This is a genomic window from Microlunatus phosphovorus NM-1, assembly GCF_000270245.1.
GTDB lineage: Bacteria > Actinomycetota > Actinomycetes > Propionibacteriales > Propionibacteriaceae > Microlunatus > Microlunatus phosphovorus.
Genome location: NC_015635.1, coordinates 1,842,487 through 1,900,157, shown reverse-complemented (window position 1 = coordinate 1,900,157; position 57,671 = coordinate 1,842,487). Strand labels below are relative to the sequence as shown.

Genomic DNA, 57,671 nt, shown 5'->3' with positions numbered 1-57,671 from the left:
CGGTCCGACCGTGTCGGCAGCGTCTCGACCGCCGTCTGGTTGTCAATCGTGCACAAGTCGAACTACCACAACCAGGTTGCTGCCAACGGCTGGATCGCCCGGGCCGAGCGGCTGCTGGTGGGCGAACCGCCCGGACCGCTGCACGCCTGGGTGAAGATCGCCCGCGCCTACCGGCTGGCCGACCTCGACACCGCCGACCGCCTCACCCACGATGCGCATGTCTGTGCCCGCGCGACAGCGGACGTCGACCTGGAGCTGGTGGCGCTGGCCCAGCTCGGTCGGATCCAGGTGGAACGAGGCGAGTTTGCCGCCGGGTTCACTCTGTTGGAGGAGGCCGTCACCGCCAGCCTCGCCGGCGAGGCAGGTCTCGACACCGTCGCCTACACCTGCTGCGACCTGGTCAGCGCCTGCGAGGTCGCGGGCGACTCGAACCGGGTCGCTGACTGGTGCCGTTTGGCGGAGGACTTCATTGCCCGCTACGGGTGCCCGTTTCTCGACGCAGAGTGCCGGCTCGCCTACGGCAGCGTGCTGCTCGACCACGGTGACTGGGACCAGTCGGCCGAGCAGCTGCAGCGCCTGGCGACCACGACCGTGGCCCCCGCGTTGCGGGCCACGGGCCGCAGCCGACTGGCCCGACTGTGGATCCGTCGCGGCCGGCTGGAGGATGCCGCAGGACTGCTGGAGGAAACCGATGACCTGTTCGACTCCCGGCTCGCAGTGGCCGAGCTGTCGCTGGCGTGCGGCCGACCCGCGCAGGTCACCGATCGGCTCGACCCGGCGATGGCGCCCGACGCCGGCCGACAGGCAGATGCGCTGGGACTGCTGGTCGAGGCAGCCACTGCCGTCGGGGACCCGGCCGCCCTCACGCTTGCGGCGGCGCTCCGCCGACTGGCCGAGACGACCAATCGACCGCGGATCGGTGCGGCAGCCGCCGTTGCCGACGGCCGGGTCGCCCTGCTGCGGGACGACCGAGCGGCCGCCGTGACGGCACTGACCGCCGGGGAGAGGCTGCTGGTCGAGCTCGATCTGCCGTACGTGCTGGCCGACTGTCGACTGGCGCTCGCCCGGGCCTGGCGACTGGCAGACCCCGGCCGGGCCGTCGAGGCGGCACGTGACGCCTGGATCGGGTTCCACACCTTGGACGCCGCACCGGGCACGGATCGGGCCGCCGAACTGCTCCGGGCTCTGGGCGTGCCAACCCCAGGAGGTCCCCGCGGGCACACGACCCTGACCGACCGGGAGCAGCAGGTGCTGGTGCTGCTCGGCCGGGGGCTGAGCAACCCGGAGATCGCGGCCCGGCTGCACATCAGTCGCAAGACTGTCGCGCATCACGTCAGCCGGGTGCTGACCAAGCTGAGCCTGCGGAACCGGGCAGCCGCAGCTGCCTACACGGCCGGCCGGGAATGGGTCAACTGACCGATGCTCCCGGCTGCCGACGAGCGGATCCTGGAGCCATGTCCGAATCCGCGCAGTCCAGCCAAGCATCGCCCCATACCGAGGCCTTTGACCTGCCCCTGGAGATAGCCGAGAACTACGAGCGTGTCTTCGTCCCTGCGTTCTTCGCCCAGTGGGCGCCGATGCTGTGCGAGGCGGCCGGGCTGTCACCCGGCGCTCGAGTGCTGGATGTGGCCTGCGGCACCGGCATCGTCGCCCGAACCGCCAGTCCCCTGGTTGCGCCATCGGGCCAGGTGATCGGCCTGGACGCGAACGAGGCCATGCTCACGGTGGCCCGCCGGGTCGCCCCGGAGCTGGAGTTCCAGCGGGGTGAGGCGGCCGCGCTCCCGTTCCCTGACCGTTCCTTCGACGCCGTGCTCTGCCAGATGGCGCTGATGTTCTTCGCCGACCGGCGCGCGGCTGTCACGGAGATGAGCCGAGTGCTGCGACCTGGTGGAGTGCTGGCGCTGCTGGTGCCGGGGCCACTCGACGACCAGCCCGGCTTCACACCGTTCGTGACGGTCGCGTCGCGGCATGCCGGCCCGGACGCGGTGGGGCTGCTCTCCAGCTACTTCGTCTGCGGGGACGAGGCCGCACTCGCTGGGCTGCTGGTCGATGCCGGGCTGGCCGACGTCCGGGTCGAGCAGCGTCACGGGATCTACCAGGCGCCGTCGGCGGGATGGTACGGACCGAGGTGGAGAGCACGCCACTGATCGAGCGGATCGATGAGTCCACCTATGCCGCGATCCGGGCCGATGCAGGTGCGGCGCTGCAGGCGTTCACCACGACCGACGGCCGAATCGAGGCACCCTTCAGCTGTCTGCTCGCCATGGGTCGGAGAACTCACTCCTCGTCCGGCGAGTAGGCCACCACCCCGCGTCGCATCGCACGGACCGCGGCATGGGCAGTCTCCCGCAGTGGTCCGGGCCCGGCCGCATCAGCGACCTGGCCGGCGAAGTCGAGCACCTGACGCACCCAGCGGACGAAGTCACCCGCCGTCAAATGACCGTCGGCGAGCACATCGGCCAGCGGGCGGCCGGACGCCCAGCCGTACGCCGACTGGCTGAACCCGATGTCTGGTTCCGGTCCGCGAGACAACCGGTTGTCCCGCTCGACCAGGGACACCTCGCGCCAGATCCGCCGGACCGTGGTCATCGCGTTCTCGGTGACCAGATCGGGCATCCGGGGTTTGCGCCAGTGGTCGTCGCTGCGGCGCGACTCGTACACCAGCGAGGCGAGCACGGCGACCAGTTGCGCCGGGGTCAGATCGTCGAACACGCCGGCGCGGATGCACTCGGCGGCCACCAGATCGAGCTCGGCATAGATCCGGGCCAGCATCCGCCCTTCGGCCGTCACCTCGTCGCTGGTCTCCCCACCGAGATAGCCGAGCGACCCCAGCACCGTACAGATCTTGTCGAACTGGTTGGCGATGGTGTTGGTCCGCGATGACACCCGCTGCTGGGCACGCTCGTTCTCCCGTTCCAGCCGCAGCGCCCGCTCCGCATAGCGGGCATGGGTCTCCCGGTCCGGACAGGTGTGGCACGGGTGTCGGCGCAGCCGGTCCCGCAACTCGTCGAGCTGCTCGGCCACCTCCGCGCTGACTCGGGCCGGTCGGTAGCGCTGCGGATCGAGGTCGACCTGCGCCAGCTTGGACCGGAAGGCCGCACCGAGATTGCGGCGCGATGCCGGCTCCTTGGGATTGAAGTGCTTGGGGATCCGCATCCGCCCTGCCACCGGCGGCGGCACCGGGAAGTCGACCTGCGACAGTCGGCGGATGTGCCGGTCCTCGGTCAGCACCAGCGGCCGCGGATTGTCCCGGTCGCCGCTGCGCGTGTCGGGATCGATGACCACCGCCCAGCCTTGGTTCTTACCGCTGGGCACCCGGATGATGTCGCCCGGCATCAGGGACAACAACGTCTGGGTCGCCTCGGCGCGCCGATCGGCGGACCGCTCCCGACTGGCTTCGGCTTCCACGGCGGAGATCTCGGCCCGCAGCCGCGCGTACTCCTGGGCGTCCCCGCGGTCACACGTCGCCTTGGCCCACAGCTCGGCGATCGCCTCGTTGTTGCGGACCAGCGACCGAGCCAGCCCGACCACCGAACGGTCGGTCTGGAACTGCGCGAACGACTGCTCCAGCAGGGATCGGGCCCTTTCCCGGCCGACGGCGCCCACGAGGTTGACGGCCATGTTGTAGGTCGGCGCGAACGAGCTCTTCAGCGGGTACGTGCGGCGCGACGCCAGTCCGGCGACCGCACGCGGGTCGAGGCCGGGCTGCCAGACCACAACCGCGTGACCCTCGACGTCGATGCCGCGACGCCCTGCCCGGCCGGTAAGCTGGGTGTATTCCCCCGGCGTGATGTCGGCATGGGTCTCGCCGTTGTACTTGACCAGCTTCTCCAGCACCACGCTGCGGGCCGGCATGTTGATGCCCAGCGCCAGCGTCTCGGTCGCGAAGACGGCTTTGACCAGGCCTTTCACGAAGGCTTCCTCGACGGCTTCCTTGAAGGCAGGGAGCATGCCGGCGTGGTGGGCGGCCACCCCCCGCTGCAGCGCCTCCATGAATCGGCTGTAGTCCAACGCCCGCAGGTCGGCTGCAGTCAGCCCCGCGACGTGGCGGTCGGCGATCTCGGCCAGCTCGGCGCGCTCCTCGGCATTGGTCAGCCGGATGCCGGAGGCGAGCAGCTGGCCGACGGCGGCGTCGCAGCCCTGCCGGGAGAAGATGAACACGATGGCCGGCAGCAGTCCCTCGGCGTCCAGCGCTGTCACCAGGTCCGGCCGCGAGGCGACCGCCAGGGACCGGGGCCTCCCCGAGCGGGCATCGGTGTGCGAGCGATGCGCGGCGCCGCCGTACTTGCCACTGCCGTACGCCACTGCGCGTTTGCCCTTGCCACTGCGGCCTCGGGGCCGGCGGGAGTCGTCGCGGACGTGCCGGGCCTCCTCCTTGCTCACCTTCACCAGTGCCGGATTGACCTCCGCGGTGGACTGGCTCGGCAGCGCGACCGCGGTCGGCGCCTCGTCGGCGAACAGGTCGTAGAGCCGCTTGCCGACCAGCACGTGCTGGAACAGCGGCACCGGACGACGCTCGGAGACGACTACCGCCATCTCGCCGCGGACTTCCGACAGCCAGTCGCCGAACTCCTCGGCGTTGCTCACCGTGGCCGAGAGCGCGACCAGCTGGATCGAGGCGGCCAGCCCGATGATGACCTCTTCCCAGACCGCACCGCGGAACCGGTCGGCGAGGTAGTGCACCTCGTCCATCACCACGAAGCCGAGGTTGTCCAGCGTCGAGGAGCCGGCGTAGATCATGTTCCGCAGCACCTCGGTGGTCATCACCACCACGGGCGCTTCGGAGTTGATGGTCGAGTCGCCGGTCAGCAGCCCGACGTTCTCGGCACCGTGCCGACGTACCAGGTCGGCGTACTTCTGGTTCGACAGCGCCTTGATCGGGGTGGTGTAGAAGGCCTTCCGGCCGCGCTGCAGCGCCAACCAGACCGCGAACTCACCGACGATCGTCTTGCCGGCGCCGGTCGGCGCGGCGACCAGCACGCCGGACCCGCTCTCCAGGTGCGCACATGCCTCGCGCTGGTAGTCGTCGAAGCCGAACCCGTACCCGTCGGCGAAGGCGGTCAACTCCGGCGTGGCCTGATTGCTGCGAAACCGCGCGTACGCCCCCGCCGGGCTCGGTTCGACCATGCCCGCCACGCTACCTAACGCGCCACCTAGGCCCCATTTCCGGGCTTCTGTCCACCGTGGACGTGGACAGATCACCGGAATTTGGTCAGGGCGCCGGGATCGCGGGGAGTGCGGGCGGGCGTGGGCTGTGAGGGTCAGGGGGCGAAGACGCAGAGCAGGCCGGGGCAGACCTCGATGTCCAGCGGACCGGGCGAAAGGGGCTCGCCGTCCCCATAGCCGGCCAGGTCCGGGCGCTCGATCCGTACGCTGCGCGCCCGCAGCAGCTCCACGCAGGGGTCGCGGATGAAGCTTCCCGAGAACATCTCCGGCAGCAGCCGCAGCAGCTTGAGCCGGCTCGCGGTGTGCACGATGGTCAGGTCGGCCAGCCCGTCGGCAGGGTCCGCCACCGGGCACACTCGCATGCCACCGCCGTAGTACGCGCTGTTGCCGACGGCGATCAGCATGCCCTCCAACTCCCGGGTCTCGCCGTCGACCGTCAGCCGGTACGGCAGCGGTGCGAAGGAGCCGAGCTCGACCAGGGCGGCGATGGCATAGCGGAGCGCACCCTTGGGTCGGGGCATCGCGTTCGCCCGGGCGTTGACGGCGGCGTCGAAGCCGGTCGCCACCACCCCGCCGACATAGCGGTCACCCACCTTCAACACGTCGATCGGCCGCGGTGTGCCGCTGGCAATGGCCCTGGCCGCCGAGACCGGATCCTTCGACGTCATGCCGAGTCCGCGGCACAGATCGTTCCCCGTGCCGGCCGGGATCATGCCGAGATTGGAGACACCAGGGCGGTCGGCGACCACATTGATCCCCAGATGCATCATGCCGTCGCCGCCCATCACGACCAGGGTGCCGACCTCCCGGTCGACGGCATCGATCGCCATCTCGCGGGCCTCGTCGACGGTGCGGCTGAGCAGGATCTCCAGGTGGTGTCCGGCATCACGGAACAGTCCGGCGACCTCCGGCAGCAGCCGCTGCGCCTGACCCTTGCCGGCAGCTGGATTGACCACCAAAGCGATGTTGCCTGGTCCCCGACCAGATGCCCCGAGATCTGTCACGGCTCAGTCGTCGATCGGCGACGGAGGATCGGGCTCCTGCAGGTCATCGAGTGCCTTGTCGTGCAGCACCACAGGCCTGTCACCGGCCAGTGCCCGCTTCTCCTGGCGACGGTCGTGAACATGGGCGATCAACTCGGCCACCAGGAACAGCAGACTCATCGGAATCGCCAAGGCGAGCATCGAGAACGGGTCGGTCGACGGTGTTGCCACGGCCCCGAAGACGAAGGTGGCGAAGATGACGTACACCCGTGCCTTGGCCAGCTGTCTGGCCTTGATCACTCCGAGGAAGTTGAGCATCAGCACGATCAGCGGGATCAGGAAGGCGATCCCGAACACGACCATCACCCGGAGCAGGAAGGACAGGAACACGTTGATGTCCTGCAGGTTGGTGATGCCCGACTGGGTGAAGCCGAGCAGCACGGCGATGCCCTTGGGCATGATGTAGTAGCCGAGCGCGACCCCGGCGAGGAACAGCGGCGTGGCGCAGCCGATGAAGACCAGCGCCCACTTCTTCTCCTTGGCCAGCAGTCCGGGCATGATGAACGCCCACAGCTGGTAGAGCCACACTGGCGCGGTCAATACCATGCCCGACACCATGCTGACCTTCAGCGCCAGGGTCAACGGCGAGGTGATGTTCGTGTTGACCAGCAGGTTGGTGGCATCCGGGTCCTTTGCCTGCTGCTGCTCGACGCCGATGTTGTACGGATACTTCAGAATGTCCAGCAACTGGGGATAGAAGAACGCCGAGACGATCATGCCGACGATGATCGCCAGGGCTGCGATGATCAGCCGATAACGCAGCTCACGCAGGTGCTCGAACAGGGTCATCGACCCATCGGGCGGTGCGGGGGGTGGCTTGAGCCAACTCAGGTTCAGCCGAACCGGGCGGCCCAGGACGGTCAGTGCCATAGGTGGACTTCGCGGCGGTGACCGCTAGTTCATCCGTCCTTGCGGACATCGTTGGCCGCCGGGTCCTGAATCGGGCTCTGCGGGGTCTGCTGGCTGCTGGACTGCTGCCCGGCCGACGGCTGGTCGCCGGGGGCGTCGAGTTCCGACTTCTTGTCCCCCTTGAGATCCTTGGTCTCCTCCTTGAACTCCTTCAGCGCCCGTCCGGTGCTCTTGCCCAGGCCGGCCAGCCGGGAGCCCCCGAACAGCAGAAGCACGATGACCAGGATGATCACCAGCTCCATCGGGCCGAGATTGAAGATGAGAGGTGTCATAGCTGGTCCTCTGAGTCGGGTCGATCCTCTGAGTCGGGTCGAAGGTCGTCGGCCATCCTACGTCGCCGACTCGGGAGTGAGGTCCATTGACGGGACCTCGATGTCGTCCGTCGGTTGCGGATACTCCGGCTGCTCGATCTCCTCGAGCAGATCGAGCAGCTGCCCGGCCCGATCCAGCAGTTCGCCGACCTCACGCAGCAGCGCGGTCGCCTTGCGCCACAGCCACACGCCGAAACAGATCACCATGACCAGCCCCGCCAGTGCGATGCCGACGAAGACCCACACCAACGGCCACCCGGTCATGGGAGCCCCAGCCAGGGACATAACACGCCAGTCAGCACCCCGGCAGCCTACAGACCGAGCGCGGCGTACTGCTCGATCGCCTCGCGCGCCACCTGAGCCGCCGAGTCTCCCGCACCTTCGGGGCTGAGCACCCGGGCGTGCCCGCCGAGGCGCAGCAGCATGCCCTCCAGCCAGAGCGGATGGGTGACCCGCAACGTGACGACCAGACCTCCTTCAGGCCGCCCGGTCACCTGCTCGGTCGGGTAGTACTCCGCGATCCAGGCCGCCTGCGGATCGAGCTCCAAGGTCACCAGCGGCGCGTCGGTCAGCGTGTCGAACCAACCACCGGACAGGTCACGCAACTCGACCGCATGCTCGGCGACGTCGATCTCGGTGACCTCGACCGCGGCGATCCGATCCAGCCGGAAGGTACGCAGGCCACCGGCCAGATAGCACCAGGCATCCAGATAGCCGTAGCCATCCAGGACGAACACCCGCAGCGGATCCACCTGTCGACGGGTGGTCTCTGCCCGGGTGGCGACGTCATACGTGAGATCGAGCCGCTTGCCCTGCTGCAAGGCATCGGTGACGCGGGCCTGGATGTCGTCGCGTGCTCCCTGCACCAACACCGCAGCCTGCTCGGAATGAGCCTGACTGCCCGCGACCGCCTCCAGCTTCGCGAGCGCGGAGTCGATCGCCGCCCGTTTGCCGGGCCCGGCAATCCCCCGCAGCGTCCGCAGCGCCAGCACCAAGGCCAACGCCTCATCCGCCGACAACCGCAACGGCCGGGGCAGATAGTCGGCGTTGGAGAGGTGAATGACGCCCTCGCCGTCGACGGCGTCCATGTCGATGTCGATCAGGTCGCCGGGGGTGAGACCCGGCATGCCGCACATCCACAGCACGTCCAGATCTGCCCGCAGGGTCACCGGGCTGATCCCGAAAGCCGCAGCGACCTCGGTCAACGGTGCGCCGTCGTGCTCGCGCAGATAAGGCACCAGGGACAACAAGCGGCGCACCTGGGCGCGGGAGGTCATCATGCCGAGGCCCGCCCGCCACCGAGATCCACGTTGTCTTGCACACGTTCCCGGCTCCGGTCACGCAGCTCATCAACGGTCACGGCCACCGCCGTCAGCATGGTGAGCACCCGGTCCCGCAGCTCGGGAGGATCAAGCACCACGACATCAGCCCCGTACCGGACGACCTCCTCCGCCAGCGTGCGCAGGTCGGAGAACGGCACGGTGAAGGTCTCGAAACCCGCCGGCAACGGGATCTCGCCCACGCCCTCGGCCAGCTGACCGCGGCGACGCAACGTCGGTCCCTTCGCGCCGCGAACGGCGATCAGGGCCGTGCGGTGCGGTTCCTTCGGCGCAAGCGACCGGGCCAACGCCCGCAGATCCAGGTCTTCGGGCACCTGGTAGGCGCCGACCTTGGAGACCCGGCGCGGCTTGTCGAGGATCCGGGTCAGCTTGAACATCCGGGTGGCCTTCCGGTCGGTGTCCCAGCCGATCACATACCAACGTCCCTTGGACGCCGTCATCCCCCAGGGCTCCAGCGTGCGCTTCTCACCGCGCCGATAGGTGAAGGACACCCGGACCCGGTCCAGCACCGCGGTCCACAACGGCTCGAACGCCTCTTCGCGCGCCTGCACCGACGGCTCCAGCGCCGCCAGTTGAGAGGTGTCCGGCTCGACCCCGGCGGCCCGGAGCTTGGCCAGCGCGCTCCTGGTCGACTCGGCCACGCTCGCGTGCTGCCAGACTCGAGCGGCTACCCCGACCACCGCCGCCTCGTCGGCGCTCAGCTCGACCGACGGCAGCTCGAACTCCGACGGCTTGATTCGGTAGCCCGGCTCGTCATCGAAGAGCGGGTCGAACGAGCCGACCTCGATCGGCACCCCCAGGGCCCGCAACTCGTCCTTGTCGCGCTCGAAGGTGCGCTCGAAGGCAGCGTCGGACAGCTCGTGATACCCCTCCACTGCCTCGCGGATCTGGCTCTTGGGCAGATAACGGCCCGACACGAGCAGGCAGATCGTGAGGTTGAGGATCCGCTCCGTCTTGCGTGATGTCATGCTCAACTCCCGGCGTGCCGACGGGCCACGCTACCAGCATTCGAAAGGATTTCCGATGACCTGGCCGGGGACCACCGGAGTCGGCGCCGGTCGCTATGCACCCAGCCCGACCGGGGACCTGCATCTGGGCAATCTACGCACCGGGCTGCTGGCCTGGCTGTTCGCCCGATCGACCGGCAGGAGGTTCCTGCTGCGGTTCGAGGACCTCGACACCGGTCGGGTCCGACCGGGCGTGGCGGACCGGCAGCGGACCGATCTGGCATCACTCGGGATCGACTTCGACCCACCGCTGCTGGTGCAGTCGGAGCGCGCGGCCGTCTACGCCGATGCCCTGACCGAACTGGCCCGCGGCGGACTGACGTACGAGTGCTACTGCACCCGGCGAGAGATCGCCGAGGCGGCCTCGGCTCCGCACAGCGAGCCGGGGCGTTATCCGGGGACCTGCCGGGAGCTGACCGAGGCGGAACGGGCCGAGCGTCGCCGCACCGGGCGGGAGCCGGCCCTGCGGATCCGCGCCGACCGGGCTGAGGTCACGATCACCGATCTGCTGCAGGGCGAGGTGACCGGCCTGGTCGACGACGTTGTGGTGCGCCGGAACGACGGCGTCGCCGCCTATCAGTTGGCGGTGGTCGTCGACGACGGCGCCACGGGTGTCGATCAGGTGGTGCGCGGCGACGACCTGCTGTCCTCCGCCGTCACCCAGGCCTGGCTGGCTCGGCAGCTGGGACTGCCGGTGCCCACGTACGCGCACGTCCCGCTGGCGTTGAACAGCGAGGGACGCCGGTTGGCCAAGCGAGACGGCGCGGTCACCCTCGCCGATCTCGCTCCCTTGGGCTGGACAGCCGACCGGGTGCTCGGGCTGCTGGCGACCTCACTGAACCTGGCGGAACCGGGCGAGCCCGTCACCACCACCGCGCTGCTGCACCGCTTCGATCCCGAGCGATTGCCATGCACGCCCTGGATCGTGCGTCCGGCGGAGCTGGTCAGCCCACCGAAGTGATGGAGATCTTCTCTCGCTGACCGCTGAGCGGCGTGTCGCGCCGCGTGTCGTGGTCGAGGGGCGGATTTCCGTCACTTTCTACCACTGACTCACGGAGCTCACTGGCCGGCGGCGGCGAACAGCAGGTCGACCACCATCACCAGCGTGGTGCCCTTCTCGATCTTGGGGTCCTTGTTTCCGTCCGGATAGCCGTCCGCGGGCGGGATGACCAACAGCACCCGGCTGCCGACGGTCTGGCCCGCAAGACCCTTCACCATGCCCGGCAGCAGTCCGCTCACCTGATAGGTCTGCGGGCCGTCCTTGTAGGACTCCTCGACCAGCTTGCCGTCCCAGGTGTACCACCGGTAGTTGAACACGATCGTGTCAGACTCGGACACCTTGGCCCCGTTGCCCTTGATGATCGGCTGCGCCACGAGTTTGCTCGGCGGATCCGTCTTCGGAATCGTGACCCCGGGGACCCCGCCCTTGTCCGTCACGGTGGGCAGGCCGTCCTTCGGTGCGACCGCCTTGCCCTCGGGGCCCTCCAGCGGCACGGCCACCACGTCGACCACGAACAGCAGCGTGTCGCCGACCTCGATCCCGGCCTGCGGGCTGCCGCCGCTGGCGTCGTAGCCGTCCTTGCCCGGCATCGCGATCAGCACCCGGCTGCCCTGCTTCTGACCGGCCAAGCCCTTACTGAACCCCGGCACCACCTGGGCCAGGCTGAAGGTCGCCGGCTCGCCCCGGCTGAAGGAGTCGTCGAACTTCTTTCCGGTGCGCCCGTTCACCCCGTAGTAGTCGACGGTGACCATCGAGCCTTCCTTGATGGCCGGCCCGTCGCCCTTGCTGAGCACCTCCGTACGCGTCTTGTCGATCGCCCACGGCGCCTTGAAGCTGACCTTGGGCGACTTGCCGTACGCGCCCGTGACCTTGATGGCGTCCAGGTTGTCCGACGCCTTCACCGCGGCCTTCGACGGCGACGCGCTGGCGCTGGCCGAGGGCGACGCGGACGCCGACGCGCTCGGGGAGGCTTCGGTCGCTGGATCGCCCTCGTTGCCGCAGGCGCCCAGCAGGCTCACCGAGACGGCGACTCCGGCCACCAGCAGGGACTTCACGGCGCGGCGGGGCCGCATCGCACGTACGGGACGTACAGGCAGGTCAACAGGCACCGGCAAACCTTACCCGGAGAGAACTGTGTTGGTCGTCACTCGCTGTTCCGCTGCGCGCCGATTGATTCCGTCTTCCTCGCTCGCAAACGGAAAAGCGTCGTTTGCTCCCTCGTCAGTCCAGACGGAACCGGGCGCTCCGCTTCACGGCCGCTCGCAACGGAACTCAGGTGCCAGGGCGGCGCATGGCGGCGATCAGCCGATCGACCCGCTCGTCGGCGGCGACGAACGGATCCTTGCACAGCACCGTACGCTGCGCCTGGTCGTTCAGCTTCAGGTGCACCCAGTCGACGGTGTAGTCGGTACGCCGCTCCTGGGCGGCCCTAATGAAGTCACCACGAAGCTTGGCACGAGTGGTCTGCGGCGGCACCGACTTGGCCCGGAAGATGTCCAGGTCGTTGGTCACCCGAGCAGCCATCCCCCGCCGCTCCAGCAGGTCGAACAGGCCGCGTCCCCGGCGGATGTCGTGGTACGCGAGGTCCAGTTGCGCGATCCGCGGATCCTCCAGGCCGAGGCCGTGCTTGACGGCGTACTGATCCAGCAGCTTGCGCTTGATCACCCAGTCGATCTCGGTGTCGACCAGGGCCAGCTTGTCCTCGGCCACCGCCCGCAGGGTGCGCTCCCACAGGTCCAGCACCAGGACGATCGTCTGGGTGCCAAGTCCCTCCCGTTGGACGAACTCGCTGACCTTCTCATAGTACTCGCTCTGCAGATCCAGCGCAGAGGCACGACGGCCGTTGGACAGCGCGACCGTGACCCGCCCGGTCGCGTCCCGGCTGAGATCGCGGATCGCCCGGATCGGGTTCTCCAGGGTGAGATCCCGCATCGGCACTCCGGCCTCGATCAGCCGCAGCACCAGCTCCGCGCTGCCGACCTTCAGCAGTGTGGTGGTCTCGCTCATGGTGGAGTCGCCGACGATCACGTGCAGTCGCCGATATCGCTCCGGATCGGCGTGCGGCTCGTCGCGCGTGTTGATGATCGGCCGGCTTCGGGTGGTCGCCGACGACACGCTCTCCCAGATGTGCTCGGCGCGTTGGCTCACGCTGTATTCGGCGCCGCGCGCGGTGTGCAGCACCTTCCCGGATCCGCAGATCAACTGCCGCGACACCAGGAACGGCACCAGCACATCGGTGATCCGAGCGAAGTCCCCCACCCGGGAGATCAGGTAGTTCTCGTGGCAGCCGTAGGAGTTGCCGTGGCTGTCGGTGTTGTTCTTGAACAAGAAGATGTCACCGCTGATGCCTTCGCTCGCGAGCCGCTGCTCGGCGTCGATGATCAGGTCCTCGAGGATCCGCTCGCCGGCCCGGTCATGGTTGATTAGCTGCACCAGGTCGTCGCACTCGGCGGTCGCATACTCCGGGTGCGATCCGACGTCGAGATAGATCCGCGACCCGTTGCGCAGGAACACGTTCGACGAACGTCCCCAGGTGACCACCCGGCGGAACAGATAGCGGGCGACCTCGTCCGGAGTGAGCCGGCGGGTGCCGCCGGAGGTGCAAGCGACGCCATACTCCGTCTCCAGACCGTAGATGCGGCGATCCATTGCCACCCCCTGCTCAGTTCAGTCCTGCTTGGTTCAAGCCCTGCTTGGTCAGTCCCGGTTGGTTCGGCCCTGCTTGCTTTGGTCCTGCTGGGTCGGCCCCGACGACTTCTCCACCAGGTCGAGCAGCGCACCGAGCTCCTCGCGGGTCAGATCCCGGGTCTGGCCCTGCGGCAGATTGCCGAGACGGACCGGACCGATCGCTGTCCTGGAGAGGCGTCGCACCGGATGCCCGACCGCTTCCATCGTACGGCGCACGATGCGGTTGCGGCCTTCACTCAGCACGACTCGCACCATGGTGCGTTCCGCGGCGGTGGAGACGATCTTGACGGTGTCCGGGTTGACCCAGCCGTCCTCGAGCCGAACGCCCTTGCGCAACCGCCTCAAGGTGTCCGTGGAGATCAGCCCCTCCACTTCGACGAGATACACCTTCGGCACCTTGAACGAGGGGTGCGCCAGCTTGTGCGCGAGCTCGCCGTCGTTGGTGAGCAGCAGCAGCCCCTCGGTGTCGGTGTCCAGCCGGCCGACGTGGAACAGCCGTTCCTTCTGCGCGACCCGCTGATTGCTCTGAGCCAACAGGTCGGTGAGATTCCGGCGCCCCTCCGGATCGTCCATGGTGGAGACATACCCGCGCGGCTTGTTCAGCGCGAGATAGAGATGGCGGCGGGGCGGCGGAATGCGGGAACCGTCCACCCGGACCACATCACGGTCCGGGTCGATCCGCATCCCCTGCTCGATCACCAGCCGGCCGTTCACCTCGACCCGACCCTGGCTGATCATGATCTCGGCGGCCCGGCGGGAGGCGATGCCGGCACCCGCCAACACCTTCTGCAGGCGGACACCCTCAGCAGCTTCACTCATCATCTGTCTCTTCCTCCGAGTTGTCAGATCCTGTGGTTGGCGGCGCTGTGGTCGCTGGAGCGACGACGGAGTCCGACAACTCGGGTACGGGTTCGGGCCGGGCGATCTGGCTCAGCTCAGCTTCCAGCTCGGCGGCGTCGGGCAGGTGGGGCGCCAGGGCGGGCAGCTCGTCCAGACTGCGCAGCCCCATCCGCTCCAGGAAGTAGCCGGTGGTCCGGAACAGCATGGCACCGGACTCGGGGTCGGGTCCGGCCTCGCCGATCAGCCCACGCTGCAACAGCGTACGCATGACGCCATCGACGCTCACGCCGCGGATCGCGGAGATCCGACCGCGAGCGATCGGCTGCTGGTACGCGACCACTGCCAGCGTCTCCAGCGCGGCCTGCGAGAGCTTGGCCTGCTGGCCCTCCAGCAGATGGCTCGAGATCAGCTCATGGTGCTCCGCGCGGGTGTAGTAGCGCCAGCCGCCGCCGACCTCCCGGAGCTCGAAACCGCGGCCGGTCTCGTCGTAGAAGGCGACCAGCTCGGCCAGCGCCTCGGTCACCACGGCCGTAGTCGCATCGAGCGCGGCAGCCAGCTCGGCGGTCGGCATCGGCTCGTCGGCGATCAGCAGCAGCGCCTCCAGCCCGCCGGCGATCTCCTCGGCGGTCTTCAGCGGCAACGGCTCGGCCGCGGACACGGACGGGTCGCTCACCGTTCATCCCCCTTGGGCTGTGGAGCAGTCTGCTCCTCATCGAATTCGTCGGAGATGTCCAGCTCCCCGGAGTCGCTGCCGGTCCAACGAACGGTCAGCTCCCCCAGCGGTGTGAGTTGCTCGAAGGCGACCGCCTGTTCGCGGAACAGCTCCAGCAACGCCAGGAAGCGGGCCACCGTAGTCACGGTGTTCTCGGCGTCGGCGGTCAGCGCCCGGAAAGTGAGGGTGCCGGATCGGCGCAGCCGGTCCACCAGGAGCTGAGCCTGTTCGCGGACACTGACCGTCGAGGTGTGCAGATGGGCCAGCGAGATGATGTCGGCCTGCTTGGGTGCCATCGCCCCGGCCGCCAGAGCCGCCAGCTCCTCGGGAGTGATCCGCAGCTGGATCTCGGGCAGCAGACCGGCGAACCGCGGATCCGGTCCGACCTGCCGGGCGTGCCGCCGCCCCTCGGCCAGCAGCCGCTCCGCCAGGATCGCGGCCACTTGCTTGTACGCCTTGTACTGCAAGAGTCTGGCGAACAGCAGGTCCCGGGCTTCCAGCAGGGCGAGGTCCTCGGAGTCGGTCATCTCCCCCGAGGGCAGCAGCCGGGCCGCTTTCAGGTCCAGCAGGGTCGCCGCGACCACGATGAACTGACTGGTCTGCTCCAGGTCCCAGCTGTCGCCCGCGTTCTTGATGTGTGCGATGAACTCGTCGGTGACCGCCGACAGGGCGACCTCGGTGACATCCAGCTTGTGTCTGGAGATGAGCTGCAGCAGCAGGTCGAACGGACCGGTGAAGTTGCTCAGATGGACCTGAAAGACACCCTCGTTCTCAGCCGGCTCGACCGGAGCGCCGGGTTCTGCTGACGAGGTCACCGCGGTGCTCAAGAGGCCGTCAGACGCCGGACGAACTCGCTGCCCTCGCCGGCCGCGTCCAGATCGGCCAGGGCCAGGGCCATCGCCGCGCGCACCAGCCGGCCACGGTCGACCGCGACGCCCAGCTCGCCTCGCAACCGCAGCCGGGCCTGCTCCAAGGCGAGCAACTCCTCCCGGCTGACATACACGGTGATCTTCTCGTCATGCCGAACCCGCCCGGTGCCGCCCGTCGGTGCACCCTGGGCGCGCTGGTCGGCGGCGACCTGGTCGGCAGCCGGTCTGGGGACCGAGTTGGGGACAGCCGGCGTGCCTGACGCGATCGGCCCCGTCACCGCTGCCGCACCGGCGGCGGGCAGTTCGGAGCCTTCGCCGCCGGTCGAACGGAACAGCTCAGCGGCCCCGGGCAGCTTCACTCGGCGTGACACCGCTGCACGACCTCCTTGGCCAGCATCCGGTACGCGTCAGCACCCGGTGAGGACGACGCGTAGCTGGTGATCGGCTCGCCGGCCACGGTGGTCTCGGGGAACTTGACCGTACGCCGGATGACGGAGTGGAACACCACGTCGCCGAAGGCATCGACGACGCGATCCAGCACCTCGCGGGCGTGCAGGGTGCGCGGGTCGTACATGGTGCCGAGGATGCCGAGGATCTCGAGGTCAGGGTTGAGCCGATCTTGGACCTTGCTGATCGTGTCGGTGAGCAGCGCGATCCCCCGCAGCGCGAAGAACTCGCACCCCAGCGGCATGATCACCTTGTCCGAGGCCGTCAGCGCGTTGATCGTCAACAGCCCGAGCGAGGGCGCGCAGTCGATCAGCACGAAGTCGTAGCGATCACGTACCCGACGCAGCAGTCGCTGCAGCGTCTGTTCCCGGGCCACCTCCGAGACGAGCTGGATCTCGGCCGCCGACAGGTCGATGTTCGCCGGCATGATGTCCACGCCATCCATCACCGTCGGCTGGATCACCTCCTCCAGCGTGGCATCGCGACCTAGCAGCAGGTTGTAGATGCTGAGCTCGAGGGTGTGCGGGTTGATGCCGAGCCCGACCGACAGCGAGCCCTGCGGGTCGAAGTCGACCAACAGCACCGTGCGGCCCAGCTCCGCCAGCGCGGCACCCAGGTTGATGGTCGTCGTGGTCTTCCCGACGCCGCCCTTCTGGTTGCACATGGCGATCACTACGGCCGGACCATGGCTGGTCAGCGGCTCCGGATCGGGCAGGTCCGGCAACGGTCGCCCGGTCGGGCCCAACTCCGGTCCGGGATCGACCGCCGGCAGCTCGAACAAGGCGTCCGATCCGTCCTTGGTCTCCTTGGTCTCCTTGGCCCGCTGGGTCGTCGGCTCATGGTCCGGCTGGGTCACCTCTCGGTCCTCAGCCACACCACTCTCGTCGTACCCGGCCTCGCCGCCGTGCTCCACTCCCGGCCTCCTCATATCGCCACGCGCAGCCTAGCCCCAGTCCCTGGCGCTTTATCGACATTCCCGCCGACCGACACTCCCATCAGCCCATCGCTCGGGGGTGGGCGGAGCGATACACCTCGCGCAGGTGGTCCACGGTCACCATCGTGTAGATCTGCGTGGTGGTCACCGACGCATGTCCGAGCAGTTCCTGCACGACGCGTACGTCGGCGCCGCCCTCCAGCAGGTGGGTGGCATAGCTGTGTCGCAACGTGTGTGGTGACACCTCGGCGGTGATCCCGGCCCGCTCCGCGGCGGTCCGCAGGATCGTCCAGGCGCTCTGTCGGGAGAGCCGACCGCCCCGGCTGTTGACCAGCAGCGCGGGAGTGCCCTTGCCCTTGGCGACCAGTCCGGGTCGGGACCGGGTCAGATAGGCCCGCAGTGACTCGCGGGCATACGACCCGAGCGGCACCCAGCGCTCCTTGCTGCCCTTGCCGAACAGCCGCAGACCGGCCGGCTCATCGATCGGCGTCTCGACCGCCCGGCTCACGTCATCCACATCGAGGCCGACCACTTCGGAGATCCGGGCGCCGGTGCCATAGAGCAGTTCCAGCAGCGCGGCATCCCGTAGCCCGAGCTGGGTCTCGACCATCGGCGTATCCAACAGCGCCTGGACCTCGGCCAGGCTGAGTCCCTTCGGCAGCCGTCGACCGGCCTTGGGTGGGGTGACCTCCCGCGCCGGATCGGTGTCGCTCAGACCGTCCTCGAGTGCGAACCGGTGCAGGCTGCGCACCGCGACCACGATTCGCGCCGTGCTGGCCGGTGCCAGCGCACTCTCCCGGAGATCGCCGGCGAACTCGGTCACCATCGCGGGCGTCACCCCTGCGAGTTCGTCGAGGCCTTGCCGATGCAGGAAATCCACATACCGGCGAAGGTCACGACGATAGGCCGCCACGGTGTGGGGTGAGGCTCCCCGCTCCACCCGAAGATGGTCAAGATAGCCCTCGACGGCCTGTGCCGCACTGGTCGTGGTCGCGATCGTCGGTTCTCGCTGTCGTGACGAGCTCAGCCGAGCACGTCGGCGAGTTCCCGGTGCGGCTGGCCGTGAGCGTGCGCAACCGGAGCGTTGACGATCTCTCCGTCGTAGGTGTTCAGGCCGAGCGCCAGCGCCGGATCAGCCTGGCACGCGGACTGCCAGCCGCGGTCGGCGAGACTGACCGCGTACGGCAGCGTCACATTGGTCAGCGCATACGTCGAGGTGTGCGGCACCGCCCCCGGCATGTTCGCCACGCAGTAGAAGATCGAGTTGTGCACCAGGTACGTCGGTTCGGCGTGCGTGGTCGGCCGGCTGTCCTCGAAGCAGCCACCCTGGTCGATCGCGATATCGACCAAGACGCTGCCGGGCTTCATTCGCGACACCTGCTCGTTGCTGATCAGCCTGGGTGCCTTCGCCCCCGGCACCAGCACCGCGCCGATCACCAGGTCGGCGTCCAGGATCGCCCGCTCCACCTCGAAGGCGTTCGACGCGATCGTCTGCAGGTGCCCCTGATAGATCCGGTCGGCGTCCCGCAGCTTGTCGATGTTCTTGTCCAGCAGGAGCACCTCGGCCTGCATGCCGAGCGCGATCGCCGCCGCGTTCATTCCCGCCACGCCGGCGCCGAGGACCACGGTCTTGGCCGCATAGACACCGGAGACACCACCCATCAAGGTGCCGCGACCGCCGCCTTGCCGCATCAGGTGGTAGGCACCGACCTGGGTGGAGAGCCGGCCGGCCACCTCGCTCATCGGAGCCAGCAACGGCAATTGCCCGTTCGGCAGCTGCACTGTCTCGTACGCGATACCGGTCACCCGGCGATTCAGCAGGGCGTGAGTGCAGTCGCGGTTGGCGGCCAGATGCAGATAGGTGAAGAGCACCTGCCCGGGCTGCATCCGGTCGTACTCGGCCGGCATCGGCTCCTTCACCTTCAAGATCATCTCGGCTTCCGACCAGACCGGGTCGGGCCCGCTCACGATGTTGGCGCCGGCGGCGACGAACTCCGCATCGCTGATCGAGGAGCCCAGCCCGGCGCCGGCTTCGACGCTGACCTCGTGCCCATGACGGACCAGTTCGTGCACGCCGGAGGGGGTGATGGCCACCCGGTACTCGTGGTTCTTGATCTCGGTCGGCACGCCTACCTTCATGCCTCGGATCCTAATGCTGCCGATCCGGCTTCGGGGAGTGACCTTCGCCCCTGTCGCCCACCAGCCACTGGGCCACCACCAGGTTCGGCAGCCAGCAGAGCCAGGCGATCGCCGGATAGGCCTGCGCAAACTCCATGCCCAGTCCAGTGGCGGTCGGCAGATAGATCCGCAGCATCACGGCCGCGTACGTCAGCGCGAAGGACCTGGTCATCCAGCGCCGGTGCCGCGCTATGTCCCCGCCGCGGATCGCCAGAAACCCGATCACAGTGGCCCCGACCCAGCAGATCGCCAGGCCGAGGAACCCGGCACCCGCGACCAGACCGCTGGTGGAGAACAGGGCGATCGCTCCCCCGGAGATGCCACCCACCAGGCAGGCGACGACGTACGTGCGACCGAGCCAACGGTGCACCCGAGGCAGCCGGTTTCGCAGCCGGCGAGCGAACTGGAACGGACCAGTCAGCAAGGCCAAACCGGCAGCGACGATGTGGACCCGGAGTCCCAGCGGGGTCGGGAAGCGGTTCGCCGCGACCTCGCCCGGCACGAGCCGGAAGCCGCTGGCCACCAGGATCACGGCGTATGCGCCTACTGCGAGGGCAAACACGGTCATGATCACCCAGCCCGCGCGTCGTACGCGTGAAGGACGATCGGCCTTGGACCGCGTGACGACGGGTGTGCTGGTCGAGGTCATGGCTGGCATGCTCGTCTCGATCCCGGCGCCGGCCATCCGGTGCGGACCCTCTCGAAACCAGCAGCAGACCCCACCTCGCCCCTTACGGGAACACCCACCGCCTCCCGATCACCAGGCCCACCTCGAAGTCGCTTCGGGTGAGCAGACAGGTCAGGTCTGCCGCAACGCGGTACGCGCCGGCCAGGGCGCATCTGCCGGCCGCAGAGAGGCGAAGTCGTCACCCTTCAGGTACGCAGCCCACGCGGCCAACACACCGCTCACCATCGTGGGGTTGTGCAGGTCGCCGGCCAGCACGGCATCAACCAGGTCGGTCAGCGAGGCCCAGGACAGCTCCATCTCCGCCTCCTCACCAGTCTTGACGAAACCGTCCGGAGCCTCGACCGGACGCAGATCGCGGGCCAGATAGATCCGCAGACTCTCCGCGACGATGCCGGGCGTGGTGAACAGGTCCACCAGCACCTGCCAGGTATCGCCGGCCAGGCCGGCCTCCTCGGCCAACTCCCGTTGGGCGGCGACGACATACCTTTCACCGTCGACGTCGAGCAGGCCCGCGGGAGGCTCGATCAGCCGGTGGCGGACGGCATGCCGATACTGCCGGATCAGCGCGACCCGACCCTCGGCGTCCAAGGCGATGATGCCGACGGCGCCGGGATGCCGCAGATACTCCCGGTGCAGGGTCTCACCGTCCGGAGCGGTGACGGAGTCCCGCAGCAATGCGGTGAAGCTGCCGGCACCCAGCACGTGTTCGGCCGTCACCGGCCAGCTCACAGCCTCGTCGACCAGCTCGGCACGGCTCAGCACGTGGCCGCCGAGAACCCCACTCACGACTTGGCGTCCACCGGGAGCCGAGTGGCGAGCCGTCGTTCCAACGCCGCCTCGACCAGCCCCACAAACAACGGGTGCGGCACGGTCGGCCGCGACTTCAGTTCCGGATGGGCCTGGGTGGCCACGAAATACGGATGCACGTCGGACGGCAACTCCACGAACTCGACCAGCCGGCCATCGGGAGACGTCCCGCTGATCACCAAGCCGGCCTCTTCCAGCTGGCCCCGATAGGCGTTGTTCACCTCGTAGCGATGCCGATGGCGCTCGGCCACCTCGGTCTGCCCGTACTGCTTGGCGACCACCGAGCCGGGCAGCAGCTCGGCCGGATAGGAACCCAGCCGCATCGAGCCGCCGAGATCGCCCTCGCCCTCGACGATGGCGATCTGCTCGGCCATGGTGGCGATCACATGATGCGGCGCCTCAGGACTGAACTCCGAGGAGTCCGCCCCCTCCAGCCCGGCGAGATGCCGCGCGACCTCGATCACCATGCACTGCAGACCCAGGCACAGCCCCAGGATCGGAATCTGGTTCTCGCGCGCGTACTTGATCGCACCGACCTTGCCCTCGACCCCGCGGATGCCGAAGCCGCCCGGTACGCACACCCCGTCCACGTCCTGCAGTGCCCGGGATGCGCCTTCCGGCGTCTCGCAGGTGTCCGACGGCACCCAGCGGACGATCACCTTGGCGCGGTTGGCGAAGCCGCCGGCCCGGAGCGCCTCGCACACCGACAAGTACGCGTCCGGCAGGTCGACGTACTTGCCCACCAGCGCGATGATGACCTCCTCCTTCGGGTTGTGCACCCGGTTCAGCAGGTCGTTCCACACCGTCCAGTCGACGTCGCGGAACCGCAGGTCGAGCCGGCGGATCACGTACGCGTCCAGGCCCTCGGCATGCAACATCTTCGGCAGGTCGTAGATGCTCGGCACATCGGTGTTCTCCACCACGGCCTCGACGTCCACGTCGCACATCAAGGAGATCTTGCGCTTCACCGAGTCAGGGATCTCCCGGTCGCACCGGCAGACGATCGCGTCCGGCTGGATGCCGACCTGACGCAGCGCGGCGACAGAGTGCTGGGTCGGCTTGGTCTTCAGCTCACCGGACGGGCCGATGTAGGGCACCAGCGAGACGTGCAGGAAGAAGCAGTTGTCCCGGCCGACGTCATGGCGTACCTGCCGGGCCGCCTCCAGGAACGGCAGCGACTCGATGTCGCCGACCGTGCCGCCGATCTCGTGGATCACCACGTCGATGCCGGGACCGCCCATGCCGAGCATCAGGTCCTTGATCTCGTTGGTGATGTGCGGGATGACCTGCACGGTGTCACCGAGGTAGTCGCCGCGCCGCTCCTTGGCGATCACCGTCGAGTAGACCTTGCCGGTGGTCACGTTGGCCTTGGCCGCCAGATTGACGTTCAGGAACCGCTCGTAGTGGCCGATGTCGAGGTCGGTCTCCGCCCCGTCTTCGGTGACGAAGACCTCGCCGTGCTGGAACGGGTTCATGGTGCCGGGATCCACATTCAGGTACGGATCCAGCTTCTGCATGGTGACACGCAGGCCACGGGCGACCAGCAGGCTGCCCAGGCTCGAGGCGGTCAGCCCCTTACCGAGCGAGGACGCAACCCCGCCGGTGACAAAGAGATGTTTGGTCTGGCGATCGCGGGCTCCCACGGGCCTTCAGCCTACCTGCTGCCTGCCCGGGTACCTGCATCTCCGGCGCGTCATGCGCGTCACGGGGTTTACTGCCCGCTAACTCCACCGACGTACGCCTCTGCGCTCGCGAAAGGGTGTGCGTCGTGAGGGGGTGTTTGGGTGGCGTTTCCTATCCCTGGTCAGAGGCATCTGATGCTTGGGTTGCACATTCGGCTGGCGCGTCAGCACCTGGCACGATCTGCGCCGCTGCGGCAGGTGAAGCAGCCGATACTCGCCACTCGATGTGGAGTGCAGGCCGACACGGCCTCGAGAGAGGTCTCTTGGTTGCTTCGCGGCGATCCATCTGCGTCGGCGCGCCGGAAGGGCCGCAGATCCGCACGAGAAGTAGCGCGCGGTTCCGTTTCGGCGGTGAAATGCCCCGCAAACTACTTCTCGATGGCCATTTTGGGAACATCCCACCACCGGCCGCTAGTCCGCTATCCGAGGTCAGACCCGAATCCTCGTCTCACCAGATTTCTCTACTTGGTAAGGAAAAAGTCTGGCTATCGCCCACTTGTTCGAGTAGAATAGGTGACATGTTCGAGGATCGGTTGGAGGAGTCGCTCGGGAACCCCCGCGCCCTGCTCAACCTGGCCGCGGACACGATGCTCACCGAACGCACCGCCGGCTGCCGCAAACTCCTGATCGCCGCCGCCTGGGCCGACTGCCACAGCGCACCCGCCGACCTCGAGCTGGTCGACGGTGAACCCGTGCAAGACCTCTGTGAGGAACGATTCGTGCGACTGGGCGGGGCGGCTACGCCCCTGGTCGCCGAGTTCAGTCCGTCCGAGCTCGGGCATTCGCTGCAGACCAGTCTCGGCGCCGCGCGTCGGCTGGTCGCCTGCGCCCTGACCATCCGACACCGCCTCCCCCGCCTGTGGGACCGCGTCACAGCCGGTGACGTGTGGGCGTGGAAAGCGATGCAGTACGCCGACAAGACCCGCCACCTCGGCGGCCTGTCGTCCTGGCTCGTCGACCTGAAAATCACCCGGCACGTCGAGACCATGGCCTGGCCGAGGTTCCTCGACCTACTCGACGCCACCCTCCTCGAGGTGGACGAGGCCACCTACCAGCAACGAGCCGACGAAGCCGCGGGGCACAAGGACGTCCGCACCTACCGAGGCGAACACGGACTCCGGACCCTGATCGCCAAAATCGAAGCCGGGGACGCCCTCGCCTTCCAAGCCCTCGTGGACCGGGTCGCCGAATGCCTCGCCGACGAAGGCGACGACGACCCCATCGGGGCCCGCCGCGCCAAAGCCGTCGGCATCATCGCCCACCAAGCACGCTTGAGGGATCTGTTGGCCCGGCACGCCGACCAACCCCACGACCCCCGGCATCCTGAAGACCGTGTCAACACGCACCTCGACAACCCCACCGACCCGTGGGCCGAAGACGACCTACCCCCGGCCGGCTGGGAAACCAGCCGACACGGCAACTACCACCAACCCAGCTTCGACGATCTCGACGACTCGCGGAACGCGCAAACCCCCGACTCCGGCGATCCAGCTCCTGACGACCAGGAAGAAGCGCCGATCAGCGAGGCAGATCGGACCTGGCATGAGCAGCAACGCGATGATGCCGACAACGCCCACGGCGACCATCGCGAGGCGACCGGCCGTAACAACGATCAACAACAACGCGACGGTGCCCACGGCGGTGCCAGCGATAACGATGGGTCTGACGAGGATCTGCGCGATGACGACCAGCAACGGCCCGACAGCGCCAGCGACGACGACCATGCTGGGGCCGCCGACCACAATGAGACTTCCCGCACCTCTACGAACCCGTCCGCCTCGAGCCTGATCCCCGCAGCCTTCGACCGTGCCGCCGCCAGAGACCACGACGGACGAGCCGGTCACTGCTGCGGCTGCGCCTGCGGATCCACTTTCGACCTGCGACCCATGACCTCGGCGGAACTGAACGCGAACCGGACTCGCGCCGTCGTCCACGTGCATGTCAGCGACCAGACCCTGATCAACCACCACGGCGTGCTCCGCACCGCCGACGGACCCATCACCCTCGAACAATTCCGCCGCTGGCTCACCGACAGCGACGCCAACATCACCATCCGGCCCGTCCTCGACCCCGCCGACGTGGCCGCCGTCGACAACTACGAGATCCCCACGACGATCCGCGAAGCCGTCCAAGCCCGCCATCCGGGATCGGTCTACCCCTACAGCCCGGCTACCGAAATCACCACCGGCGGCCGACTCGACTTGGATCACTCGATTCCGTACCAGAAGAACGGGCCACCCGGACAGACCCGAGTCGGCAACCTCGGACCCCTCACCCGCAGCGAACACCGAACCAAAACCCTCGGCGGCTGGCAAACCCACCAACCCGACCCCGGCACCCACCTCTGGCGATCACCCCACGGCTGGATCTCCCTTGTCACCAACCAAGGCACCCTCCTGCTCGGCGACAACCCCTTCGCCCAACAGGTCTGGCAAGCATCCCAGCCCGCGGCCGCAGTATCCCGCTGACATCGACTGAGCCGGATCACGGTTGATCGGCGCGTCTGGCACGGTGGACCCATGAACGAGCATCCTGTCGTGAACCAGGCGTTCTGGGACGAGATCGCCCCACACCAACTGCCAGCCCCGTACTCGATCCGGGCCCATCTGCCCGGCTGAGCCCGGATGCAGCTCAGCGGGACGCCAACTCGAGCAGTTCGCCGGCGTGGGCCAGGGCCGACTCGGTGGTCTCGATGCCGGCCATCATCCGGGCGAGCTCGACTACCCGGTCACGTTCGGCGACCTCGCGTACGCCGCTGGTGGTGACCTGGCCGTCGTCGGATTTGACCACGGCGAAGTGCCGGTCGGCGAAGGCGGCGACCTGGGCCAGGTGGGTGACCACGATGACCTGCCGATGCCTGGCCAGCAGTGCGAGCCGCCGGCCGATCTCGACCGCGACGGCGCCACCCACGCCGGCGTCCACCTCGTCGAACACGAACGTCACCGAGCCACCGCCATCGGCCAACACCACCTCCACGGCCAGCCGGACCCGGGACATCTCACCGCCGGAGGCAACCTTGCCGAGGCTCCGCGGTGCGCTGCCCGGATTGGCGGAGAACAGCAGGTCGACCTGGTCCGCACCGGTCGGCCCGAGATCGACGGGGGTCAGCTCGAACTGCAGGCGGGCATGGGGCATCGCCAGCGCGGCCAGCTCACCGCGGACCCGCTCCACGAACTCTCCGGCAGCCGCGACTCGCGCACTGTGCAACTGACCGGCCAGTTCCTCGATCCGCCCCTGCACGACCGTGATCCGCTCGGTCAGCTCACCGATCCGGTCGTCGGCCAGCTCCAGTGCCGCGAGTCGTTCCGCAGCCCGAGCGGACCAGGCCAGCACCTCGTCGCAACTGGAGCCGTACTTACGCAACAGGCCGGCCAGCTCGAACCGACGCTCCGCGATCTGCTCCAGCCGACCCGGCTGGACCTCCAGGCCCGCGAGATAACTGGACAGATCTCCCGCCAACTCGGTCAGCAGATAGCCGACCTCCCGGACTCGTCCGGCGAACGGCTTGGCCTCGGTGTCGGCCGCAGCCAGCCGTTCCACGGCCCGCCGGGCCTGGGCCAAGCCCGCCAACGCGCCGCCGGCCTCGTCATCGGAACCGGCCAACGCCACGATCGCCGTGGCGGCATCCGCCCGCAGATCGTCACTCGCCTGCAGCCGTTGCGCCTCCTCCGCGAGCGCCACATCCTCCCCCGGCTGCGGCGCAGCGCGCTCGATCTCGTCCAGTCCGAACCGCAGCAGGTCGATCTCCCGAGCCCGCTCCTGCGCCTCGGTCCGCAACCGATCGAGCTCGGTCTGGGCGGCTCGCAACTCGTCGTAGCAGGTCCGGTACGTCGTCAGTCTCACCTGCTGATCCACGCCTGCGAATCGATCCAGCAGCTCGCGTTGCCGATCCCGGCCGGCCAGCCGCACCTGTTCCGACTGTCCGTGCACGGTGACCAGATCGCCGACCAGATCCTCGATCCGGCCGATCGGCACCTGCGCGCCGCCGACGAAGGCCCGGGTCCGGCCGCCGGGGGTGACCTGCCGTGCCACCAGCAGCTCGGCGTCGACCTCGCCGTCCGCTTCGGCAGCAGCGTCGAGCTCCCCTCCGGCCTCCTCGACCCGGCGTACGGTATCCGCCGAGATCTCACTGAACCGACCTTCGACCACGGCCCGGCGCGCGCCGGTGCGGACCGCCTTGGGGTCCGCTCGGCCCCCGAGCAGCAAGTCGATGCTGGTCACGATCATGGTCTTGCCTGCGCCGGTCTCACCGGTCACCACGGTGAGCCCGGGATGCAGCGCGAGCACGGCGTCGCTGATCACTCCGAGATCGCTGATCCGCAGTTCGGTGATCACTGCTGCGAGCCCCGACCGCGGGCCCATTCGGAGTTGCCCCGCCAGCCCTCCACCGGCAGCTGGAATTTGTTCACCAGCCGGTTGGTGAACGGGGACTGCGACAGCCGGGCCAGCCGGAGCCGATGCTCGCCGCGACTGACCTCGATCTCCATGCCAGGGCACAGATCGACCGTCCGGCTGCCGTCGCACCAGACCACGCCGTGAGTCCGCACCGACGGGATCAGATCGACGGTGATCACCGAATTGGGCCCCAGCACCAGTGGCCGCGCGAACAAGGCGTGTGCGCTGAGCGGCACCAGCAGCAGCGCGTCGAGCTCCGGCCACAACACCGGACCGCCGGCCGAGAATGCGTACGCGGTCGATCCGGTGGGCGTCGACACCAGGATCCCGTCGCAGGCCCAGCGGGACAGCGGCAGCCCGTCGACCTCGACGGCGAGCTCCAGCATCCGCTCCCGGGCTGCCTTCTCGATCGACACCTCGTTGACCGCGAACGACGACCAGATGACCTCGCCGCGGTCGCGGAGGGTGACGTCGATCGTGAACCGCTCCTCGACCGTGTACGTCCGCTGCACCACGTGCTCCACGATGCTGTCGATCTCGGCCGCCTCCGCCTCCGCCAGGAAGCCGACGTGGCCGAGATTGACCCCCAGCAGGGGCGTGTCCGAGGTGATCACCTTCTCCGCGCCGCGGAGGATGGTCCCGTCGCCACCGAGGACCAGCATCAACTCCACGCCGCGAGCCTGGTCGCTGAACCGCTCCGGGGACACCCCGATCACCCGCGCCGTGGTCAGTCGCGCGTTCAGAACGTCCGCGTCGGACGCGGGTACGACGGCGGTGATCCCTGCGGCCGCCAACCGCTCGATGATGCCGGCGGCGGTCTCGACGGCCTCTCGTCGACCCAGATGCGTCAACACCGCCACCCGTCGACCCGCCGTCAGGTCGTCGGTCTCCGGATCCGGTGGCGTCACGCGCCACAGCATAGGCGGGGGTCAGGTTGCGGCGACGGCGGCAGCGATGTCGACCGGTTCCGCGACCTGGGCTCGGGCGAACAGGACGAAGAACTCGCGGTTGCCGGCCGGACCCGGCAGCCGGCTCGGCACCACGGCATGTGCGACCCAGCCGAGCTCGGCGGCCGCCTCGATCACCCCGTTCACGGCCGCCACATGCAACGCAGGATCGCGTACGACACCGCCCTCACCCAGCCGCTCCCGGCCGACCTCGAACTGCGGCTTCACCATCAGCAGCAGGGATCCGCCCGGATCCGCGACGCGAGTCAGCGCCGGCAGCACCAGGGTCAAGGAGATGAACGACAGATCGCCGACGACGAGATCGACGAGCCGTCCGCCCACGTGCGTCAGGGTCAGCTCACGAACGTTGAGATGCTCATGGCTGATCACACGCGGATCGGTCCGGAGCTCGGCAACCAATTGGCCGTGGCCGACATCGACGGCGATCACCTCGCGGCAGCCCGATCGCGGCAGCACCTGGGTGAACCCACCGGTCGAGGCGCCGGCGTCCAGCGCGCGGCAGCCGGCGACGTCGAGGTCCAGGTCCGCGAGGGCACCGGCCAGCTTGTGGGCGGCCCGGGAGACGTACGGGTCGGACTCGACGCTGATCGCATCGGCCGGCGTCACCGTGCTGGAGCTGCGGACGACCACCTCGTCGTTGACTCGCACTCGACCCGCCCGGATCAGCGCGACCGCAGCTGACCGGGAACGAGCCAGCCCGCGCTCGGCAACTGCACGATCGAGCCTGGTCGACACTCAGCTTCCAGGAGGCCTGGGCATGGGAGGACGTTGAGGCACCGCTGGCGGCGTCTGCAGCGTCTGGTGCAGAACCTCATGGACCGCGGACAGCGCCTCAGGGTGCTCACTCACGGGACGCCGCCCGAGGTCGGCCAGTCCGGCCAGGGCTTCGTCGACCTCGGTCAACCCGGTCGCCGGCTGCTGATCGGCCGCTGCGTCCTGACTCACTCGGTCGCCGCTGCGTCAGCCGGCTCGGCGGCCTCCGCCGGCGGCTCGGCCGTCTTCTTGGCAGCGGCCCGCTTGGCAGGAGCCGCCTTCTTCGCCGCGGTGGTCTTCTTGGCCGCCGCCCGCTTGCGGGCCGTGGCCTTCTTCGTCGCCGGCTCGGCCTGAGCCTGCTCAGCTTGGGCTTGCGTTGCCTCGGCCCGCGCCGCCTGCTCGGCCACCGCGGCCCGCAGTTCATCGACCTCGTTCCGCAACGCGTCGAGATCCTCGTTCCGCGCGAACCCGAGCTTGGCGGCGGCCTTGTCCACCTCAGCGCTGATCGTCTTGGCCAGCAACTCGCGGTTGGCCCGGCTGGCGGCCAGGATCTCTTCCGTCAGAGCAGCGACCTTTCCGCTCGCACCGGTGGCGACATCGTCCAAGTGCGTGGCCGACAGCAGCCCTTGCGCCGCCTCGGTCGCCTTCGCCTTGGTGGCCTTGGTCAAGCCCCCGACCAGGTTCACGTAGTTCTGGATCTGTTCTGCGACCATCTCGCCACCTTCGCTGGTTACTGCCTACCTGCGCAACGTTAGCGTCTCAGCATCACGATCACCGTCCGCCAGCCTGGAACAATCGCACGGTGAGCGATTCGCACCCCCTGATTCCTCCCACCATCCCGCCCCCTTCGATTCCTCCCACCATCCCGCCCCCTTCGATTCCTCCCACCATCCCGCCCCCTTCGGCTCCTCCCACCATCCCGCCCCCTTCGGCTCCTCCCACCATCCCGTCCCCGGTCTGGTGGCACACCGCCGTGGTCTACCAGATCTATCCGCGTTCCTTCGCCGACGCCAACGCCGATGGCATGGGCGACCTGCAGGGCATCGTGTCGCGGGTGCCCTATCTGGCCGCGTTGGGGGTGGACGCCGTCTGGCTGTCACCGTTCTATCCGTCCGCCCTGGCCGACGGCGGCTACGACGTGGATGACTACCGGGACGTGGATCCACGGATCGGCAGCTTGGCCGACTTCGACGAGCTGGTGACGACTCTGCACGCGGCCGGGATCAAGGTGCTGGTGGATATCGTGCCCAATCACAGTTCCGATCGGCACGTCTGGTTCGCTGAGGCGCTGGCCTCGCCGCCCGGGTCGCCGGCCCGCGACCGCTACATCTTCCGCGACGGCACCGGCCCGGACGGCAGTGAGCCGCCGAACGACTGGCAGTCGCTGTTCGGTGGCTCCGCCTGGGCGCAGGTCGCCGACGGCCAGTGGTATCTCCATCTCTTCGCCGCCGAGCAACCCGATCTGAACTGGGACAACGCATCGGTACGCGAGGACTTCCGTACCACCTTGCGGTTCTGGTCGGATCGCGGTGTCGACGGGTTCCGGGTCGATGTCGCGCACGGCCTGGTCAAGGACCTGTCGACCCCGTACGCACCCTGGCCCGAGCTCGAGCACATGGAGCGCGACGACGGCAGCCACCCGCTGTGGGACCGCGACGATCTGCAGGAGGTCTATCGAGACTGGCGCACGGTGTTCGACTCCTACGACCCGCCACGGTTCGCCGTCGCCGAAGCAGGGGTACATCCGGCCCGGCGCGCCCGCTACGCGGCGCCGACCAGTCTCGGCCAGGCCTTCAACTTCGCCATGCAGGAAGCAGCCTGGCGGCTGACGGACTACCGCGAGGTGATCGAGAGCGGGGTCTCGGACATGATCGCGGAGGGCTCCACCACGACCTGGCTGCTCGGCTGTCACGACACCGTACGAGTGGTCTCTCGCTACGGGCTGCCGGTGGCCGATGACCAGACGCCGATCAAGGTCGCCCGCTCCTGGCTGCTGACCGACGGCACAGATCCGCAGTGTGACGTGGCACTCGGCACCCGTCGGGCTCGGGCCGCGATCCTGGTGCTGCTGGCGCTGCCCGGTTCGGTGTACGTCTATCAGGGTGAGGAACTGGGCCTGCCGGAAGTGCCCGATCTGCCCGCGGCTGTCTTGCAGGACCCGGTGGCCTCCCGCTCCGGCGGGCGGGAGAAGGGACGCGATGGCTGCCGGGTGCCACTGCCCTGGTCAGCAACAGGCGCCTCATACGGGTTCGGTGCCGGTGCCGCAGCCACGGAACTGCCGCAGCCGGCCTGGTTCGCCGAGCTCGCGGCGGCGACCCAGGCCGACGACGAGCAGTCGATGCTGACGCTCTATCGGCGAGCCATCGCACTCCGCCGCGAGCTGGCGGTGCCTCTGCCGACCACTGACCCGTCGCTGAGCTTCGTCGAGTCTGATGCCGAGGTGTTGCACTTCCGGCGCGGCGACCGCTGGCACAGTGTGACCAACTTCGGTGACCAGCCGGTGCCGCTGCCCCTTGGCACCGTGCTGCTGAGCAGCGTGGAACTCGTCGACGGGCTGCTACCCACCGACGCGACCGCCTGGGTCAGCGCCGACTCAGCACTGCCGTGATGATCGAGACGGCTGGGGTCGCGTCGGTCTGCTGCCCACGGTCAGCGGCGCGCCAGGCCAGGTTCGCCGCTGCCCAGAGGGCATCGACCGCGGCGTCGCGATCCGTCGGCGTACCGACCAACTTGATCCGGCCCGAGTCGATCACCGCGGTCTGACCGCCGCAGCTCACCTCTCCGGGTCGTTCGTCACAGGCCCGGGCGGGCTGCAGCAGATCACGCAGGTCGTAGCCGAGATGGGTCGGCCGCTCGGCCGAGGTGGCCGCGAGCAGTTCGGCCGCACCGTGCGCCCCGGTCAGCACCAGCATGCTGTCCAGTCCGGCCGCGACTGCGCCCGCGATGTCGGTGTCCAGTCGGTCCCCCACGAAGATCGGGCGCGAAGCCCCTAGTCGGGCCACGGTCGCGTCGACGAGAGGACGGTATGGCTTGCCGGCCACCTCCGGCTCGACGTCGACCGTCAGTCGGACGGCATCGACCGCCGCACCGTTTCCGGGCACGATGCCGCGCTCGGTGGGACGGGTGGGGTCGATGTTGGTGGCCACCCAGTGCGCGCCGCGCTGGATCGCGTAGGCGGCCTCGTTCAGCTGCGTCCAGGTGAGATCGAAGCCGTACCCCTGCAACACGGCCACTGGGTGGTCGTCAGCCGACCGCACGCCCACGAGTCCGACCTCGCCCAGGGCATCCCAGACCCCAGGGCCACCAACGACCAGCACCTTCGACCCGGGCGGGAAGCGTCGTGCCACGAGCTGGGCTCCGGCCTGAGCGGAGGTCACCACATCCTCGCAGCCGGCGGCGATCCCGAGCTCGGTCAGGTGCTCAGCCACCGCCGCAGGTGGTCGGGCGGCGTTGTTGGTGACGAAACCGACCCGGGTTCCTCGGGCGCGCAGGGCCGTGATGCCCTCGGGCGCACCCGGCACCGCTACCGGGCCGAGATAGATCACCCCGTCGAGGTCGAACAGCGCTGCGTCATAGCCGGCGGCGACCACCGGACCGGCCAGATCGTGCTGAGCAACCATCAGCGATCGACGTCTGCGGCTTCGGGGTGCTCCGGCTCGCTGTCGTCGAAGGTGATCAGCATGCCGTCGAGCAGGTCGCGCCGCTCGATCGCATCGGTCTCGCCCTCGGCGTCGTGCGCAGCGGCCTCGTCGAACCAGCGACGCGCCTCCGATTGCTTGCCCGCGGTCTCCAACAGATCTGCGTACGCGTAGTAGAGCCGCGCGGCCGGCGTGCCCAGTTGAGCTGCCCGCCGGTTGTCGAGATCCAGGATGGCCTGATGCAGCACCCGCCGGGCCTCGGGCTGCTGCCCGAGATCGTTGCGGGCACCGGACTCGACGATGATCATCTCGATGGCCAGCGCGGGGTCCAGCTGCTTGCGTCGAGCCTCCTTGGCGATCTTGAGCGCCGCTTGCGGCCGGCCCAGAGCCCGCTCGCAGTCAGCCATCACCGGCAGGAAATCGTCGGTGCCGGTCATCCGGCGTAGCGCCCGGAACTCAGACAGAGCCACATCCCAGTGACCGGCCGCGTACGCGGTCTCGGCCGCCGCCTCGCGGACCACCGGAAGTCGAGCTGCCCGCCGGCGTGCGGCCTCGGCATGCCGGTAGGCCAGCTCCGGCTCGTCGTCGATCAGCCGCCCCGCGGTGACCAGGTGCCCGGCGACGACCTCGGCCAGGTCCTTGGGCAGCCCGCGCAACTCGGCCTTGACGCCCCGCGGCAACGCTCGGACATCGACGTCCGGAGGAAGGTTGGGCTCATCCGGGCGTCGCTGCAGCCCAGGAGGCGGCGGCGTACGTTCCTCGCGATCCGACGATCGGCTGTCCCTGGGTTCGGGGCCACGGGCGTACTCGTGGCGCGCCCGATCCCCGGATCGTTGCTGGCCTCCGGAACGCTGCCCGCCCGCGCCCGCAGGTCGACTCGAGGAGCCTTGCGGCCGGCGCGCGGCTGAGCCGGCGCCGCGACCGGCTCCGCCGCTGCGTCCCGATCCGCCGTCTCGTCCACCGCTGCCCGGCCGTCCGCCGCTGGACTGTCCACCGTTTGACTGTCCGCGGCCAGTTCGATCGCCGCCGGATCGTCCGCCACCCGGGCGCGATCCCTTGCCGGGCCGCTCCCCTCTGCTCTGTGTCACCGCCCCATCCTTGCCGCACACCCCGGCCCGCGCAAAAGGGGCCCCCGATCGTCTCTGGCCCGCGGGCGCAAGACGTCCGCGGCTCAGGCGATGACGACCGCGGGCCCAGCGGCACTCAGGTCGGCAACCGTCTCTGGCGAGGCACCGCCGTCGGTGATCACCAGGTCGACCTCCGAGACTGCGCCGAACGTGCAGAAGGAGGTCCGGCTGAGCTTGCCGGAGATGACCGGGACCAGCCTCCTCCGCGCCGCCAGCAGCATCGCCCGTTTCACCGACGCCTCTTCCGGGTTGGTGGTCATCAGGCCCCGCTCGGCGCTGAGCGCATTGACGCCGATGATCGCGATGTCGGCCGTGATCGTGCCCAGTCGCTTGGTGGTCCACGGATCCACGGCGGCCGAGGTCAGCCCGCGTACCGAACCCGGCAGAGTCATGATCTGCATCCGTGTCCGTCCAGCCAAGTAGCGCGCGGCCGGCAGATTGTTGGTCACTAGGGTGAGCGGTCGGTCAGTAGGCATCAGTTGAGCGCAGACGAAGGTCAACGAGCCCGAGTCCAGGATCACCACACCGTCATCGGGCAGCTCCGCCATCACTCGCTGGGCGATGGCCAGCTTGTCCTCGAACTGCTCGGCGTGCCGCGCAGCCAACGCCTGCTCGAACGGAGTGGTGGACAACAGCTCCGCACCACCCCGTACCCGACGCAGCACCCCGCGGCGTTCCAGCACGTCGAGGTCCTTGCGCACCGTCTCGGTGGTGACCCCCAGCCGCTCGCTGATCTGCACCACGCCGGCACGACGATCAGGGCTCCGCACGAGGTAGTCGGCGATGGCTTGCTGACGCTCCGGCGGATACACGAGTCGATCCAACCACGAACCAGGCCCGGCAAACAACAACAATTCCCACACCCTAAACCTGGAAAACGGGCAGAGAATCGGACACAAAGCCTGGACTTCGGGCAGAGACTGGTACTACTGTGGCGCAAGACACACTCAGGGGACGAACTGCAGCCACCTCGGCCCGATCCCGGAAGGCGGTTCATGACCACCACCACGCAACGACGCCTGGCAGGTGCCGGGCTTGCTCTCAGCTTCTCGCTCGCGGTCTCCGGCTGCGCCGGCTTCGGCAACCTGGGCACCGAGCCCGGAGTGACGACGGTGACCCTGGCCAGCGTCAACAACCCGCAGATGCAGGACATGGCCCAGCTGCTGCCGGAATTCAACAAGACCCATCCCGACATCAAGATCAACATGATCTTCATGGAGGAGAACGACCTGCGGAACGCCGCCACCAAGGACGTCGCCACCAAGGGCGGTCAGTACGACATCATGACCGTCGGCGCGTACGAGGTGCCGATCTGGGGTCAGAACAAGTGGCTGGAAGATCTGACGGATCTCGCCGCCCAGGATCCCTCCTACGACGTGAACGACTTCTTCAAGCCGGTTCGTGACGGGGTCTCCTTCGACGGTCGGCTGTACGCGGTGCCCTTCTACGGTGAGTCGTCGTTCCTGATGTATCGCAAGGACCTGTTCGAGCAGGCCGGCATCACCATGCCCGAGCGACCTACCTGGGAGCAGATCGCGGAGTACGCGGGCAAGCTGAAGGATCCGAGCACGGATCGAGCGGGGATCTGCCTGCGGGCGAAGCCGGGCTGGGGCGAGATGTTCGCACCGCTGACGACGGTGATCAACACCTTCGGCGGCCAGTGGTACAACATGGAATGGCAGGCCCAGGTCAACTCGCCGGCCTACAAAGAAGCGGTGAAGTTCTACATCGACACCCTCGCCGCCTCCGGTGAGGGCGACCCGGTGTCATTCGGCTTCACCGAGTGCCTGAACCTGTTCTCCCAGGAGCGGGCGGCGATGTGGTACGACGCCACGTCGGCCGCCGGCTCGGTGGAGGACCCGAACAACTCCAAGGTGGCCGGCAAGGTCGGCTATGTCCGCGCCCCGGTCGACAAGACCGAGAACTCGGGCTGGCTGTGGTCGTGGAACCTGGGCATCAACGCCGAGTCCAAGCACAAGGAGCAGGCCTGGGAGTTCGTCCAGTGGGCCACCAGCAAGGAGTACGCGAAGCTGGTCGGATCGGAGCTGGGCTGGTCCCGCACCCCGCCGGGCACCCGCAAGTCGACCTACCTCATCCCGGAGTACATCAAGGCCGGCGGCGAGTTCGCGCCCCTGACCGCGAAGATCATGAGCGAGGTCGACCCCACGCATCCCGGCGTCGACCCACAGCCGTGGGTCGGGATCCAGTACGTCACGATCCCCGAGTTCCAAGACGTCGGCAACCAGACCTCCCAGTTGCTCGCCGACGTGATCGCCGGCCGACGACCTCTCGACCTGGCGCTGGACCAAGGACAGAAGATCGCCCAACGCGCCGGTGACAACCAGAAGCAGGGGAACTGAGATGAGTACGGTTGACGAGACCCCGGCCATCCAGGCGCCGAAGACCGTGCCGTCGGGCAAGAAGACCAAGATCACCATGGCCGACCTCAGAGGCCAGGACCTGGCACAGCGGAAGTTCGGTCGCAAGCTGATCATGCCCGCGTTGATCGTGGCGATCCTGGTCACCCAGATCCCGTTCGTGGCCACGATCTACTACTCGTTCCAGGACTGGAACCTGGCCCGGCCTGAGGAACGTTCGTTCGCCGGGTTCGACAACTACATCGCGGTCATCACCAACGGGGCCTTCCTGCCCTCGATCTGGGCGACCATCCGGATCGTCGGCGGCTCGATGATCCTCTCCCTGATCCTCGGTCTGCTGCTGGCGATACTGCTCGATCGGGAGTTCAAGGGACGCGCCTTGGCCCGTACGCTGCTGATCACCCCGTTTCTGGTGATGCCCGCTGCCGCGGCGCTGATCTGGAAATACTCCTTGCTCGAGGTCAACACCGGCATGGTGAACTGGGCGCTCAGCCTGGTGGGCATCGATGCAGTTGCCTGGAACACCGACCATCCGGCACTGACCATCGTCTTCACCATGACCTGGCAATACACGCCGTTCATGATGTTGATCCTGCTGGCTGGTCTGCAGTCGCAGGCCGGAGAGGTGCTGGAAGCCGCTGACGTCGACGGCGCCAACGCCCTCCAGACCTTCCGTTACATGACTCTGCCCCACCTGCGCAGCTACGCCGAGTTGGCCATCCTGCTGGGCACCGTGTTCATGATCCAGGTGTTCGACCCGATCAACATCATGACCAAGGGCGCCGGCAACACCAAGACCATTGCCTATCTGCTCTACGAGCGCGCCTTCATCGGCCAACAAGTCGGGGAAGCGGCCGCGTACGGGGTGATCACGGTCATCTTGACCATCGTGTTCGCCACGTTGGCCTTGCGCACCATGTTCTCGATCTTCACCGAGGAGGCCCGCTGATGTCCGCCACGACGGAGACCCGCCCGACCAACACGACCCAGCAGGCCACCCGCGAACGCACTGGGCCCAACCCGTTCACTCGCCGCAAGGTGATCGGTTATCTGATCACGCTGCTCACCTGGGTGGTGGTGCTGATCTTCTTCTTCCCGGTGCTGTGGATGATCATCACCAGCTTCAAGACCGAGGGACAGGCAGCGTCCTTCCCGCCCCAGTTCCTTTTCACGCCGACCTTCGACGGCTACGCCGCAGTCTTCGACCGCGGCATGGGGCTCTATCTGCTGAACTCGCTGTTCCTGGCCGTCGGCTCGACGATCGTGGTCATGCTGCTCGCCATTCCCGCTGCGTACGCGCTGTCGGTCCGACCGATCATCCGCTGGCAAGACGGCTTGTTCTTCTTCATCTCCACCAAGTTCATGCCCGTCGCAGCGTCGATCATCCCGGTCTTCCTGCTGCTGCGGACCTTCGGCTTGCTGGACAATCTGTGGGCCCTCGGCGTCCTCTATCTCGGCATCAACCTCCCGCTCGCGGTGTGGATGATGCGTTCCTTCTTCGCCGAGGTGCCCATCGCGGTGGTGGAGGCAGCACAGATCGACGGTGCTTCCTACTCTCGCGAGTTGTGGCGAGTGTCGCTGCCGATCGTCGCTCCGGGCGCGGCCGCAGCTGCCTTGATCTGCTTCATCTTTGCCTGGAACGAGTACTTCCTGGCCAACCTGCTCACCGCGGTGGTCGCCCGGACCACCCCGCCGTTCCTGGGCAGCTTCGTGGACGGACGCGGCCAATTCCTCGCCATCTTGTCGGCGGCGTCCACCATCGCGGTGCTGCCGGTGATCGTGGCCGGCTGGCTCGCCCAGAAGCGACTGGTACGCGGCCTCGCCATGGGGGCGGTGAAGTAGTGCGCGCCATCGTCTTCACCGAGCCCAAGTCGTTCTCGCTGGAGGAGGTGCCCGATCCGGTTCCTGGGCCCCGCGAGGTGCTGGTCCGGGTCGAAGCGGTGGGCATCTGCGGCACCGACATCCACGTCCTGGACGGGGAGTTCGCCCCGACGCGTTATCCGATCATCCCAGGTCACGAGACCTCCGGCATCGTCGAAGCGGTGGGTGAACTGGTCACCGAGATCGCCATCGGTGACAGGGTCTCGGTCGATCCGACGCTGACCTGTGGTGAGTGCGCGTATTGCGCCGTCGGACGGGCCAACCTGTGCGAGCAATGGAACGGGTCCGGAGTGGCCAGGACCAACGGATCGACCGCCGAGTTGACGGTCGCGCCGGTGCGGAACGTCCACCGACTCCCCGATGGAGTCGATCTCGCGCTGGCGGCGTTGGTCGAGCCGCTCTCCTGTGCCATCCACGGCTACGATCTGCTCCCCCGGCGGATGGGTGAGCACTATCTGATCTACGGTGCCGGGACGATGGGCTTGATGATGGCTCAGCTCGCGCCACGCGCCGGCGCCGCCAGTGTGACGGTCATCGACCGTAATCCGGACCGACTCGAGGTGGCCAGGGACGTCGGCATCGATGACGTGGCGCTCTCGGCCGATGAAGCCGATCATGCCGGCGGCTGGGACGTGGTGATCGACTGCACTGGCGTCGTCGCCGCGATCGAGGACGCGCTCACCCGCGTCCGGCGGGGTGGGGTGTTCCAACAGTTCGGTGTCGCACCTGTCGACGCGACCGCCAGGTTCTCGCCCTTCGGGGTCTACAACGACGAGATCACCATGGTCGGCTCGATGGCCGTGCTGGCGTCGTATGCGCGTGCGGTGGAGATGTTCGCCGCCGGAGCCCTCAACGCGGCTCGCATGGTCAGTCACGCGTACCCGCTGGACGACTACGGTGAGGCCCTGGAGGCGTTCCGGGCCGGTAGGGGCCGGAAGCTGCAGATCCGACCCCAGACCCGGGAATCGGTGCAGCTGTTGTGATCGGACCCTCCTGAGGGAGGCATGGAGTGACCACACAGGTGGAGGCGGCGGCCGATCGGCATCGACACATCATCGATCGGCTCGACGCGGTCGGTCGGGTCGAGGTCGGCACCCTGGCCAGCAGCCTGGATGTGGCACCGGAGACGATCCGACGCGACCTCCGTCTGCTCGAGCAACAAGGCGTGCTACAGCGGGTACACGGTGGCGCGGTCCGCCGGACCGAACGTCCACTCTCTCCATTCGATGGCACGACCCCCGAGCACCCACCTCAGCACCTTCGGCTCGCCGAACTGGTGATCGACCGTCTTCCCGCGGATGCGACGGTGTTCATCGGAGCATCGCCCCTCACCTGGGTGCTGGCTGAGTCATTGAGCCGCCGGCCGCAGGCGGAGGGCATGACCATCGTGACCAACAGCCTCGATGTCGCGGTGGTCATGTCCCGAGTCGAACGCCTGCACATCTACAACGTCGGTGGCGGCGTCGAGCAGGAAACCCGTGCCCAGCAAGGCGGTTGGGCACTCGACGAGATCGGCCGGTTCCAGATCGATCTGGCACTGCTCGCACCGACCGGCGTCACCGTCGAAGGTGGCATCTTCGCCGACACCCCGATGGCCGCCGCCATCATCGCCGCCGAAGTCCGCTCCGCGAACCAGATCTGGCTGATGCTCGAAGCCGAAAAACTGGGCCTTCCGGGATTCATCCAGGCGGCTCCGATCGACGTGGTCGATCAGATCCTGACCGCAGGCACGCCCCAGCCTCACCAGACGGCACCCTTCAGCGATGCCGGCATCACCGTGGTCTCGGCCGAATAGGTTCGTGGTTCTGCGGGCCCTGCGCGCGATTTGCGAGCGTCTATGACCCGGCGCCGCAAGACGTACGCAGCTTCCGCCTTATCGGCGGTCATCCGTGGCCCCCAGGCGCCGAACACTCGTGACCTCCGCAAGAAGGGAGCAGACAACTTTCCCCTTAAACCACTTCAAGGCCGACCACCGAAGTGGTCGACCTTGAAGTGTGTTGTCCGGCGACGTCCTAGTCTCCCACACGGTCCCCCGTGCAGTACCATCGGCGCTGAGAAGCTTAACTTCCGGGTTCGGAATGGAGCCGGGTGTTTCCCTCTCGCCATGATCACCGAAACTCTATTGAGATGTGTCGCAGGCGGCGATTTCTCGCCAGTCTTCCCGACCGTATCTCGGGAACTGCACAGTGGACGCGTAGCATCTTTGTAGGAACAAGCCCTCGGCCTATTAGTATCGGTCAGCTCCATGCATTGCTGCACTTCCACATCCGACCTATCACCCAGTGGTCTGCTGGGGGCCTTACCAGGTTATCCTGTGGGAGCCATCATCTTGGAGCGTGCTTCCCGCTTAGATGCTTTCAGCGGTTATCACTTCCGAACGTAGCCAACCAGCCGTGCTCTTGGCAGAACAACTGGCACACCAGAGGTTCGTCCGTCCCGGTCCTCTCGTACTAAGGACAGCCCTCCTCAAGACTCCTACGCGCGCAGCGGATAGGGACCGAACTGTCTCACGACGTTCTAAACCCAGCTCGCGTGCCGCTTTAATGGGCGAACAGCCCAACCCTTGGGACCGACTCCAGCCCCAGGATGCGACGAGCCGACATCGAGGTGCCAAACCATGCCGTCGCTATGGACGCTCGGGCAAGATCAGCCTGTTATCCCCGGGGTACCTTTTATCCGTTGAGTGACGGCGCTTCCACGTGCCACCGTCAGATCACTAGTCCCGACTTTCGTCCCTGTTTGAGATGTCTCTCTCACAGTCAAGCTCCCTTGTGCACTTACACTCAAAACCTGATTGCCAACCAGGCTGAGGGAACCTTTGGGCGCCTCCGTTACCTTTTGGGAGGCGACCGCCCCAGTCAAACTACCCATCAGGCACTGTCCCTGATCCGGATAACGGACCTAGGTTAGATATCCAGAACAGCCAGAGTGGTATTTCAACGTTGACTCCACAACCACTGGCGTGGCCGCTTCAAAGTCTCCCACCTATCCTACACAAGCTGTACCGAACACCAATACCAAACTATAGTAAAGGTCCCGGGGTCTTTCCGTCCTGCTGCGCGTAACGAGCATCTTTACTCGTAGTGCAATTTCGCCGAGTCCGTGGTCGAGACAGCGCCCAAGTCGTTACGCCATTCGTGCAGGTCGGAACTTACCCGACAAGGAATTTCGCTACCTTAGGATGGTTATAGTTACCACCGCCGTTTACTGGCGCTTAAGTTCAGTGCTTCGAGTTACCCCTAACACTTCCCCTTAACGTTCCAGCACCGGGCAGGCGTCAGTCCGTATACAGCGTCTTGCGACTTAGCACGGACCTGTGTTTTTAGTAAACAGTCGCTTGGGCCTGGTCTCTGCGGCCGCAGCTGCTCCGGGCACGTATGTCCCTTCACAGCGTTGGCCCCCCTTCTCCCGAAGTTACGGGGGCATTTTGCCGAGTTCCTTAACCACGGTTATCTCGATCACCTTGGTATTCTCTACCTGACCACCTGAGTCGGTTTAGGGTACGGGCGGCTCTAGAACTCGCTCACGAAGATTTTCTAGGCAGCATAGGATCACCCACTCTCGCCGTCACAAGGACGACCTAGTCTTCTTGTCTCAGGCTGATGAGGTGCGGATTTGCCTACACCTCGCCCTACACAATTAACCCGGGACAACCATCGCCCGGGATGGGCTACCTTCCTGCGTCACTCCGCAGCTTGCCTAATACAAGTCTGGATCGCAGACTCAGCAAGAATCGACCCGAAGGTCTCCTCAAGCCTTGCGTGCTTAGCATCGCTCGCCTCGGCAGGGACGTGCTAGCGCCGGTACGGGAATATCAACCCGTTGTCCATCGACTACGCCTGTCGGCCTCGCCTTAGGTCCCGACTTACCCAGGGCAGATTAGCTTGACCCTGGAACCCTTGGTCTTTCGGTGGAGGAGTTTCTCACTCCTCATTCGCTACTCATGCCTGCATTCTCACTCGTGTGCTCTCCACGACTGGGTCACCCCGCCGCTTCATCGCGCACACGACGCTCCCCTACCCATCCACACACCTGGATCGAAACCAAGTACATGTGTGAATGACACAACTTCGGCGGATTGCTTGAGCCCCGCTAAATTGTCGGCGCAGAATCACTTGACCAGTGAGCTATTACGCACTCTTTCAAGGGTGGCTGCTTCCAAGCCAACCTCCTGGTTGTCTGTGCAACTCAACATCCTTTTCCACTTAGCAATCGCTTGGGGGCCTTAGTTGGTGTTCTGGGCTGTTTCCCTCTCGACTACGAACCTTATCGCCCGCAGTCTCACTGCCGCGCTCTCACTTACCGGCATTCGGAGTTTGGCTAATTTCGGTAAGCTTGTGGGCCCCCTAGACTATCCAGTGCTCTACCTCCGGTAAGAAACACGCGACGCTGCACCTATATGCATTTCGGGGAGAACCAGCTATAACGGAGTTTGATTGGCCTTTCACCCCTATCCACAGCTCATCCCCCAGGTTTTCAACCCTGGTGGGTTCGGGCCTCCACGACGTCTTACCGTCGCTTCACCCTGGCCATGGATAGATCACTCCGCTTCGGGTCTAGAGCACGCGACTAAATCGCCCTATTCGGACTTGCTTTCGCTACGGCTTCCCCACACGGGTTAACCTCGCCACGTACCACTAACTCGCAGGCTCATTCTTCAAAAGGCACGCCGTCACCTCGCACACAAGGTGCTCAGCTCCGACGGATTGTAGGCAATCGGTTTCAGGTACTATTTCACTCCCCTCCCGGGGTACTTTTCACCTTTCCCTCACGGTACTTGTCCGCTATCGGTCACCAAGGAGTATTTAGGCTTAGCGGGTGGTCCCGCCAGATTCACACCCAATTTCAGGGGTTGGGTGTTACTTGGGGTGACGATCAGCAGTGAATCGTTTACGTCTACAGGGGTGTTACCTTCTGTGCCGCACTTTCCCAAAGTGCTTCGACTTCACGAATCGTTTGTGACTGCTTGGTCGCTTGACAGCGCGACCAGATCGGCCCCTCAACACCGCACTTGCAACGCCTGTCAGCTATCACACAGGTGCGGTTTGGCCTCTTCCGCGTTCGCTCGCCACTACTTACGGAATCACGGTTGTTTTCTATTCCTGTGGGTACTGAGATGTTTCACTTCCCCACGTTCCCTCCCACTGCCCTATGTGTTCAGGCAGGGGTCGCCGGACATTACTCCGGTTTCTTTCGAGGTTTCCCTATTCGGAGATCCCCGGATCGAAGCTTGTTTACCAGCTCCCCGGGGCTTATCGCAGGTTACAACGTCCTTCATCGGCTCTTGGTGCCTAGGCATCCACCGATTGCCCTTAGTAGCTTGTTGTTACTACAAAGATGCTCGCGTCCACTGTGAAGTTCTCAACATACGGGCGGTAACTCGAGCCGGCATCTGGTTCGCAGATGTCGGTCATCGGTCCGCGTGAAGTCCCCAGTGTTGCCACCGAAGCTTCAGGACCCAACAGCGTGCTCGGGCCGTTGCCATCACATATCGAGGTTCCATACCCTTAACGGGTCGTACTGACGAGATGAGTTGTGCATCGGCTTAATGGTCAATGTTCCACATTCCAGAGCTGCTTGGCGCCAAGACATTCGCTTGGCAAACCTCGCTGGACAGAATCGAGTCTGTCGTGATGCTCCTTAGAAAGGAGGTGATCCAGCCGCACCTTCCGGTACGGCTACCTTGTTACGACTTAGTCCTAATCGCCAGTCCCACCTTCGACGGCTCCCTCCAAAAGGTTGGGCCACCGGCTTCGGGTGTTACCGACTTTCATGACTTGACGGGCGGTGTGTACAAGGCCCGGGAACGTATTCACCGCAGCGTTGCTGATCTGCGATTACTAGCGACTCCGACTTCATGGGGTCGAGTTGCAGACCCCAATCCGAACTGAGACTGGCTTTTTGGGATTCGCTCAACCTTGCGGTATTGCAGCCCTTTGTACCAGCCATTGTAGCATGCGTGAAGCCCTGGACTTAAGGGGCATGATGACTTGACGTCATCCCCACCTTCCTCCGAGTTGACCCCGGCAGTCTCCTATGAGTCCCCGGCATTACCCGCTGGCAACATAGGACGAGGGTTGCGCTCGTTGCGGGACTTAACCCAACATCTCACGACACGAGCTGACGACAGCCATGCACCACCTGTATACCGACCTTGCGGGGGCTACATCTCTGCAGCTTTCCGGCATATGTCAAACCCAGGTAAGGTTCTTCGCGTTGCATCGAATTAATCCGCATGCTCCGCCGCTTGTGCGGGCCCCCGTCAATTCCTTTGAGTTTTAGCCTTGCGGCCGTACTCCCCAGGCGGGGCACTTAATGCGTTAGCTACGGCACGGAACTCGTGGAATGAGTCCCACACCTAGTGCCCACCGTTTACGGCGTGGACTACCAGGGTATCTAAGCCTGTTTGCTCCCCACGCTTTCGCTTCTCAGCGTCAGGAAATGCCCAGAGAACCGCCTTCGCCACTGGTGTTCCTCCTGATATCTGCGCATTCCACCGCTCCACCAGGAATTCCATTCTCCCCTGCATTCCTCTAGTTTGCCCGTATCGGAAGCAGGCTCAGGGTTGAGCCCTGAGTTTTCACTTCCGACGTGACAAACCGCCTACAAGCCCTTTACGCCCAATAATTCCGGACAACGCTCGGACCCTACGTATCACCGCGGCTGCTGGCACGTAGTTGGCCGGTCCTTCTTCTGCTCCTACCGTCACTTGCGCTTCGTCGGAGCTGAAAGCGGTTTACAACCCGAAGGCCGTCATCCCGCACGCGGCGTTGCTGCATCAGGCTTTCGCCCATTGTGCAATATTCCCCACTGCTGCCTCCCGTAGGAGTCTGGGCCGTATCTCAGTCCCAGTGTGGCCGGTCGCCCTCTCAGGCCGGCTACCCGTCGAAGCCTTGGTGAGCCGTTACCTCACCAACTAGCTGATAGGCCGCGAGCCCATCCTTGACCGCCAGAACTTTCCACCTCAGCAGATGTCGGCCGAGGTCGTATCCGGTATTAGCAGCTGTTTCCAACTGTTATCCCAGAGTCAAGGGTAGGTTGCTCACGTGTTACTCACCCGTTCGCCACTGATCAAAAGAGCAAGCTCTTCTGAACCGTTCGACTTGCATGTGTTAAGCACGCCGCCAGCGTTCGTCCTGAGCCAGGATCAAACTCTCCGTTGAAAAATATCGACTCCCGCTTTGCAGCAGGCTTTGTCGTCTCAACTAGTTCGATCGCTGACCAGATCCATGCTGGATCTTGTCAATCAATCTCAAAGAAATCCGAACTCAAACTTCAACCAACACGCCCTCGACTCTCGCCGCAGAAGTGTTGTCAATGTTGATGCCTGAGCACGGGGTTTTTAGTGCATATTTGGCATTGACTTTTAAGCACGCTGTTGAGTTCTCAAGTTTCGGGTGCACACCGCGCGTTTGTCTTATCGACTCCCGCTTGGGGCTTACTCGACTTACTTTATTCGGTCTGACACTCGGAGTCAAATCCGAGTTTTTGACCTTTTCGGCCACTTTTGATCGATTTCGCTTTCACGATTTCGGAATCATTTGCGACCGTTCTTACTTTATCAGTTCCGCACCCGGAGTCAAATCCGAGTTTGGTTCTGAATGGCTTTCCCGTGCTTCCTCTTTACTCAAGATTCCGCATCCGGGGCAACCTGACCAACTCTACCAGGTTCTTGCTCGCTGTCAAACCCTGCGATCTCGATCCTGGCCCCGTCCACATCTGACGTCCCTCGTCCCCGTCGTCGTGTTTCAGAGCGCGCGAGACCGAAAGTCGGTTGGTGTGGTTTGGGTTCCTGTCAGGTCGGCCGCTGCCTGGAGTCTCCCCCTTGCCGCGTCCTGCACCCCTCAAGGCTCAGAGAACATTACGCCCCCGCCGGAGCCGCGTCAAATCGCTGCGCTGTGACCGTCCTCACGGTCAAGGGGCGCCCTCGTACGGCTATCCCCGGAGCAGCGAGACGGCCCCGACGGTGCGCTTCCCACGGCGCGTGATGGCGTACCTGTCGTGCAGCAGGTCGGTCTCGGCAAGTCGTGCGTCCGGGTCATTCACCCGGACGTTGTTCACGTACGCACCGCCCTCGTTGATCGCCCGGCGTGCGGCGGACTTGCTGGCCACCACGCCACTCGCGGCGAGCACGTCGACGACAGTCGGCAGCTCGGCCCCCACTTCCAGCGATGGACCGTTCAACTCGGCCACGACACTCGCCACGGTCGGCTCCGACAAGCCGGCCAGGTCGGAGCGGCCGAACAGGGCGGCTGCTGCGGCAACCGCCGCATCCCGTTCGGCCGGCGAGTGCACCAATGCGGTGATGTCGTCGGCCAGCGCCCGCTGCGCAGCCCGCAGATGCGGGGCCGCTGCGGTCTTTCGAGCCAGCTCCTCGATCTCGTCCCGGGGCCGCTCGCTGAACACCTTCAGGTATTCGATCACCTTGGCGTCCTCGGCGTTCAGAAAGAACTGGTGGAACGCGTACGGGGAGGTCATCTCCGGATCCAGCCACACGGTCCCGGACTCGGTCTTGCCGAATTTGGTGCCGTCCGCCTTCGTCAGCAGCGGGGTGGCGAGCGCATGCACATGGCCACCGTCGGCGCGCCTCACCAGCTCCACGCCGGCGGTGATGTTGCCCCACTGATCGCTGCCGCCGAACTGGAGCGTGCAGCCGTACGCGCGGTGTAGCTCCAGGTAGTCCAGCGACTGCAGCAAGACGTAGGAGAACTCGGTGTAGGAGATGCCCTCCTCCAGCCTCGCCTTCACCACCTCACGAGCGAGCATCCGGTTGACCGGGAAGTGCTTGCCGATGTCGCGGAGGAAGTCGAGCACCGACAGCCCCGACGTCCAGTCCAGGTTGTTCACCAACCGTGCCGCGCTGGGTCCCTCGAAGTCCACGAAAAGGGAGACCTGGCGCTGGATCCGCGCCACCCAACCCGCGACCGTCTCCTTGCTGTTCAGCACCCGCTCGGCGGTCTCCTTCGGGTCGCCGATCAGTCCGGTCGATCCGCCGACCAGGATCAGCGGACGGTGTCCGGCTCGCTGCAGTGCCCGGGCGACCATCAGCTGGACGAGGTTGCCCATGTGCAGGCTCGGTGCGGTCGGATCGAAACCCACATAGAAGGTGACAGGTCCCGTCTCGAGGTGCTCGGCCAGCGCGGCCTCGTCGGTGGAGTTGGCCATCAGGCCACGCCACTTCAGCTCATCGAAGACGTCACTCACTGCGTCCTGCCATCCCTTCGGGGTTCGGGTCCGGGCCTGACCCTACTGGTCGTAGACCTCCGACGACCAGAAGTATTCCGGCGGCGCGACCGCAGCCTCGGCTACTGCTGTGCTTCCGGCGATCGGGGTGGTCAACCAGGTCGTCAGCTCGTCGAATCTCTCCAACACCTCGTTGAGCTGCTCCTCGACTCGAACCGTCGCGGTGCCGCCGCGGCCGTCCCGGCTGTCGATCGAACCGCGTACGGTCAGCACCTCCAAGACGGCCGGCTGCAGTGAAGCGGAGATCTCCGGCAGTTGTTCGGGGGTCAGCTCGGACAGCTCGATGCCGTGCTGCTCGCAGAAGCGGACGGCAGCGCCGGCGATGTCGTGGGCTTCGGCGAACGGAACGCGCTGTCGGACCAGCCAATCCGCAACATCGGTCGCCAGCGAGAACCCGCGCGGAGCCAGCTCGGCCAATCTTTGGGTGTCGAAGGTGAGCGTGCCGATCAGCCCAGCCATCGCCGGGGTCAGGACGAGCAGCTGGTCGACGGAGTCGAAGACCGGCTCCTTGTCCTCCTGCAGATCCCGGTTGTACGCGAGCGGGAGCCCCTTCAACGTCGCCAGCAGACCCGACAGATTGCCGATCAGTCGGCCGGCCTTGCCGCGGGCCAGCTCGGCCACATCCGGGTTCTTCTTCTGCGGCATGATCGACGACCCCGTCGACCAGGCGTCGGCGAGCTTCACGAAGCCGAACTCGTGCGTCGACCAGAGGATGATCTCCTCCCCGATCCGCGACAGATCGACCGCGATCTGCGCCAGCACGAAGCAGGCTTCGGCGACCAGGTCACGGGCGGCTGTCCCGTCGATCGAATTGGCCGTGCTGCTCTCGAAGCCGAGCAGCCCGGCGACATAGCGGGGGTCCAATCCCAGCGAGGTGCCGGCCAACGCGGCGGAGCCGTACGGGCTGATCGCCAACCGGCGATCCAGATCACGGACCCGGTCGGTGTCACGCAGCAGCGGCCAGGCGTGGGCGAGCAGCTGATGCGACAGCAGCACCGGCTGCGCGTGCTGCAGATGCGTACGCCCTGGCATCGGCGCACCCAGATGCGTCCGCGCTTGTTCGTACAAGGCCTCCACGACGTTCTGCACCTCGGTGGCGACATCGCGCAGAGCTTGGCGCAGGTAGAGCCGGATCAACGTGGCGATCTGATCGTTGCGGGACCTGCCGGCGCGCAACCGACCGCCGAGCTCCGTACCGACGCGTTCGATCAGGCCACGCTCGAGCGCGCCATGGACATCCTCGTCGGTCGGCGCCGCGACGAACGCACCGGAGACGACATCGGCCTCCAGGGCGTCCAGCCCGGCGATCATGCCGTCGAGCTCGTCGTCGGTCAGCAGGTTCGCGCGATGCAGCGCTCGTGCATGAGCCCGGGAGCCGGCCAGGTCATAGCGAGCGAGTCGCCAGTCGAACTGGGTCGACTGACTGAGCGCGAACATCGCCTCCGCCGGCCCACCCGCAAACCGGCCGCCCCATAGCCGGCCCTCATGCTCGCCGCTGTCGGTGGGCGTCGTATCGGTCACAGTTGTCTCCTCTCCTCGCGGATTTTCCGGTGTTCTGTCCACGTCTGAGGTGGACAGGACGCCGGAAATCCAGTCAGACGGTATCGGTGCGGCGGGCGCCCTGGCTCAGTTCCAGGAAGCGGGCGGCGATGGCGTCACCACCGGCCGGGTCACGGGTGATCAGCAGGATGGTGTCATCACCGGCGATGGTGCCCAGGATGGAGTCCCACGACACGCGATCGATGGCGGAGGCAAAATACTGCGCGGCGCCCGGCGGGGTGCGCAGCACGACCAGGTTCGCTGATGCCTCCGCCGATACCAGCACCTCACTGCACAACCGGGCCAGCCGGCTCTCGAACGTCGCGAACTCCCCCGCTTGGGGGCTGCGATCACCACCGTCGCCGGGCACCGCGTACACCAGGTGACCGTCGTTGCCCCGAACCCGCAGCGCGCCGATCTCGACCAGGTCACGCGACAGCGTGCCCTGGGTGACCTGCAACTGCTCGGTCGCCAGCAGCTCGGCCAGCTCGGATTGCGACCGGACCTGCTGCTGCTCCAGGATCGCGATGATCCGCGCCTGACGCGCAGTCTTGGTGATCGGCGCTCGCCCAGTCGAGGTCATGTGCGTCGCCTCACCACTCGACCTCCACACCGCGAGCCGCCGCGTCGAGAAACACGAGCACCGCCTTCTGCACGTGACGCCGGTTCTCGGCCTCGTCCCACACGACCGACTGCGGTCCGTCGATCACTTCCGCGGCGACCTCTTTGCCCCGGTACGCGGGCAGACAGTGCAGGAAGATCGCCTCCGGGTCGGCGTGCGACATCAGCTCGGTGGTGACGCCGTACGGCACGAAGACCGACTCGCGTCCACTGCTCTGCTGACCCATCGACACCCAGGTGTCGGTGGCCACGGCCTGACAGCCGGTGACTGCCTCGGCGATCGACTCGGTCACGGTGACGCTGCCGCCGGTCCGGGCCGCGATGACCCCGGCCCGCGCGATGACCTCGGGATCCGGGTGGAAACCGGCCGGAGCGCCGATCCGGACGTGCATCCCAGCGGTGGCACAGCCGAGCAGATAGGAGTGCGCCATGTTGTTGGCACCGTCACCGAGATAGGCGAAGCTCACCCCGGCCAGCCGACCGAGTCGCTCCTGGATCGTCAGCAGATCGGCGAGGATCTGGCAGGGGTGATAGCTGTCGGTCAGCGCGTTGATGGTCGGCACCCGGGAGAACTCCGCCATCTCCTCCAGCCTCGACTGGGCGAAGGTGCGCCAGACGATCGCGACCGACTGCCGACCCAGCACCCGCGCCACGTCGGCCACCGACTCACGCTCGCCGATGCCGGCCAGCCGTCCGTCGACGATCATCGGATAGCCGCCCAGCTCGGCGATCCCGGCGGCGAACGAGCTCTGGGTACGCAGCGTCGGCTTGTCGAACATGACCGCGACGCATCGTGGACCCGCAAGTGGCTTGAGCGCGTAAGGATCCTCCTTCAGCTTCGCCGCTATCGCCAGGATCTGCGCCTGCTCATCAGGACTCAGGTCATCGTCGGCCAAGAAATGTCTCATGGTCCTCTTTCGCGGTCGTCAGGCAGTGGGTCGGGGCTGGACCCGGTCCAGCAGCTCCGGGAGCGTCGCAGTGAAACTGTCCAACTGCTCGGCCGTGATGATCAAGGGCGGCGCCAGCCGGAGCACATCTGGACGCGGTGCGTTGATGATGAGGCCGGCATCGAGCGCGGCATCGGCCACCTGCGGAGCCACCGGCTCGGCCAGCGTGATGCCCCGCAACAGTCCGCGTCCACGTACCCCGGTGATCAGCGGATGATCGAGGGCCGTGACGGTTTCGACCAGGTGGTCGCCCAACAGTCTTGCCTGCTCGAGCAGCCCGTCGCGCTCGATCACCGCAATCACCGCCAGCCCGGCAATGGCGGCCACGGGGTTGCCGCCGAAGGTGCTGCCGTGGCTGCCAGGACCGAGCAAGCCGGCGGCCCGGCCGAGTGCCAGGCAGGCCCCGATCGGGAAGCCGTTGCCGAGCCCTTTGGCGAGCGTCACCACATCGGCGCTGACTCCGAGATCGGTGTGCACCAACCAACTGCCGGTCCGCCCCATCCCGGTCTGCACCTCGTCGAGCCACAGCAGCGCATCGTGCTGGTCGCAGATCGAGCGGGCTCTGGCCAGATAGCCATCTGGTGGCACGACGATGCCGTTCTCGCCCTGGATCGGCTCCAGCACCACGGCGGCGGTGTCGTCGTCGACAGCGGCGGCCAGGGCCTCGCTGTCGCCGTACGGAACGAAGATCACCTCTCCGGGCAGGGGCGCGAAGGGCTCGCGGTACTTGGGGTTGTGGGTGATCGACAAGGCGCCCATCGTCCGGCCGTGGAAGGAGCCCTCGGCGGCGACGATCTTGGTCCGGCCGGTGGCCCGGGTGAGCTTGAACGCGGCCTCGTTGGCCTCGGTGCCGGAGTTGGTGAAGAACACCTTCGCCTCGCCCTGGGCACCCACCATGGCGGTGAGCCGCTCGGCCAACGCCACCTGGGCCGGGGTGGCGAAGAAGTTGGAGACGTGGCCGAGCGTCGACAGCTGGCTGGTGATCGCCGACAGCACCGCCGGGTGGGCGTGACCGAGTGCAGTGACCGCGAGCCCGGACAGCAGATCGAGATGCCTGCGACCATCGGCGTCCCAGACGTACGCGCCCTCACCTCGGACAAAGACCCGCTTCGGCGTACCGAAGGTGTTCATCAGCGAGCGCTGATAGTGCTCCAGCACGATCGTCGAGCCACCGGCCTGCGAGCCGGCCAACTCCTGGCTGGTCAGCGCATCGAGTGCGCTCATGTGTTGTCCCCTGACTCTGCCGTCGTCGGATGATTCGGTGTCGGATGCCCTGTTGGATGCGTCGGATGCTCTGTTGGATAGAGCGGCAGCTCCCCGAACTCCCCATTGGCCAGCTCGTGGGGCGGGATGCCCTCGGCGGCGGAGAACACCCGGCTGCCGAGCCGGATGAGTCCGTCCTGGGTGACCATGGTGCCGATACCGGCGTTGGTGAAGATCTCCAGCAGCAGCGCGTGCGGCACCCGGCCGTCGGTCACGGTGGCGCGGGTCAGTCCGCCCTCGACGGCTCGCAGGCAGGCCTCCATCTTGGGGATCATGCCGGATTCCAACGTCGGCATCAGTTCCCGCAGCTCGGAGGCCGACAGCTCCTTGATGATCGAGTCGCTGTTCGGCCAGTCGGCGTACAGACCTTCGACGTCGGTGAGCACCACCAGCCGCTCGGCTCCCAGCGCCACCGCTAGTGCCGCGGCTGCGGTGTCGGCGTTGACGTTGTGCACCGCACCGTGGATGTCGGGCGCGATGCTGGCCACGACCGGGATCCGGCCCGCACCGATCAGTCCCTCGATGGCCTCGGTGTTGACCGCGACCACGTCACCGACCAAGCCGAGGTCGACTTCTTCACCGTCGATGACCGTGCCTCGGCGCTCGGCCACGAACAGCCCGCCGTCCTCACCGGACATGCCGACAGCGAGGCTGCTGTGCCGGTTGATCAACCCGACGAGCTCGCGGCCGACCTGACCGACGAGCACCATCCGGACGACCTCCATCGCCTCGGGGCTGGTGACCCGCAAGCCCCCGCGGAACTCCGAGGTGATGTTGAGCCGCTTGAGCATCTGGGAGATCTGCGGGCCGCCGCCGTGCACGACGACCGGGTGTACGCCACAGCGCTTCATGAACACGATGTCGGTGGCGAAGGCGCGCTTCAACTCGTCGTCGACCATGGCGTTGCCGCCGTATTTGATCACCACGATCTTGCCGGCGTACGTCTCCAGCCAGGGCAGTGCCTCGGTCAGGATGGACGCCTTCTCCACCAGGGAGAGGTTCTGGGGCTGACGCGTGATCATGTACCCACCTCGCCGGTGCGGCCGGCACTCACTGCGTTCGTACTGATGATCATCATGTGGAGTACTCGGCGTTCTCTCGGACGTAGTCATAGGTCAGATCGGTGGTCCAGATCGTCGCCCGCCGATCACCGGCGTGCAGGTCGACCACCACCGACACCTGGCGGTCGTGCAGGTCGACCAGCTCGCGCGGTTCGCCGATGCCGCCGGCCCGACAGATCTGTACGCCGTTGAACGAGACGTCGAGCTCATCCGGCTCGAAGACCGCGGCGGTGGTGCCGACCGCGGACAGCACCCGGCCCCAGTTCGGGTCGTTGCCGAAGACGGCGCACTTGAACAGGTTGTTGCGGGCGATGCTCTTGCCCACCTCGATCGCGTCGGCCGTCGAGGCGGCGTTGACCACGTCGATGGTGATGGTGTGGCTGGAGCCCTCGGCGTCGGCCACCAGTTGCAGCGCGAGGTCCAGGCAGACCTCGGTGATGGCTGACACCAGGTCGCTCGGGGCCGGCGAGATGCCGGAGGCCCCGCTGCTCAGCAGCAGCACCGTGTCATTGGTGGACATGCAGCCGTCGCTGTCGACCCGGTCGAAGCTCACTTCGGTTGCCGCCGCCAACTGATCATGGAGGCGGGAGGAATCGGCCACCGCATCGGTGGTGAGCACCACGAGCATGGTGGCCAGACCGGGGGCCAGCATGGCGGCACCCTTCGCCATCCCACCGACGGACCAGCCGTCGCGGATCGCCACCGACTGTTTGGCGACCGTGTCGGTGGTCATGATCGCCTCCGCCGCCAGCGCGCCGCCATCGGTGGACAGCCCGCGTACCAGGTCAGGGATCGCCACGCTGATCTTGTCCATCGGTAGCCGGACGCCGATCAGACCGGTCGAGCAGACCCCGACATCGATCGGGCCCACGTCGTGACCGGCTGTCTGGAGCGCGGTCGCGACCTGCTCGGCGGTGGCGTGAGTGTCGGCAAACCCTTCGGGCCCGGTGCAGGCGTTCGCGCCGCCAGAGTTCAGGATCACCGCCTGCAGCGCACCGTCGACGAGCACCTGACGAGACCACTGGACCGGCGCGGCGCAGACCCGGTTGCTGGTGAACACCCCGGCCGCCGCCTTGTGCGGGCCGTGGTTGAGCACCAGCGCCAGATCGGGCTTGCCGCTGGGCTTGAGCCCGGCTGTCAGCCCGTGGGCGGAGAATCCTCTCGGATGCGTGACTCCCACGATCAGTCCTCTTCCATCTCGACGGTGTGGCCGGCGTTGTCCCAGACCTCGATCGCGTATCCGGCTTGGGCGACGGGCACCAGGATCCAGTCCGTATCGAAGGTGGACTGCGCCAGGATGGAGATGCCGGCCTCCGCCAGCGGTGCGGTGAGCCCGGCCAGCACGCCGATCAGTGAATGATCCAGGGGACCGTCGATGCTGAACGCCGCGAATGGTCCGACTGCGGTCACGGTGCCGGGCAGAGCCTCGTACGCGCAGACGATCGACAGCTCGTCCTCGGTGCGAGTGACACTCCAGAACGGGGTCTCGTGGTCGTCGTCCAGGGCCCAGCGCGGTACGGAGTCGTGCGCCGGCAGTTGCGCCATCCCGACCTCGATCGCATGCCGGGTCAGCTGCCAGGAAACGGGTGACGCACTCATGGCGCGACTCCCACCAGCGGCAGCCCGGTTGCCTCAGGGAGTCCCAGCGCGATGTTCATGCACTGCACGGCGCCGCCGGCGGTGCCCTTGGTCAGGTTGTCCAAGGCGGCGACGGCAATCAGCCGGCCGGCGGCCTGGTCGACGGCCACCTGGACGTGCACGGTGTTCGCGCCAAGCGTGGCCTGGGTCTGCGGCCATTGGCCCGACGGCAGCAGGTGGACGAACGGCTCGTCGGCGTACGCGTCGGCATAGGCCTGGTACGCCTGATCAGTGGTCAGCGAGGGGTCGCTGAGCGGCGTCGTACAGGTCGCCAGGATGCCGCGCGACATCGGCACCAGCACCGGGGTGAAGGAGATGACCGGTGCGGCGGCCCCGCAGTGGGCGAGGTTCTGGGCGATCTCGGGCGTGTGCCGGTGCACGCCGCCGACCCCGTACGCGCTCGCGGAACCCATCAACTCGGCGCCCAGCAGGTGCGGCTTCAGCGACTTCCCGGCCCCGGACGGGCCACTGGCGGCCACGATCACGACATCGTCGGCCGTGGTCAGCCCGGCGGTCACCGCCGGCAACAACGCCAGCGTCGCCGTGGTCGGATAGCAACCGGGAACCGCGATCCGCCGTGCCCCGGCGAGCTTCTCCCGCTGCCCCGGCAGCTCCGGCAGACCGTACGGCCAGCTGCCCGCGTGCTCGCTGCCATAGAACTGCTGCCACGCAGCCGGATCAGTGAGCCGGAAATCGGCGCCGCAGTCGATGATCACGCTGTCCGAGCCGAGCTGCTCGGCCACCTGGGCTGAGGCACCGTGCGGCAGCGCCAGGAAGACGACATCGTGACCGGCCAGCGTCTCGGCCGAGGTCGGCGCCACCACCCGGTCGGCCAACGGGACCAGGTGCGGTTGCAGCTCGCCTAGGCGACGGCCAGCACTCGCGTTCGCCGTCACTGACCCGATCTCGATCTCCGGGTGCGCCAGCAGCAGCCTGAGCAGCTCACCACCCGCGTACCCGGTGGCACCCGCCACCGCTACCCCCATCGACACCTGCATGAATATGCCATTGATGACAAAGTTATGCAAACACCTTGGGTGGATGAGTGTGTTGCTCCTGACAAGATGCTCACATGCAGCTTCTGCTGATCGTCGGGCCGCCTGCGGTCGGGAAGATGTCCGTGGGACGACGGATAGCCGAACGTAGCGACTTCCGGCTATTCCACAACCACCATACGATCGAGCCGCTCGTCGAGGTGTTCGGCTACGGAACACCGCCGTTCAACATCTTGAACAGCGAGTTTCGCCGCCGGGTGGTCGAGGAGGCGGCAACCCACGGCATCGACCTCATCTTCACCTATGTCTGGGACCTGGAGGATCCAGCGGACACCGAGGCCGTCAGGCAGCTGGTGACGCCCTATCTCGGCAATCGCGGGCAGCTTGCCGTTGTCGAGCTCTGTGCCGATCTCGAAGAAAGACTCGTCCGGAACCGTGGCGAGAGTCGGCTGGCCGCCAAACCGACGAAGCGGGACCTCGCGTGGTCCGAGGCGAACGTACGGACGCTCGAGGGCCTGGTCCTCAACACAGATCCGTCCGGGATGCGTTCGACTCCGGCTGACTCCTTCCTCGCCCTCCATCCGCATCTTCGCCTGGATACCAACGAGCTGTCCGAGGACGACGCCGCAACTGCCATCCTCGCTTGGTTGGCGGACCTGCAGCGAGAGGATCTTGACCCCTGATTCGGCTGCGATCTGGCCAAGGCAGGATTGGTCGACGTCCGCCGCCGCAGATGAAGCAGCTAAAACTCGCCACTCGATTCAGCGAGTCCGGGGTCATTTCGTCGAATGGCGAGTTCCGGTTGTTTCACGGCCGCGTCGTGAAGCTACCGATACTCGCCTCTCGATGAAGGGCGCGAGATCGAGTGGCGACTTCTGGCTGCTTCCCCCGCTGTGCAGCGAGGACCCGCCGCCCCCCGTTCGAGGTGGCCGGGCTGGTGGTATGGCACCTCGAGGGCTGGCGGGACCGCCGCGGCCGCCACACAGCGCAAAGCGTCTTCCGCCATTCGACGGCTTCCACAGCCCAGATCGACGCGGACCACACCGTTTCCCAACCCAAGTCGGCTTCCACAGCCCGGAGCGCCGTGAACCGCACCCCTTTCCGACTCATCTCGGGTTCCGGCATCCGGGCCGTCTCCAGGCTCAGTCAGGCCGTCGACGCCGTGCGCATGCCTGATTCAACTGCTATCTGGCCGGGCAAGATGGACGCATGACTACCAACAAGAAGTGGAAAGACCTGACGCCGGCCCAGCAGGCCGGAGTCGGTCTGCTGGGCGTCGTCCAGATCGGACTGCTGATCGCGGCGCAAGTCGACCTCAGCAAGCGCCGGGCGGATCAGGTCAACGGCCCGAAAACACTCTGGCGACTGCTGAGCTTCGTCAACTTCCTCGGACCGTTGACCTACTTTGCCGTCGGACGCCGCCGCTGACCCTCCGAGTCAGAGAACTCGCGGCTCGGCACCGACCTCGGCCACCGCGACCGCCACGGCAGCGTCCCGGGCGGCACCGCTCTCGGCGTCGGTGAGCGTACGGTCAGGGGCGCGGAAGCGCAGCGCGAAGGCCAGAGACTTCCGCCCCTCGCCCACCTGCGAGCCGGTGTAGATGTCGAACAGCTGGATCGACTCCAACAGCGGCCCCGCGCCGCTGCGCAGCGCAGCCTCGACCGCTGCCGCAGGCACGTCGGAGCCGACGATCAACGCCACGTCTTCCTTGGCTACCGGATAGGACGAGATCGCCGTGACACTCCCCCGTGGTGGGGCGGCAGCCAGCAGCGCGGACAGGTCGATCTCGGCCGCTGCCGTCCGCTCGGGCAGCCCGAAGGCCGCGATCGCGGTCGGGTGCAGCTCACCGGCGTAGCCGAGCACCACCCCATCAACGGTCGAGATCTCCGCGCATCGACCCGGGTGCCACGGAGCCTGCTCAGCGGCCCGGCGTACCAGCGTCACCCCGAGCGCTCGCGCCGCGACTTCGGCCGCCGCAATCGCCTGCTGCCAGCCGGCGGCCTGCGCCGGACCCTGCCAGCCGGCAGGGAGCCAGTTGCCGGTCACAACCGCAGCCAGGTGTTTCGGCTGCTCGCCGAGCGCCGCCTGCATGGCGGCGAACTCGTCGTCACTGGGCCGATGGGACACCGACGGACGTGGCGCTGATGCCACGGACTCGGCGGCATAGAACACCGAACCGGTCTCGAACAACGCCAGATCGTCGTTGCCGCGACTCCGGTTGCGGGCGACGGCGGCGAACAGTCCGGGCAACACGCTGGTCCGTAAATAAGGCGAGGTCTCGGCCAGCGGATTGGCGATCCGGTTCAGCAGCCGCCGCCGATCATCGGCCGGTACGCCCAGCTTGTCCAGGTCCTCAACGGAGGCGAACGGGAAGCTGAGCACCTCGACGAAGCCGGCCGCCACGACCGCGGCGGTGACCGCACGCCGGCCCTTCTGCGCCGGCGTCAACCCGCGACCTACGGGAGCCCGCGGCACGGTCGGCTCGATCGTGTCATAGCCGATCAGCCGTCCGACCTCCTCGACGTAGTCGTACGGATCGGTCAGATCGGGCCGCCAGCTCGGCGGCGTGATCGTCAACTCTTCCCCCTCGGCCACGACCGAGG

The 57,671-nt window shown here is 66.8% G+C and carries 48 protein-coding genes, 3 rRNA genes and 1 pseudogene (2 of these 52 only partly in view); 13 read left to right on the top strand and 39 right to left on the bottom strand.

From position 1 onward, the window contains the following. The 3 genes in view from MLP_RS28910 to MLP_RS28520 are tightly spaced (at most 38 nt apart) and all read left to right on the top strand, a layout consistent with a single transcriptional unit that may run on beyond the window. On the top strand, positions 1-1,416 hold the 3' portion of the coding sequence (locus MLP_RS28910) for a LuxR C-terminal-related transcriptional regulator (RefSeq protein ID WP_013862664.1). Its footprint begins 204 nt before the window's first position; 1,416 of the gene's 1,620 nt are visible here — the last part of the coding sequence; the start codon falls outside the window, past its left edge; it ends in the stop codon at positions 1,414-1,416. A gap of 38 nt (positions 1,417-1,454) precedes the next feature. Beyond that, complete coding sequence (locus MLP_RS08590) at positions 1,455-2,147, top strand: methyltransferase domain-containing protein (protein WP_197536522.1); 693 nt, start codon at positions 1,455-1,457, stop codon at positions 2,145-2,147. Next, entirely contained in the window at positions 2,129-2,299 is a 171-nt protein-coding gene (locus tag MLP_RS28520; RefSeq protein WP_197536521.1) for a hypothetical protein, read from the top strand. The genes MLP_RS08590 and MLP_RS28520 overlap by 19 nt, the downstream gene beginning before the upstream one ends. Here the strand turns inward: MLP_RS28520 and MLP_RS08585 are convergent. From MLP_RS08585 to MLP_RS08555, 7 genes are all read right to left on the bottom strand, one after another. Next, positions 2,278-5,127: a DEAD/DEAH box helicase gene (locus MLP_RS08585; protein ID WP_013862661.1), complete on the bottom strand. Its 2,850-nt coding sequence runs from the start codon at positions 5,125-5,127 to the stop codon at positions 2,278-2,280. The two genes, MLP_RS28520 and MLP_RS08585, sit on opposite strands and share 22 nt — an antisense overlap. A 134-nt stretch (positions 5,128-5,261) precedes the next feature. After that, positions 5,262-6,122 carry a diacylglycerol/lipid kinase family protein gene (locus tag MLP_RS08580; protein WP_231851438.1) on the bottom strand — a complete coding sequence of 287 codons (861 nt, stop codon included), beginning with the start codon at positions 6,120-6,122 and terminating at the stop codon, positions 5,262-5,264. 51 nt (positions 6,123-6,173) lie between these two features. Next, positions 6,174-7,079: a twin-arginine translocase subunit TatC gene (gene tatC / locus MLP_RS08575; RefSeq protein WP_013862659.1), complete on the bottom strand. Its 906-nt coding sequence runs from the start codon at positions 7,077-7,079 to the stop codon at positions 6,174-6,176. A 29-nt stretch (positions 7,080-7,108) separates the two neighbouring features. Beyond that, entirely contained in the window at positions 7,109-7,390 is a 282-nt protein-coding gene (gene tatA, locus MLP_RS08570; RefSeq protein WP_013862658.1) for a twin-arginine translocase TatA/TatE family subunit, read from the bottom strand. 57 nt (positions 7,391-7,447) lie between these two features. After that, positions 7,448-7,693 carry a hypothetical protein gene (locus tag MLP_RS08565; RefSeq protein WP_041789878.1) on the bottom strand — a complete coding sequence of 82 codons (246 nt, stop codon included), beginning with the start codon at positions 7,691-7,693 and terminating at the stop codon, positions 7,448-7,450. Positions 7,694-7,740: 47 nt separating this feature from the next. Then, positions 7,741-8,709 (bottom strand): helix-turn-helix transcriptional regulator, encoded by a 969-nt coding sequence (locus MLP_RS08560; RefSeq protein WP_013862656.1) that lies wholly within the window; start codon positions 8,707-8,709, stop codon positions 7,741-7,743. After that, positions 8,706-9,737: a helix-turn-helix transcriptional regulator gene (locus tag MLP_RS08555; protein ID WP_013862655.1), complete on the bottom strand. Its 1,032-nt coding sequence runs from the start codon at positions 9,735-9,737 to the stop codon at positions 8,706-8,708. Before MLP_RS08555 ends, MLP_RS08560 begins: the two co-directional genes overlap by 4 nt. A gap of 55 nt (positions 9,738-9,792) precedes the next feature. On the opposite strand from MLP_RS08555, the gene gluQRS reads away from it, so the two are divergent. After that, positions 9,793-10,737: a tRNA glutamyl-Q(34) synthetase GluQRS gene (gene gluQRS / locus MLP_RS08550; RefSeq protein WP_013862654.1), complete on the top strand. Its 945-nt coding sequence runs from the start codon at positions 9,793-9,795 to the stop codon at positions 10,735-10,737. A 98-nt stretch (positions 10,738-10,835) separates the two neighbouring features. Here gluQRS and MLP_RS08545 read toward each other — a convergent pair whose 3' ends face one another. The 12 genes and pseudogenes from MLP_RS08545 to MLP_RS08490 all read right to left on the bottom strand — a co-directional run bounded on the left by MLP_RS08545 (position 10,836) and on the right by MLP_RS08490 (position 22,582). After that, positions 10,836-11,849 carry an FKBP-type peptidyl-prolyl cis-trans isomerase gene (locus tag MLP_RS08545; protein WP_083843757.1) on the bottom strand — a complete coding sequence of 338 codons (1,014 nt, stop codon included), beginning with the start codon at positions 11,847-11,849 and terminating at the stop codon, positions 10,836-10,838. A 199-nt stretch (positions 11,850-12,048) separates the two neighbouring features. Further along, complete coding sequence (gene pafA / locus MLP_RS08540) at positions 12,049-13,425, bottom strand: Pup--protein ligase (protein ID WP_013862652.1); 1,377 nt, start codon at positions 13,423-13,425, stop codon at positions 12,049-12,051. A 48-nt stretch (positions 13,426-13,473) separates the two neighbouring features. Then, positions 13,474-14,286 (bottom strand): pseudouridine synthase, encoded by an 813-nt coding sequence (locus tag MLP_RS08535; protein WP_013862651.1) that lies wholly within the window; start codon positions 14,284-14,286, stop codon positions 13,474-13,476. Further along, the gene (gene scpB, locus MLP_RS08530) at positions 14,276-14,977 is read right to left on the bottom strand and encodes an SMC-Scp complex subunit ScpB (RefSeq protein WP_013862650.1); all 702 of its coding nucleotides are present in this window, start codon (positions 14,975-14,977) and stop codon (positions 14,276-14,278) included. The genes MLP_RS08535 and scpB overlap by 11 nt, the downstream gene beginning before the upstream one ends. Further along, positions 14,974-15,831, bottom strand: coding sequence for a segregation and condensation protein A (locus MLP_RS08525; RefSeq protein ID WP_013862649.1), 858 nt, complete (start codon positions 15,829-15,831; stop codon positions 14,974-14,976). Before MLP_RS08525 ends, scpB begins: the two co-directional genes overlap by 4 nt. 8 nt (positions 15,832-15,839) lie before the next feature. After that, positions 15,840-16,256, bottom strand: coding sequence for a hypothetical protein (locus tag MLP_RS08520; protein ID WP_013862648.1), 417 nt, complete (start codon positions 16,254-16,256; stop codon positions 15,840-15,842). Next, positions 16,241-17,077: pseudogene (locus MLP_RS08515) on the bottom strand (ParA family protein); the annotation flags it as partial. The gene MLP_RS08520 and the pseudogene MLP_RS08515, both read right to left, overlap by 16 nt. Before the next feature lie 250 nt (positions 17,078-17,327). After that, positions 17,328-18,263: a site-specific tyrosine recombinase XerD gene (gene xerD / locus MLP_RS08510; RefSeq protein WP_041789876.1), complete on the bottom strand. Its 936-nt coding sequence runs from the start codon at positions 18,261-18,263 to the stop codon at positions 17,328-17,330. 26 nt (positions 18,264-18,289) lie between these two features. Continuing rightward, positions 18,290-19,405 carry an alanine dehydrogenase gene (gene ald / locus MLP_RS08505; protein WP_013862645.1) on the bottom strand — a complete coding sequence of 372 codons (1,116 nt, stop codon included), beginning with the start codon at positions 19,403-19,405 and terminating at the stop codon, positions 18,290-18,292. A 10-nt stretch (positions 19,406-19,415) separates the two neighbouring features. Then, positions 19,416-20,093 (bottom strand): DUF2306 domain-containing protein, encoded by a 678-nt coding sequence (locus MLP_RS08500; protein ID WP_070100550.1) that lies wholly within the window; start codon positions 20,091-20,093, stop codon positions 19,416-19,418. 150 nt (positions 20,094-20,243) lie between these two features. Then, positions 20,244-20,918 carry an NUDIX domain-containing protein gene (locus MLP_RS08495; RefSeq protein ID WP_013862643.1) on the bottom strand — a complete coding sequence of 225 codons (675 nt, stop codon included), beginning with the start codon at positions 20,916-20,918 and terminating at the stop codon, positions 20,244-20,246. Then, complete coding sequence (locus tag MLP_RS08490) at positions 20,915-22,582, bottom strand: CTP synthase (RefSeq protein ID WP_013862642.1); 1,668 nt, start codon at positions 22,580-22,582, stop codon at positions 20,915-20,917. Before MLP_RS08490 ends, MLP_RS08495 begins: the two co-directional genes overlap by 4 nt. Before the next feature lie 302 nt (positions 22,583-22,884). Between MLP_RS08490 and MLP_RS08485 the strand changes: the two genes are divergently transcribed. After that, a complete protein-coding gene (locus tag MLP_RS08485) occupies positions 22,885-25,089 on the top strand; it encodes an HNH endonuclease (RefSeq protein ID WP_231851437.1) in 2,205 nt (734 codons plus the stop codon). Between the two features lie 163 nt (positions 25,090-25,252). Here MLP_RS08485 and recN read toward each other — a convergent pair whose 3' ends face one another. The 4 genes from recN to MLP_RS28515 all read right to left on the bottom strand — a co-directional run bounded on the left by recN (position 25,253) and on the right by MLP_RS28515 (position 29,450). Further along, positions 25,253-26,956, bottom strand: a complete 1,704-nt coding sequence (gene recN, locus MLP_RS08480; protein ID WP_041791706.1) for a DNA repair protein RecN — start codon at positions 26,954-26,956, stop codon at positions 25,253-25,255. Beyond that, positions 26,953-27,936 carry an NAD kinase gene (locus MLP_RS08475; RefSeq protein ID WP_013862638.1) on the bottom strand — a complete coding sequence of 328 codons (984 nt, stop codon included), beginning with the start codon at positions 27,934-27,936 and terminating at the stop codon, positions 26,953-26,955. Before MLP_RS08475 ends, recN begins: the two co-directional genes overlap by 4 nt. Positions 27,937-27,945: 9 nt before the next feature. Beyond that, complete coding sequence (locus MLP_RS08470; RefSeq protein WP_013862637.1) at positions 27,946-28,719, bottom strand: TlyA family RNA methyltransferase; 774 nt, start codon at positions 28,717-28,719, stop codon at positions 27,946-27,948. Positions 28,720-28,925: 206 nt separating this feature from the next. After that, positions 28,926-29,450 carry a hypothetical protein gene (locus MLP_RS28515; RefSeq protein ID WP_013862635.1) on the bottom strand — a complete coding sequence of 175 codons (525 nt, stop codon included), beginning with the start codon at positions 29,448-29,450 and terminating at the stop codon, positions 28,926-28,928. Positions 29,451-29,710: 260 nt separating this feature from the next. Here MLP_RS28515 and MLP_RS08455 point away from each other — a divergent pair, with 260 nt between their 5' ends. Then, complete coding sequence (locus tag MLP_RS08455; protein WP_013862634.1) at positions 29,711-31,345, top strand: glycoside hydrolase family 13 protein; 1,635 nt, start codon at positions 29,711-29,713, stop codon at positions 31,343-31,345. Here MLP_RS08455 and MLP_RS08450 read toward each other — a convergent pair. The 3 genes from MLP_RS08450 to MLP_RS08440 all read right to left on the bottom strand — a co-directional run bounded on the left by MLP_RS08450 (position 31,320) and on the right by MLP_RS08440 (position 34,314). Further along, entirely contained in the window at positions 31,320-32,357 is a 1,038-nt protein-coding gene (locus MLP_RS08450) for an HAD-IIA family hydrolase (RefSeq protein ID WP_013862633.1), read from the bottom strand. The genes MLP_RS08455 and MLP_RS08450 overlap by 26 nt on opposite strands. Beyond that, positions 32,357-33,463: a hypothetical protein gene (locus MLP_RS28290; protein ID WP_013862632.1), complete on the bottom strand. Its 1,107-nt coding sequence runs from the start codon at positions 33,461-33,463 to the stop codon at positions 32,357-32,359. Before MLP_RS28290 ends, MLP_RS08450 begins: the two co-directional genes overlap by 1 nt. Before the next feature lie 83 nt (positions 33,464-33,546). Beyond that, the gene (locus tag MLP_RS08440; RefSeq protein ID WP_013862631.1) at positions 33,547-34,314 is read right to left on the bottom strand and encodes a DeoR/GlpR family DNA-binding transcription regulator; all 768 of its coding nucleotides are present in this window, start codon (positions 34,312-34,314) and stop codon (positions 33,547-33,549) included. Positions 34,315-34,497: 183 nt separating this feature from the next. On the opposite strand from MLP_RS08440, the gene MLP_RS08435 reads away from it, so the two are divergent. The 5 genes from MLP_RS08435 to MLP_RS26215 are packed head-to-tail and all read left to right on the top strand — an operon-like array spanning position 34,498 to position 39,556. Beyond that, a complete protein-coding gene (locus MLP_RS08435) occupies positions 34,498-35,862 on the top strand; it encodes an ABC transporter substrate-binding protein (protein WP_013862630.1) in 1,365 nt (454 codons plus the stop codon). Between the two features lies 1 nt (position 35,863). Next, the gene (locus tag MLP_RS08430; protein WP_013862629.1) at positions 35,864-36,829 is read left to right on the top strand and encodes a carbohydrate ABC transporter permease; all 966 of its coding nucleotides are present in this window, start codon (positions 35,864-35,866) and stop codon (positions 36,827-36,829) included. Then, positions 36,829-37,722, top strand: coding sequence for a carbohydrate ABC transporter permease (locus MLP_RS08425; protein ID WP_013862628.1), 894 nt, complete (start codon positions 36,829-36,831; stop codon positions 37,720-37,722). The genes MLP_RS08430 and MLP_RS08425 overlap by 1 nt, the downstream gene beginning before the upstream one ends. After that, a complete protein-coding gene (locus tag MLP_RS08420) occupies positions 37,722-38,744 on the top strand; it encodes a zinc-dependent alcohol dehydrogenase family protein (RefSeq protein WP_013862627.1) in 1,023 nt (340 codons plus the stop codon). Before MLP_RS08425 ends, MLP_RS08420 begins: the two co-directional genes overlap by 1 nt. Positions 38,745-38,770: 26 nt before the next feature. Further along, on the top strand, positions 38,771-39,556 hold the full coding sequence (locus MLP_RS26215; protein ID WP_013862626.1) for a DeoR/GlpR family DNA-binding transcription regulator: 786 nt from the start codon (positions 38,771-38,773) through the stop codon (positions 39,554-39,556). Positions 39,557-39,760: 204 nt separating this feature from the next. Here MLP_RS26215 and rrf read toward each other — a convergent pair. From rrf to argC, 12 genes are all read right to left on the bottom strand, one after another. Then, positions 39,761-39,877, bottom strand: a 5S ribosomal RNA gene (rrf, locus tag MLP_RS08410). 91 nt (positions 39,878-39,968) lie between these two features. Continuing rightward, positions 39,969-43,087, bottom strand: a 23S ribosomal RNA gene (locus tag MLP_RS08405). A gap of 318 nt (positions 43,088-43,405) precedes the next feature. Further along, positions 43,406-44,924 (bottom strand): 16S ribosomal RNA (locus tag MLP_RS08400). The 16S, 23S and 5S rRNA genes sit together here, the layout of an rRNA operon. A 772-nt stretch (positions 44,925-45,696) precedes the next feature. After that, on the bottom strand, positions 45,697-46,965 hold the full coding sequence (gene tyrS, locus MLP_RS08395) for a tyrosine--tRNA ligase (RefSeq protein ID WP_013862625.1): 1,269 nt from the start codon (positions 46,963-46,965) through the stop codon (positions 45,697-45,699). A gap of 42 nt (positions 46,966-47,007) precedes the next feature. Next, on the bottom strand, positions 47,008-48,525 hold the full coding sequence (gene argH / locus MLP_RS08390; protein ID WP_013862624.1) for an argininosuccinate lyase: 1,518 nt from the start codon (positions 48,523-48,525) through the stop codon (positions 47,008-47,010). A 73-nt stretch (positions 48,526-48,598) separates the two neighbouring features. Beyond that, positions 48,599-49,126, bottom strand: a complete 528-nt coding sequence (locus MLP_RS08385; RefSeq protein WP_013862623.1) for an arginine repressor — start codon at positions 49,124-49,126, stop codon at positions 48,599-48,601. Positions 49,127-49,136: 10 nt separating this feature from the next. Beyond that, positions 49,137-50,072 carry an ornithine carbamoyltransferase gene (gene argF / locus MLP_RS08380; protein WP_013862622.1) on the bottom strand — a complete coding sequence of 312 codons (936 nt, stop codon included), beginning with the start codon at positions 50,070-50,072 and terminating at the stop codon, positions 49,137-49,139. 18 nt (positions 50,073-50,090) lie between these two features. Then, complete coding sequence (locus MLP_RS08375; RefSeq protein ID WP_013862621.1) at positions 50,091-51,335, bottom strand: acetylornithine transaminase; 1,245 nt, start codon at positions 51,333-51,335, stop codon at positions 50,091-50,093. Further along, entirely contained in the window at positions 51,332-52,396 is a 1,065-nt protein-coding gene (gene argB, locus MLP_RS08370) for an acetylglutamate kinase (protein ID WP_013862620.1), read from the bottom strand. The genes MLP_RS08375 and argB overlap by 4 nt, the downstream gene beginning before the upstream one ends. Before the next feature lie 52 nt (positions 52,397-52,448). Next, positions 52,449-53,615: a bifunctional glutamate N-acetyltransferase/amino-acid acetyltransferase ArgJ gene (argJ, locus tag MLP_RS08365; protein ID WP_013862619.1), complete on the bottom strand. Its 1,167-nt coding sequence runs from the start codon at positions 53,613-53,615 to the stop codon at positions 52,449-52,451. 2 nt (positions 53,616-53,617) lie between these two features. Continuing rightward, positions 53,618-54,034, bottom strand: a complete 417-nt coding sequence (locus tag MLP_RS08360; protein WP_013862618.1) for an ACT domain-containing protein — start codon at positions 54,032-54,034, stop codon at positions 53,618-53,620. Further along, positions 54,031-55,071: an N-acetyl-gamma-glutamyl-phosphate reductase gene (gene argC, locus MLP_RS08355; protein WP_013862617.1), complete on the bottom strand. Its 1,041-nt coding sequence runs from the start codon at positions 55,069-55,071 to the stop codon at positions 54,031-54,033. Before argC ends, MLP_RS08360 begins: the two co-directional genes overlap by 4 nt. Positions 55,072-55,145: 74 nt before the next feature. Here argC and MLP_RS08350 point away from each other — a divergent pair, with 74 nt between their 5' ends. Together MLP_RS08350 and MLP_RS08340 are read left to right on the top strand one after the other, a co-directional pair. Beyond that, positions 55,146-55,751: a DEAD/DEAH box helicase family protein gene (locus MLP_RS08350; RefSeq protein ID WP_013862616.1), complete on the top strand. Its 606-nt coding sequence runs from the start codon at positions 55,146-55,148 to the stop codon at positions 55,749-55,751. A gap of 526 nt (positions 55,752-56,277) precedes the next feature. After that, complete coding sequence (locus tag MLP_RS08340) at positions 56,278-56,496, top strand: PLDc N-terminal domain-containing protein (protein ID WP_013862614.1); 219 nt, start codon at positions 56,278-56,280, stop codon at positions 56,494-56,496. A gap of 9 nt (positions 56,497-56,505) precedes the next feature. Here MLP_RS08340 and pheT read toward each other — a convergent pair whose 3' ends face one another. After that, on the bottom strand, positions 56,506-57,671 hold the 3' end of the coding sequence (gene pheT / locus MLP_RS08335; protein WP_013862613.1) for a phenylalanine--tRNA ligase subunit beta. The gene runs 1,357 nt beyond the window's last position; the window shows 1,166 of its 2,523 coding nt (coding positions 1,358-2,523); its start codon lies off the right edge, out of view — the gene reads right to left on this strand; its stop codon occupies positions 56,506-56,508.

Bases quoted from the DNA above. Each gene is read 5' to 3' on its own strand.
- MLP_RS08590 (WP_197536522.1), top strand. From the start codon at position 1,455: ATGTCCGAATCCGCGCAGTCCAGCCAAGCATCGCCCCATACCGAGGCC.
- MLP_RS08585 (WP_013862661.1), bottom strand. From the start codon at position 5,127: ATGGTCGAACCGAGCCCGGCGGGGGCGTACGCGCGGTTTCGCAGCAAT.
- tatC (WP_013862659.1), bottom strand. From the start codon at position 7,079: ATGGCACTGACCGTCCTGGGCCGCCCGGTTCGGCTGAACCTGAGTTGG.
- tatA (WP_013862658.1), bottom strand. From the start codon at position 7,390: ATGACACCTCTCATCTTCAATCTCGGCCCGATGGAGCTGGTGATCATC.
- MLP_RS08565 (WP_041789878.1), bottom strand. From the start codon at position 7,693: ATGACCGGGTGGCCGTTGGTGTGGGTCTTCGTCGGCATCGCACTGGCG.
- MLP_RS08560 (WP_013862656.1), bottom strand. From the start codon at position 8,709: ATGATGACCTCCCGCGCCCAGGTGCGCCGCTTGTTGTCCCTGGTGCCT.
- MLP_RS08555 (WP_013862655.1), bottom strand. From the start codon at position 9,737: ATGACATCACGCAAGACGGAGCGGATCCTCAACCTCACGATCTGCCTG.
- gluQRS (WP_013862654.1), top strand. From the start codon at position 9,793: ATGACCTGGCCGGGGACCACCGGAGTCGGCGCCGGTCGCTATGCACCC.
- MLP_RS08545 (WP_083843757.1), bottom strand. From the start codon at position 11,849: ATGCGGCCCCGCCGCGCCGTGAAGTCCCTGCTGGTGGCCGGAGTCGCC.
- pafA (WP_013862652.1), bottom strand. From the start codon at position 13,425: ATGGATCGCCGCATCTACGGTCTGGAGACGGAGTATGGCGTCGCTTGC.
- MLP_RS08535 (WP_013862651.1), bottom strand. From the start codon at position 14,286: ATGATGAGTGAAGCTGCTGAGGGTGTCCGCCTGCAGAAGGTGTTGGCG.
- ald (WP_013862645.1), bottom strand. From the start codon at position 19,405: ATGAAGGTAGGCGTGCCGACCGAGATCAAGAACCACGAGTACCGGGTG.
- MLP_RS08500 (WP_070100550.1), bottom strand. From the start codon at position 20,093: ATGACCTCGACCAGCACACCCGTCGTCACGCGGTCCAAGGCCGATCGT.
- MLP_RS08475 (WP_013862638.1), bottom strand. From the start codon at position 27,936: ATGCTGTGGCGCGTGACGCCACCGGATCCGGAGACCGACGACCTGACG.
- MLP_RS28515 (WP_013862635.1), bottom strand. From the start codon at position 29,450: ATGGTCGCAGAACAGATCCAGAACTACGTGAACCTGGTCGGGGGCTTG.
- MLP_RS08450 (WP_013862633.1), bottom strand. From the start codon at position 32,357: ATGGTTGCTCAGCACGATCTGGCCGGTCCGGTGGTCGCCGCCGGCTAT.
- MLP_RS08435 (WP_013862630.1), top strand. From the start codon at position 34,498: ATGACCACCACCACGCAACGACGCCTGGCAGGTGCCGGGCTTGCTCTC.
- MLP_RS08430 (WP_013862629.1), top strand. From the start codon at position 35,864: ATGAGTACGGTTGACGAGACCCCGGCCATCCAGGCGCCGAAGACCGTG.
- MLP_RS08425 (WP_013862628.1), top strand. From the start codon at position 36,829: ATGTCCGCCACGACGGAGACCCGCCCGACCAACACGACCCAGCAGGCC.
- MLP_RS08385 (WP_013862623.1), bottom strand. From the start codon at position 49,126: ATGACCTCGACTGGGCGAGCGCCGATCACCAAGACTGCGCGTCAGGCG.
- argF (WP_013862622.1), bottom strand. From the start codon at position 50,072: ATGAGACATTTCTTGGCCGACGATGACCTGAGTCCTGATGAGCAGGCG.
- MLP_RS08375 (WP_013862621.1), bottom strand. From the start codon at position 51,335: ATGAGCGCACTCGATGCGCTGACCAGCCAGGAGTTGGCCGGCTCGCAG.
- argB (WP_013862620.1), bottom strand. From the start codon at position 52,396: ATGATCACGCGTCAGCCCCAGAACCTCTCCCTGGTGGAGAAGGCGTCC.
- MLP_RS08360 (WP_013862618.1), bottom strand. From the start codon at position 54,034: ATGAGTGCGTCACCCGTTTCCTGGCAGCTGACCCGGCATGCGATCGAG.
- argC (WP_013862617.1), bottom strand. From the start codon at position 55,071: ATGCAGGTGTCGATGGGGGTAGCGGTGGCGGGTGCCACCGGGTACGCG.
- MLP_RS08350 (WP_013862616.1), top strand. From the start codon at position 55,146: ATGCAGCTTCTGCTGATCGTCGGGCCGCCTGCGGTCGGGAAGATGTCC.
- MLP_RS08340 (WP_013862614.1), top strand. From the start codon at position 56,278: ATGACTACCAACAAGAAGTGGAAAGACCTGACGCCGGCCCAGCAGGCC.